The sequence below is a fragment of the Agromyces binzhouensis genome, from assembly GCF_004135055.1.
GTDB classification, from domain to species: domain Bacteria; phylum Actinomycetota; class Actinomycetes; order Actinomycetales; family Microbacteriaceae; genus Agromyces; species Agromyces binzhouensis.
In genome coordinates this window covers 1-47656 of record NZ_SDPL01000002.1, presented here as the reverse complement: position 1 = coordinate 47656, position 47656 = coordinate 1, and the positions used below count along the sequence as shown (strand labels likewise).

The 47656-nt window shown below is 68.3% G+C and carries 48 protein-coding genes and 2 tRNA genes; 36 read left to right on the top strand and 14 right to left on the bottom strand.

Annotated elements, in window-relative coordinates:
* Positions 1–272: 272 nt before the first annotated feature.
* The 3 genes from ESO86_RS00545 to ESO86_RS00535 all read left to right on the top strand — a co-directional run bounded on the left by ESO86_RS00545 (position 273) and on the right by ESO86_RS00535 (position 1905).
* A tRNA-Ser gene (locus ESO86_RS00545) sits at positions 273–357 on the top strand.
* 52 nt (positions 358–409) lie between these two features.
* Positions 410–1714, top strand: coding sequence for an LCP family protein (locus ESO86_RS00540; protein ID WP_242492129.1), 1305 nt, complete (start codon positions 410–412; stop codon positions 1712–1714).
* Positions 1715–1816: 102 nt separating this feature from the next.
* Positions 1817–1905, top strand: a tRNA-Ser gene (locus tag ESO86_RS00535).
* Positions 1906–1973: 68 nt separating this feature from the next.
* Here ESO86_RS00535 and ESO86_RS00530 read toward each other — a convergent pair.
* Entirely contained in the window at positions 1974–3074 is a 1101-nt protein-coding gene (locus tag ESO86_RS00530) for a tyrosine-type recombinase/integrase (RefSeq protein ID WP_129232950.1), read from the bottom strand.
* A gap of 551 nt (positions 3075–3625) precedes the next feature.
* On the opposite strand from ESO86_RS00530, the gene ESO86_RS00525 reads away from it, so the two are divergent.
* The 4 genes from ESO86_RS00525 (at position 3626) to ESO86_RS00510 (ending at position 6002) form a co-directional block, all read left to right on the top strand.
* Positions 3626–3874, top strand: a complete 249-nt coding sequence (locus ESO86_RS00525) for a hypothetical protein (protein WP_129232949.1) — start codon at positions 3626–3628, stop codon at positions 3872–3874.
* Between the two features lie 382 nt (positions 3875–4256).
* Positions 4257–4457: a hypothetical protein gene (locus ESO86_RS00520; protein WP_129232948.1), complete on the top strand. Its 201-nt coding sequence runs from the start codon at positions 4257–4259 to the stop codon at positions 4455–4457.
* A 439-nt stretch (positions 4458–4896) separates the two neighbouring features.
* Positions 4897–5229, top strand: coding sequence for a PadR family transcriptional regulator (locus tag ESO86_RS00515; protein WP_207206960.1), 333 nt, complete (start codon positions 4897–4899; stop codon positions 5227–5229).
* Positions 5230–5294: 65 nt separating this feature from the next.
* Positions 5295–6002 carry a hypothetical protein gene (locus ESO86_RS00510; RefSeq protein WP_129232946.1) on the top strand — a complete coding sequence of 236 codons (708 nt, stop codon included), beginning with the start codon at positions 5295–5297 and terminating at the stop codon, positions 6000–6002.
* Between the two features lie 190 nt (positions 6003–6192).
* Here the strand turns inward: ESO86_RS00510 and ESO86_RS00505 are convergent, their stop codons facing one another.
* The 3 genes from ESO86_RS00505 to ESO86_RS00495 all read right to left on the bottom strand — a co-directional run bounded on the left by ESO86_RS00505 (position 6193) and on the right by ESO86_RS00495 (position 7944).
* On the bottom strand, positions 6193–6693 hold the full coding sequence (locus ESO86_RS00505; RefSeq protein WP_129232945.1) for a hypothetical protein: 501 nt from the start codon (positions 6691–6693) through the stop codon (positions 6193–6195).
* Positions 6693–7244 (bottom strand): RNA polymerase sigma factor, encoded by a 552-nt coding sequence (locus tag ESO86_RS00500; protein ID WP_129232944.1) that lies wholly within the window; start codon positions 7242–7244, stop codon positions 6693–6695. The genes ESO86_RS00505 and ESO86_RS00500 overlap by 1 nt, the downstream gene beginning before the upstream one ends.
* Before the next feature lie 106 nt (positions 7245–7350).
* The gene (locus tag ESO86_RS00495) at positions 7351–7944 is read right to left on the bottom strand and encodes a hypothetical protein (RefSeq protein WP_129232943.1); all 594 of its coding nucleotides are present in this window, start codon (positions 7942–7944) and stop codon (positions 7351–7353) included.
* A 174-nt stretch (positions 7945–8118) separates the two neighbouring features.
* Here ESO86_RS00495 and ESO86_RS00490 point away from each other — a divergent pair, with 174 nt between their 5' ends.
* Both ESO86_RS00490 and ESO86_RS00485 read left to right on the top strand, forming a co-directional pair.
* The gene (locus ESO86_RS00490) at positions 8119–8526 is read left to right on the top strand and encodes a hypothetical protein (protein WP_129232942.1); all 408 of its coding nucleotides are present in this window, start codon (positions 8119–8121) and stop codon (positions 8524–8526) included.
* Between the two features lie 67 nt (positions 8527–8593).
* Positions 8594–9709 (top strand): CHAT domain-containing protein, encoded by a 1116-nt coding sequence (locus ESO86_RS00485; protein WP_129232941.1) that lies wholly within the window; start codon positions 8594–8596, stop codon positions 9707–9709.
* Positions 9710–9777: 68 nt separating this feature from the next.
* Here ESO86_RS00485 and ESO86_RS00480 read toward each other — a convergent pair whose 3' ends face one another.
* The 3 genes from ESO86_RS00480 to ESO86_RS18485 form a co-directional block, all read right to left on the bottom strand.
* The gene (locus tag ESO86_RS00480) at positions 9778–10086 is read right to left on the bottom strand and encodes a hypothetical protein (RefSeq protein WP_129232940.1); all 309 of its coding nucleotides are present in this window, start codon (positions 10084–10086) and stop codon (positions 9778–9780) included.
* A gap of 98 nt (positions 10087–10184) precedes the next feature.
* Positions 10185–10397 carry a histone-like nucleoid-structuring protein Lsr2 gene (locus ESO86_RS00475; protein ID WP_129232939.1) on the bottom strand — a complete coding sequence of 71 codons (213 nt, stop codon included), beginning with the start codon at positions 10395–10397 and terminating at the stop codon, positions 10185–10187.
* Between the two features lie 252 nt (positions 10398–10649).
* Positions 10650–10868 carry a hypothetical protein gene (locus ESO86_RS18485; protein ID WP_165307175.1) on the bottom strand — a complete coding sequence of 73 codons (219 nt, stop codon included), beginning with the start codon at positions 10866–10868 and terminating at the stop codon, positions 10650–10652.
* Between the two features lie 739 nt (positions 10869–11607).
* Here ESO86_RS18485 and ESO86_RS00465 point away from each other — a divergent pair.
* The 3 genes from ESO86_RS00465 to ESO86_RS00455 all read left to right on the top strand — a co-directional run bounded on the left by ESO86_RS00465 (position 11608) and on the right by ESO86_RS00455 (position 13042).
* Positions 11608–12201: a class I SAM-dependent methyltransferase gene (locus ESO86_RS00465; RefSeq protein WP_242492128.1), complete on the top strand. Its 594-nt coding sequence runs from the start codon at positions 11608–11610 to the stop codon at positions 12199–12201.
* Between the two features lie 147 nt (positions 12202–12348).
* Complete coding sequence (locus ESO86_RS00460) at positions 12349–12642, top strand: hypothetical protein (protein ID WP_129232938.1); 294 nt, start codon at positions 12349–12351, stop codon at positions 12640–12642.
* A 34-nt stretch (positions 12643–12676) separates the two neighbouring features.
* Complete coding sequence (locus tag ESO86_RS00455; protein ID WP_129232937.1) at positions 12677–13042, top strand: hypothetical protein; 366 nt, start codon at positions 12677–12679, stop codon at positions 13040–13042.
* A gap of 93 nt (positions 13043–13135) precedes the next feature.
* Here the strand turns inward: ESO86_RS00455 and ESO86_RS00450 are convergent, their stop codons facing one another.
* Positions 13136–13852, bottom strand: a complete 717-nt coding sequence (locus tag ESO86_RS00450) for a hypothetical protein (protein WP_129232936.1) — start codon at positions 13850–13852, stop codon at positions 13136–13138.
* 169 nt (positions 13853–14021) lie between these two features.
* Between ESO86_RS00450 and ESO86_RS00445 the strand changes: the two genes are divergently transcribed.
* Complete coding sequence (locus ESO86_RS00445; protein ID WP_129232935.1) at positions 14022–14438, top strand: hypothetical protein; 417 nt, start codon at positions 14022–14024, stop codon at positions 14436–14438.
* A gap of 701 nt (positions 14439–15139) precedes the next feature.
* Here ESO86_RS00445 and ESO86_RS00440 read toward each other — a convergent pair.
* Positions 15140–15913 (bottom strand): hypothetical protein, encoded by a 774-nt coding sequence (locus tag ESO86_RS00440; RefSeq protein ID WP_129232934.1) that lies wholly within the window; start codon positions 15911–15913, stop codon positions 15140–15142.
* 50 nt (positions 15914–15963) lie between these two features.
* Positions 15964–16098: a hypothetical protein gene (locus tag ESO86_RS20050; RefSeq protein ID WP_277985207.1), complete on the bottom strand. Its 135-nt coding sequence runs from the start codon at positions 16096–16098 to the stop codon at positions 15964–15966.
* 247 nt (positions 16099–16345) lie between these two features.
* Between ESO86_RS20050 and ESO86_RS00435 the strand changes: the two genes are divergently transcribed.
* From ESO86_RS00435 to ESO86_RS00425, 3 genes are all read left to right on the top strand, one after another.
* Positions 16346–16861 carry an RNA polymerase sigma factor gene (locus ESO86_RS00435; protein ID WP_129232933.1) on the top strand — a complete coding sequence of 172 codons (516 nt, stop codon included), beginning with the start codon at positions 16346–16348 and terminating at the stop codon, positions 16859–16861.
* Positions 16843–17817: a hypothetical protein gene (locus ESO86_RS00430; protein WP_129232932.1), complete on the top strand. Its 975-nt coding sequence runs from the start codon at positions 16843–16845 to the stop codon at positions 17815–17817. The genes ESO86_RS00435 and ESO86_RS00430 overlap by 19 nt, the downstream gene beginning before the upstream one ends.
* 386 nt (positions 17818–18203) lie before the next feature.
* Complete coding sequence (locus tag ESO86_RS00425) at positions 18204–18944, top strand: S41 family peptidase (RefSeq protein WP_165307171.1); 741 nt, start codon at positions 18204–18206, stop codon at positions 18942–18944.
* Positions 18945–19091: 147 nt separating this feature from the next.
* Here the strand turns inward: ESO86_RS00425 and ESO86_RS00420 are convergent, their stop codons facing one another.
* Positions 19092–19667, bottom strand: coding sequence for a helix-turn-helix domain-containing protein (locus ESO86_RS00420; RefSeq protein WP_129232930.1), 576 nt, complete (start codon positions 19665–19667; stop codon positions 19092–19094).
* 104 nt (positions 19668–19771) lie between these two features.
* On the opposite strand from ESO86_RS00420, the gene ESO86_RS00415 reads away from it, so the two are divergent.
* The 6 genes from ESO86_RS00415 (at position 19772) to ESO86_RS00390 (ending at position 25759) form a co-directional block, all read left to right on the top strand.
* Positions 19772–19975, top strand: a complete 204-nt coding sequence (locus ESO86_RS00415) for a helix-turn-helix transcriptional regulator (RefSeq protein WP_129232929.1) — start codon at positions 19772–19774, stop codon at positions 19973–19975.
* Between the two features lie 25 nt (positions 19976–20000).
* A complete protein-coding gene (locus ESO86_RS00410) occupies positions 20001–20441 on the top strand; it encodes a hypothetical protein (protein WP_165307169.1) in 441 nt (146 codons plus the stop codon).
* Between the two features lie 230 nt (positions 20442–20671).
* Positions 20672–21463: a DUF2637 domain-containing protein gene (locus ESO86_RS00405; RefSeq protein ID WP_165307167.1), complete on the top strand. Its 792-nt coding sequence runs from the start codon at positions 20672–20674 to the stop codon at positions 21461–21463.
* A gap of 433 nt (positions 21464–21896) precedes the next feature.
* Positions 21897–22637, top strand: coding sequence for a hypothetical protein (locus ESO86_RS00400; RefSeq protein WP_165307165.1), 741 nt, complete (start codon positions 21897–21899; stop codon positions 22635–22637).
* Positions 22634–24568, top strand: coding sequence for a type IV secretory system conjugative DNA transfer family protein (locus ESO86_RS00395; protein WP_129232925.1), 1935 nt, complete (start codon positions 22634–22636; stop codon positions 24566–24568). Before ESO86_RS00400 ends, ESO86_RS00395 begins: the two co-directional genes overlap by 4 nt.
* Positions 24569–24676: 108 nt before the next feature.
* A complete protein-coding gene (locus ESO86_RS00390; protein ID WP_129232924.1) occupies positions 24677–25759 on the top strand; it encodes a type I restriction endonuclease in 1083 nt (360 codons plus the stop codon).
* An 832-nt stretch (positions 25760–26591) separates the two neighbouring features.
* On the opposite strand, the gene ESO86_RS00385 is transcribed toward ESO86_RS00390, so the two are convergent.
* The gene (locus ESO86_RS00385; protein ID WP_129232923.1) at positions 26592–27398 is read right to left on the bottom strand and encodes a DNA-processing protein DprA; all 807 of its coding nucleotides are present in this window, start codon (positions 27396–27398) and stop codon (positions 26592–26594) included.
* 653 nt (positions 27399–28051) lie between these two features.
* On the opposite strand from ESO86_RS00385, the gene ESO86_RS00380 reads away from it, so the two are divergent.
* Both ESO86_RS00380 and ESO86_RS00375 read left to right on the top strand, forming a co-directional pair.
* On the top strand, positions 28052–28774 hold the full coding sequence (locus ESO86_RS00380) for a hypothetical protein (RefSeq protein ID WP_129232922.1): 723 nt from the start codon (positions 28052–28054) through the stop codon (positions 28772–28774).
* A 182-nt stretch (positions 28775–28956) separates the two neighbouring features.
* The gene (locus tag ESO86_RS00375) at positions 28957–29322 is read left to right on the top strand and encodes a hypothetical protein (protein WP_129232921.1); all 366 of its coding nucleotides are present in this window, start codon (positions 28957–28959) and stop codon (positions 29320–29322) included.
* A gap of 22 nt (positions 29323–29344) precedes the next feature.
* On the opposite strand, the gene ESO86_RS00370 is transcribed toward ESO86_RS00375, so the two are convergent.
* Positions 29345–29686, bottom strand: coding sequence for a MarR family transcriptional regulator (locus ESO86_RS00370; protein ID WP_129232920.1), 342 nt, complete (start codon positions 29684–29686; stop codon positions 29345–29347).
* A 322-nt stretch (positions 29687–30008) separates the two neighbouring features.
* On the opposite strand from ESO86_RS00370, the gene ESO86_RS00365 reads away from it, so the two are divergent.
* The 8 genes from ESO86_RS00365 (at position 30009) to ESO86_RS00330 (ending at position 38186) form a co-directional block, all read left to right on the top strand.
* Entirely contained in the window at positions 30009–31154 is a 1146-nt protein-coding gene (locus tag ESO86_RS00365; protein ID WP_165307163.1) for a MinD/ParA family ATP-binding protein, read from the top strand.
* A gap of 19 nt (positions 31155–31173) precedes the next feature.
* Positions 31174–31461, top strand: a complete 288-nt coding sequence (locus ESO86_RS00360) for a hypothetical protein (protein WP_129232918.1) — start codon at positions 31174–31176, stop codon at positions 31459–31461.
* Positions 31462–31469: 8 nt separating this feature from the next.
* Positions 31470–32147 carry a hypothetical protein gene (locus ESO86_RS00355; protein ID WP_129232917.1) on the top strand — a complete coding sequence of 226 codons (678 nt, stop codon included), beginning with the start codon at positions 31470–31472 and terminating at the stop codon, positions 32145–32147.
* Complete coding sequence (locus tag ESO86_RS00350; RefSeq protein WP_129232916.1) at positions 32147–33547, top strand: hypothetical protein; 1401 nt, start codon at positions 32147–32149, stop codon at positions 33545–33547. Before ESO86_RS00355 ends, ESO86_RS00350 begins: the two co-directional genes overlap by 1 nt.
* The gene (locus ESO86_RS00345) at positions 33544–35190 is read left to right on the top strand and encodes a hypothetical protein (RefSeq protein WP_129232915.1); all 1647 of its coding nucleotides are present in this window, start codon (positions 33544–33546) and stop codon (positions 35188–35190) included. Before ESO86_RS00350 ends, ESO86_RS00345 begins: the two co-directional genes overlap by 4 nt.
* Before the next feature lie 185 nt (positions 35191–35375).
* Positions 35376–36638, top strand: a complete 1263-nt coding sequence (locus ESO86_RS00340) for an ATP/GTP-binding protein (RefSeq protein ID WP_129232914.1) — start codon at positions 35376–35378, stop codon at positions 36636–36638.
* Between the two features lie 7 nt (positions 36639–36645).
* Positions 36646–37722, top strand: a complete 1077-nt coding sequence (locus ESO86_RS00335) for a hypothetical protein (RefSeq protein WP_129232913.1) — start codon at positions 36646–36648, stop codon at positions 37720–37722.
* 248 nt (positions 37723–37970) lie between these two features.
* A complete protein-coding gene (locus tag ESO86_RS00330) occupies positions 37971–38186 on the top strand; it encodes a hypothetical protein (RefSeq protein WP_129232912.1) in 216 nt (71 codons plus the stop codon).
* A gap of 287 nt (positions 38187–38473) precedes the next feature.
* Here the strand turns inward: ESO86_RS00330 and ESO86_RS00325 are convergent, their stop codons facing one another.
* Entirely contained in the window at positions 38474–40162 is a 1689-nt protein-coding gene (locus ESO86_RS00325; RefSeq protein WP_129232911.1) for a serine hydrolase domain-containing protein, read from the bottom strand.
* Between the two features lie 241 nt (positions 40163–40403).
* Between ESO86_RS00325 and acs the strand changes: the two genes are divergently transcribed.
* From acs to treY, 4 genes are all read left to right on the top strand, one after another.
* Entirely contained in the window at positions 40404–42455 is a 2052-nt protein-coding gene (gene acs, locus ESO86_RS00320) for an acetate--CoA ligase (RefSeq protein WP_129232910.1), read from the top strand.
* 107 nt (positions 42456–42562) lie between these two features.
* Positions 42563–43018 (top strand): hypothetical protein, encoded by a 456-nt coding sequence (locus ESO86_RS00315; RefSeq protein WP_129232909.1) that lies wholly within the window; start codon positions 42563–42565, stop codon positions 43016–43018.
* Between the two features lie 189 nt (positions 43019–43207).
* The gene (gene glgX / locus ESO86_RS00310) at positions 43208–45415 is read left to right on the top strand and encodes a glycogen debranching protein GlgX (protein WP_129232908.1); all 2208 of its coding nucleotides are present in this window, start codon (positions 43208–43210) and stop codon (positions 45413–45415) included.
* A partial coding sequence (treY, locus tag ESO86_RS00305; RefSeq protein WP_129232907.1) for a malto-oligosyltrehalose synthase occupies positions 45412–47656 on the top strand: 2245 nt, incomplete at its 3' end. The genes glgX and treY, both read left to right, overlap by 4 nt.

Genomic DNA, 47656 nt, shown 5'->3' with positions numbered 1-47656 from the left:
CGCGCCGTCGGGGACGGCGACACCGGCCCCGAGTACGGAGCCGCCGGCCGAGGCGCTGCCCGGCGACGTGAGCGGGCAGACCGCGGCCGACGTGCGCTGCGCGGCGGCGAATTCGGGCTGATCCGGCATTTCGCGCGAGTATCCGCGCGGGTGGTTCAGCACGCTCACAGCCGCGACGTGGAAACCTGTTGGGAATACGGTTCGGCTAGAATCGGGGCCTGTCCAGCCCATCGACGTGCCGCGGAAGCGCGGTCCGGCGGTGTGCCGGGCGAGGAGGGCTGTCCGAGCGGCCGATGGAGCTGGTCTTGAAAACCAGTGGGCAGCAATGCCTCGTGGGTTCGAATCCCACGCCCTCCGCCGAGATCAACCCTTGCCCCAGAGCCCGACCGAGACCCCGAGAGGAGACCGAGTGAGCCGCCCCCCGCAGCCTCCCTCGCAACCCGACGCCGCCTCGAGCACTCGCCACGGGCGCCTCCGGCGCAACGGCGTCTGGGCGACGGTCACGAAGGCGCTGGCCTCGGTCGTCGCAGTGGTCCTCACCTCCGGCGCGGCCGTCGCGGCCTACGCCGCGTTCGACCTCGCCGCGACGGCGAAGCCGACGGTCACGCTCGGCAACGAGGAGGTGCTCGACGGCGTGCCCGACGTCGGTGCGATCGAGGGCGGCGTGAACCTGCTCGTCATCGGCAGCGACAGCCGCGCGGGCCAGGGTACGGGGTTCGGCGATCCCGACGAGGAGACCGCGGTCCTCAACGACGTGACGATGCTCATGCACATCTCGGAGGACCACTCGCACGTCGAGGTCATCAGCTTCCCCCGCGACATGTTCATCGACGTTCCCGCCGGGTGCACCGACCCCGAGTCCGGCGACGAGCTCTGGGAGCAGTACGACGTCAAGATCAACACGGTGCTCTCCTACGGCGGCGTGCCGTGCGTCGTGAAGACGGTCGAGCAGCTCACGGGCGTGACGATCCCGTTCGCGGGGGTCGTGCAGTTCATGGGCGTCGCCGGCCTCTCCGAGGCCGTGGGCGGCGTCGACGTGTGCGTGGCCGAGCCCATCGAGGACGAGTACACCGGCATGTTCCTCGATCCCGGTACGCACACCCTCGCCGGCATCGACGCCCTGCAGTTCCTCCGCACCCGGCACGGCGTCGGCGACGGCTCCGACCTCGGCCGCATCTCGAACCAGCAGGTGTTCCTGTCGGCGCTCGCGCGCAAGCTGCAGAGCGACGGCACGTACACCGACCCCGTGAAGCTCTACGGCATCGCGAAGGCCGCCCTCGCGAACATGCAGCTCTCCGACAGCCTGAACGACCCGACCCGCATGGTCTCGATCGCGAAGGCGCTGAAGGACACCGACCTCTCGAAGATCGCGTTCGTCCAGTACCCGACCGGCTACGTCGACGGCGGCGTGGCGCCCACCGAGTCGGCCGAGGTGGTCAACCTCGCACTCCAGAACGACACCCCGGTCGTGTTCGACCCGAACGCGGGTGAGGAGGCGACCTTCACCTCGACGGGCGACCCGAACGCGAACCCGGCCGAGCAGCCCGTCGCCGAGACGCCGACGGAGGAGACGCCCGCCGAGGAGCCGACGACCGACGCTCCCGCCGAGACGACGCCCCCGGAGCCGACGCAGCAGGCGCTGCCGAGCGACGTCACGGGTCAGACCGCCGCCGAGACCCGCTGCTCGGCCGGCCGCACGCTCGCCGACCAGTAGCCCCGCGCGCAGCGCACGCTCCGGCATCCGCACCGGTCGAATCGTGTTTTCGGCGGGATGCCGGTTATGATGGCAGTCGCGTTCGCCTTCGGGCGTTCACGAGGAGACGTCGCATAGTCCGGTCGAGTGCACCACCCTGCTAAGGTGGAGTCCCCGTAAGGGGACCGCGGGTTCAAATCCCGCCGTCTCCGCTCCTGAAGAGTCCCAACCGCCCCGCAATTCCGGGCGAGTTGGGACTCTGTCGTTATGCAGGGCTCGCCTACGGACACAAATTGGACACATCCGCAGCGGCCACAGCCTGATCGAGACGGTCTGAAACGGCGTCGAGGTCATCGTCGAACAGGTCGCTGTAGACGTCGAGGGTCATGGCCGCGGAGGCATGCCCGAGCATGCGCTGGACCGCCTTGACGTTGGCGCCGGCGCTCACGGCTAGCGAGGCAGCTGTATGCCGAAGGTCGTGAATTGTCATCGGCTCGAGCTCGGCGTTTCGTAGCGCTGTCTTGAACCACGACTTGGAACCTGTGCTCGTGCGTGTCCTGCGCATATGCTCGCCGTTCGGTCCAGGGAAGAGGAGGTCCTCGGGAGGGCGTCCTCCTGCCTGATCGAGCAGGTGAGGATGCAGGAATCTCGGTAACGGAACTGAGCGACTCTTGTGTGTCTTTGGTGTTCCGAGGTGGATCACGCCATCAACCTCGACTGCATTCTCGCTGACGTCGATCCGACGACGCTCGAAGTCAACACTCCGGATTCGCAACGCTGCGATCTCACCCCAGCGAAGGCCGGTATAGGAGAGGGCCAAGACGAGGGCCCTCCGCGGCCCCGCCTCGCTTGCAAGTCGGTGGACCTGCGCGTGAGAGAGGTAGACGTGTCGCTTTCGTTGCTTCCGAGGCAACGTGACGCCGCGCGCCGGGTTCGACAGGATACGTCTGTCACGCACAGCCACATCCAAGATTGCGGCGAGTACACCGAAGGTCCGGATCACCACTGTTGGCGAGCGGGCGCCAGAAAGCTCAGCCACCCAACCCTGGACCTCGCTGTGTTGGATCGCAGAGACGGGGTATCTTCCCCATCTCGGCTCGACGCGTAGCCGCCAGGCGTCAGCTACGACGCGGTGCGTCGAGGGCTTCAGATGCGTTTGCGTGGCCAGCCAGGCAGCGCCCAGCTCAGCGATCGTCGCGCGCGACGCGGATACTTCGACGAACTCGCCGCGTGCCTTCGAGACCTCGATTGACGCGAGGTACAGCTCTGCCTCGCGTTTCGTCCGGAAGCCACGCTTTGCGCCTGCACTATGGTCTGGCTTCCGATACCGAACTCGGTACCTCTTGCCCGCCTTGGTGGAGTACGCCTCGATGCTTGCCATTTCTCTCCGTCCTCCCGAAATGCGTTGACCAAGGCCTGCAGGCCCCATGCTAGGTCCGCGCTCGGACGCTGAGCCGATCGTCCGTGTGGAACTCGCGGACCTCCGGCGAGCCGGCCCTTGCCAAGCCGACCTTCCCATTTTCAGTTAGCGCCGCAGGGGGAGGCGGCTCACGCATTCGAGGCCAATCGATGCGCGGTGGAGATGGGCAATGTGATCAGAACGGCGTCATCGCCGTGACGTCCGCTTGCGGGAAAAACGTGAGCAATGACGGGACGAGTAGCATCCATGACCTGCTGTCCCGCAGGTTGATCGCGCAAAGCCGAGGCGTCGCAGCTGGCCTACCCTCCTCGGGCGCGGCATCGGGCGGGTCTATCGGGAAGCACAGATGCCGGATTCGTCTCACCTGAATGAGCGAACTGCCAGCGGCGATAATGGACCGGCTACCGGGCGCCCAAGACGATCGCGGTTCAGGGACCCGGCTCGTGCACCCCACGCTCGATTTGGCTTAGCGTCGATCTCGACTGACTCTGACACTTGAGGGGGCTCCACTCATGTCCGGCACGCCTCTGCACGAGTTCCTCGCGAGTGAGCTGAATGAACACATTCGAATCGAGTTGCTGACTGCGATTGAGCAAGCGAGAAGCGGGTGCCGCTATTTCACCTACAACACATTCAATGTTCTGGTGGACGCGGATCGCTCAACAGCGACGGTCGAGGATGAGCTCGACGATGCACGCGCGAGCGAGATCAACTTGCGCCAGTTCACGGAGCTGCTAGCGGCGTGGCGGCAACAGGACTAGGGCATGTCTCCAAAATGGTGGGGCGTCGCGGATTCGGATCTGCTAGACGAAACCTGGTGCCCGATTCGCGGCAGGTCCGCGGCGGGCCGTGCTGGGATGACCCTGACCGAGAATCTGCCGGCGGCCAGCCCGCCTCAGCTGGGCCCGCCGCCGGCAGATCATGCTCAGCGGTTTCTCGCTAGCCTTTCGCTCGTTGTCGCAGAGCGATGATCCACACAGCGATGAGCGCGACTACTCCGATCGCAAGGACCGCAGCGCCCACCTGGGTGCCCACCACGATCCAGGTTGGGGTATACCCGGGCTCCAGTCCCTGATCTTCCTGCCCGCGTAGTCGAGTCCTGAGAGCGGTGGATCGCTGTGGGACGTGCTGCAAGATGTTCCGGTGGCTAACTTCTTCGGGCGTCGACGTGAGGCTCTCTGGCGCGTCGAGCAGTATCGAGGCCAGCGCTCGGTCGAAGTGCAGGCGACGCAGCTGGAGGGCAACGGAGTCACGAAACGCAGCGAGCAGAAGCGGATCGATTTGGCAACGACCATCGCGGAGCCATGGCAGGGCGCGGCCCGGGTGGATAAGGATCAGCCATGACCCGTTCTGACCTCGAGCCCACTCGGCCAGCGCCTGCACTTCCCAGAGCCATCCGGCCCCTCGTGATCGGGGCTGCCCTGTGCCTCTTGATCCTCTTCATCGGACAGTGGCCCCAAGCCTGCAACGGAGTTCAGGTGTGCCCGCCACTTTCCCTTCGACCTGGCACAGCCGCCGTCTGGGCCATGATCGTCGGGTTCACTGCCTTGGCTGCGAGCGTGGTTCGCGTCACGATGCCCGCGTGGGCTGGTCGGACCGCGATGGGAGTGCTCATCGCGCTCGGTGTCGCCGGAGCCGTCTTCACGCTGCTAGTCACCGGCTTCTAGGATCACCACCGCATCGAGGGCGGCGCCTCCGAGCGGCGCTCCTGTGCGCTGAGGGATCGCCTGTCGGTTCAGGGGCAGGCTTCTAATATTCCATCTAGTTGAGTATTCTCGCTGTCATGAGGTCTGAGATGCGGGAGCCGACGTTCTGGACGCTGGTTTCCCTGAGCGGCGGACGCCGGCACGGTTACGCGCTGATCCGCGAGGTCCGCGACGCCTCGGACGGGCGCGTGGAGTTGAAGGTGGCGACGTTGTACGCGGTCCTTGAGCGTCTGCAGCGGGAGGGGCTCGTGGCCGCGGACGGTGACGAAGCGGTCGACGGTCGGCTTCGCCGGTACTTCCGCATCACTGAGCTCGGCGAGCAGGCCGTCGCGGCTGAGCTGGAACGCATGGAGACCGCCGCGCGACTTGCCCGGATCCGGTTGGGCTTGAGATCGGCAACAGCGCAGTGAACGCAGCTGGCATGAACGGAAGTGGACGAATGGACGAGACGGGGCGGGCGGAACGATACCGGCGGATGCTGCGGTGGTACCCCGCCGAGTGGCGTGCCGAGCATGAGGCGGTGGTCGTTGGCATCCTGCTCGACCAGGCCGACGCGCGCGGCGACGCCCGCCCACGGCTCGGCGACCGGTTCGCGCTGGCCATCGGTGGCCTGCGGCACCGGTTCGGCGTGGCAGAGGGCCGGCGGGCTGCCGTAATCGTCCCGCTGGTGCTCGCGGTCGCGTTCCTGCTGTTCGACGTGTCGGTGATCACCTGGTCGCCCGGCGTGGTCTACCCGGGAGCGTTGGGACCCTTCAGCAATCCGACTGTGATCGTCGCCGGGCTCTTCGTCGTGGCGCTTGCCGCGGCAGCCACCGGGCGCAACGCTGCCGCCCGCTGGATCGCACTCGGCACCGTCGCTACCCAGCTCTGCCTCTCCCTACTGGCGGCCCTGTTCGGCTGGCTCGGACCGAGCTTGCCCACGACGGTGCTGATCGTCGGCTTCGGCGTGATCGCCGCGCTGCCCTGGCGCACGCCCCTCGCCACCGGCATCTCACTCAGTGCGCTCCTCGCGCTGTTCAGCTACATGCTGATCGGCGACATCGCCGCGGCAGCCCTGCCGATCCCCGGGGCCGACATCGGCATCGCGATCGCGCAGGTCGCAGTGCTCGTCGCCGTCATCGCGGTAATCGCGATCGCAGCCCGACACGCCCGCAGACTCGAGCCGCAAGCGAAGACGCCGTAAGACCGCTCGACGGTCTCGCTGAGGGATCATCTGTGCGTCGCCGGCGGGCCGGCTGCCGGGCGGCGGTGCTGTCAGCAGCTAGGTTCGTCGGCGGGGTCCGGCAGGTAGGCGGTGAGGTCGACCGGAGCCGGAACTCGAGGTGAGGCGGCGGGCGGCTCTGCAGCGGGATCATCCACGTTCTGTGTCCTGTTCAGTCGGTCGGGGCGAGGCCGAGTCGCCGGCAGAACGGCTCGTGTGCTTCGCGTTGCTCGTTCGGGAACACCGCGGTCACACCGTCCAGGCGGAGGCATGCCTCGAGCGTTGGGACCTCGTACTCGATCCCGTCGACAGGCGGTTGAGTGGCGTGGGGGCCGACGGCGCCGATCCGCCACACCGCCGCGCACATATCGACTGCCTCGGCTTCCTGTTGGCGGGTGGTGCCGTCGGGTGCTTCGGCGTCGGGTGCCCCGACCGTAACGAACGCGGAGTTCTGGTCCGGTTCGCTGTAGCAGTACGCGGCGCTGTCCCTCAGGACGGGGTTGGCCAGTGCAGCCCATGCGGCCCCCATTCCGGCGATGCCGACCAGCCCGATCGCGCCCGCGATCGTGGCCCGCCGCTGCAGTGTGCGTCGCCGATCCTCGGTCGCGGCACGCGCCAGCAGCGCCTGCCCGAGCGCGGCGAACTCTTGTTCGGTCGGTTCGATGGATCGCATCAGCTTCCCCCTTCCGTGTACGCAGCAGCATCCGCGCGCAGCACTGCCCGGGCCCGGCCCAGCCGATTGCGGACCGAGCCATGGCTGATGCCGAGTGCGTCGGCCGCTTCTTGGTATGTGAGTCCTTCGACGGCGCACAGACGCAGGATCTCTTGGTCGATGGGTTCGAGTCGCGCGACCGACGCATCGATGCGGGCCATGAGCTGTGCGCGAACCGCCTTGGCTTCGGGCTCGGAATCCGCGCCGGTCCGCAGGTCGGCAGGCAGCGCCTGGGTCGTGCGTCGGTGATTGTGTCGGCGGCGATTGGCGGACAGGTGCCGCGTACACACGAGCAACCATGGCAGGGCCGAGGTTCCGGCGAACTGGATCTTCCGTCGCTTCTTCCACAGCAGCAGGAACACATCCTGCATGAGCTCTTCAGCGTCGGCGCGCGAACCCGTTTCAAGGAAGGCGCGCGCGAACACCACTCGGCAGTACTGCTCGTAGAGCGCCGACAGCGCACGCATGTCGCCCTCACGCGCCCGCCTCAACAGCTCCGCATCGTCAGCCATTCCACTCCTGTCGGATCACCTAATGATGGATGTCCGGCCAGGAGAAACCGTCTCAAACTTGCATCGGGCGCGGTCGCGCTGAGGGATCGTTTGAGTGCAAATCAACTCATCCGAGTAGTGCCCTGAGCCGGTCGACGTCCTGAGTGTGCTGCTCTGAACCGCGACCTGCCGACAGGAGTCCGAGGCTGCCGAACCCCGGGTTTCGTCCCTCTTCGTGAAGCAGCGACTGCATCGCCTGACGCGGATCGTCGAGACGGTCGATGAACGGCACAGCCTGCGCCAGCACGGTTTCGACGGCGTCCTCGACGACCACTTCGAGATTGCTTCCGTCCTCCAGCACGTGCCAGACATCAGCTCGATCACTACCGTCACTGATCCCGGACGGATGGAAGTACGGCTGGCGGATTGTCTTCCCCAGCACCCCACGGAAGGTCAGCTGGTAATCCCGCGGCCACTCGACGGGTGCACCATGATCCAGGGCCGGGTAGTAGACGCCGGCCGCGCCGCTGAACGAGTACGTCGTGCAGCCAACGCCGGCAGCGACATACGCGTTCATGGAAGGAAACGAGATCAATCCGACCGTGAAATCAGAGCGGCGCCAAGCGTTCCGTCCGTGAAATCGATGGAACCCGTGTTCCAACAGGACGGGACGGAGCCGACTGGCGAGCGCTTGGCCGACAACGCGACCGTCGAGATGCATGGCGGAAGTCTGGCATGCGGCCGAGCCTGAAGTGCTCGCTGAGGGATCGCTCGTGGGCTTCGCGGGCACGCTGCGCGGGTGTGCCATAGGGTGACGCAACGGAGGGTGGGGGCTTGGCAGCAGCGATCGCATCTGGGCGCCGACCACCGGGGACCTTCTGCGGACGCGTTGGGCGTGGCCGGCCTTGCCGCCCTCGCCTCGTGGCTGCTGGCGGTCCTGATTAACGTCGGCATCGCTGGGAACGCCATCTTCGAGATGGGTCACTTCGAGCGAACGGCTGAAGCGAACAAGCGGATCATTGCCGCGACCCCGTGGGCATGGGCGAGCACGATCGGATTCGTCGCCCTGGCGGCTATCGGGTGGTGGATGGGGTCCTACTGGTGGGAGGCACTTCTCGTTGCCTCGGCCGGGCTCATCGGAATCCAGCAGCTGATCTTTGAGCCAGATTCGTGGCTCGCCTTGCCGTTTCTGCTCGTCACCGTCGCGGGGGCCATCGCGACCGTCATCACGGCGCGCCCATTCCCTCGGCAAGCTCCCGAGTTCGCCCCTGCGGCCGACACCCCGGATCCGCGCCATCACTAAGGGATCCGTTCGTGTAATCGGCGGAGCTTCGAAAGATAGCGTCGCAGGTCCCAGGTAGGTTCGGCGCATGAGTTCCTCGGTCTATCGCGCCCAGCTCGAGCGCAAGCGTGCCCAGCGACTGGACGCGGAGAAAAGGTCAGCCGCCGCACGAACCAAGGAGGCTGACAAGCGAGCCATGGCGACGCGCGAGCGCGCTGCTGCCTCGGGGACGAAGTCTGAATCCAATGCCCGGATGAAGTTACGAGACGCCGCTCGCCATGAGGGCGAGGCGAACACCGCTGCCAAAGAGTCGGCCAACTGGCAGGCGAAGGCTGCCGCATATCTCAAGGAGGAGACGGCACTGGCTAAGCGGCTCGCAGACGCGGAGGCGTCTGAACGAAAGACAGCAGAGCGCAAGCGTGAGGCTGAGGAAAGGAAGCGCCTCCAGCAAGCAACGCAGGCTGAGCGGGAGCGTGAGCGCCGGGCCGCGGAAGATGCTCGCGCCACGGCTCGACTGCACGCGCAGCTTGCGGCTCAGATCGATGACCACGAGCGCCAGCTCGCAGTCCTTCGCCATCCACGACAAGAGAAGTTACGGCTGCTGATGCTCGCCTCCTCCGGTGAAGGAGATCTTCGCGTAGCCCGTGAGCAGAAGCGGATCAAGGATGCCGTTCAATTCGCGTCGGGCCGCGAGTCCATCAGTCTCGATCTCCGTCCCGCCGCCACCGGCGACGATCTGCTCAACGGACTGACTCAGGGGCGTCCACATATTGTGCACTTCTCCGGTCACGGCAACAGCGCTGTAATCGTGTTCGAGCAAGACACGGATGAGACCAATACCGGGGCCGTGGTAGCTGCCGATACCCTTGCGGCGGCGCTGCGCGCCGTCGACGAACCACCTCTTCTAGTCGTGTTGAACGCGTGCTCCTCGGCACCTCAGGCACGACAACTGGTCGGAGGTATCGCGTCCTTCGCGATCGGACACGCTGACTCCATCGCGGATGGCGACGCGATTGCTTACGCCGCTCGGTTCTACGCCTCGCTGGCCGATGGCCAATCAATCCAGGCGTCCCATCACATCGCCAAGGCGGCTCTGCTGTTGCAAGGCACGCCCGACGCTGACTTGCCCCAACTCTACGCGGCAGTGGGCTTGGACCCAGCGGCCGTGGTCCTCGTTCTTCCGCCAGCAAACACCTTGGCATAGCGACGGACGGGTGCGTTGAGCGCCTCACCAACGGACAGCGCCCGGATAGGGATCAGACGGGCGAGCCGTCAGTCGTCGGCGAGGCCGTCGATGAACGTCCGAAGCTCGAAAGTGAGTGCTTCCGACGACTCGCCTGTGGCGGATTGAAGGCGCTCCATCAGCCACTGAAGCGCCACTCCCGTCGCCAGCAGAAGGCGGGTGAAATCGAGCGTTAGCTCGCCGTCCGCGTCCATCGTCGCGATCAGCGCATCGCCCTGGTTCAACGCCGCCATTGAAGCCGCGAACGCGGCACGTTGCTCCGCCTCGTCGTCGGTCGCGGCGAAGCCGGCGTAGAAGTCGATGATGGTCTGGGCGGTTTGTCGAGTCGCAGCATCCATTTGCCCATCATCGTGTGTCGTGAACTACGGTGCACGCTCTGCCCCCTTGCGCGCAGTGCCCGCGAGAGGATCGTCTGCGCGCCGCGCTGGGTGGGTGCCTACTTTGTAGCTCGGCGAGTTGCTCGAGGGGAACGGCCGCTGGTTCTGCGAGCGGCCATGGAGTAGAGCTCGAGCGCGGCGCGGAACGTGGCCGCGTTGTCAGCCGAGAGGTCGATTTCGTAGCTGGCGCCGTCGATGGTGAAGGCGATGGTCTCGGCTGCGTCCGTGCCGTCGATGTCATCGATGAGCGTGATGACGGTCCTCTTGGCCAATGCGGGGTTCCTCTCTCGCTGGGCGCGGGTCCAACCCGAGTTGCAGCCTAGCTGGGCTCGTGCCAGTGGAGCCCTAACCGCGTGAAGGATTCGATCAGCTCGGGTGTCTTCGGCTGTCGCGGCAACAGAGCGCCGCCAATTGGCGCCAACAATCCCAGTGAGGATTGGTCCCGCGTCGTCCGTTCTGCTCTGCCGCCGGATACCCTGACGTCTATGCCTTCCGCCCCTGTCTCGTACAGGAGGGTCTGCCGTTCATGCGAGATGACGTTTGAGACCCATCAGCGAGTCCGGGTCTATTGCCAGGACAGTTGCCGAGTCATGCACCTGTTGATGCGGAAGGGTTGGTGCGTCCGGTGCGGTGTTCAGCACCCAGACCACCGGCTGTACAGTCGGATCGCCGATGAGGCTATCGAGGGGTTCCTTGCGGACCACGAGAAGTGCCGAAAGAGGTTCGGTGCCGAGTACGCCCATCAGGTCTGCTGCCAGTGCCGGCCATGCCGCATAGCTCGTGGCGATGACATGACTCCGAAGCACCGAGCGCCGTCACAGATGAGACGTTCTACGTCGTACCAGCGGCACCGCCCAGCGGTTCTGGAACGCGACGGATACGTGTGCCAGATTTGCCAGCTGCCGACCGACCCGAACGCGCACCCGATCGATGACACATATCCGGTTCTAGATCACCATTCTGCCGTCGCGTGGGGCGGTGGAGACGACATCGCGAACCTCCGAACGGCGCACCGCTGGTGCAACGAGTGGAAGGCGGACGACCTGGACGTGAATCCGAGGATCCCAGAGTTCGCGGCGGTCAGATTGACGCCCATGCTCGAGCGCGCGGGGCTCCTTTAGGCCCGCCATCCTGTACTGATGTCGTGGTCCGAGCACGATCGCCCGATCCCGGTCGACGATGGACGGATACGAGCGCTACGATCGTTCGCACCAGATTGCTCGCCTGAGGCCCGCGGGAAACCGGACAGGGTTGGCGAGATAACGACTTGGGGCACGTGATGCCGTGGATCGATAGACTCCGCGACAAAGTACCGCTGTCACCCGCGGTCGTTCCTGTTTCACGACATGGAGCCGCGGTGTCTACTTGCTCGAAAGCCCCCTTCCCGTCCCTCTACATAGCTGGCCGCGCCCTGCTGGCGGCGCGTGCCAGGATGCTCGATCAGCATCGAGATCGAGTGGTCGTCGGCGTTCACCCTTGTGCGTGACCGAGGCGTACTCCCTGCGGGCTGCGGAGTACACCGACCTTCTCGGTTCGATGGATGCGGTCCACGCGGCAGATCGACAGCTCATCGACAGCTGGACCGAGATGGTGAGCGGGCCGGTGCTGGATGCCGGCTGCGGACCCGGACACTGGACGAAGTACATCGCTGACCGTGGCGTCGACGTGCGCGGCATCGATCTCGTTCCTGCCTTCATCGAGCACGCTCGCTCATCCTTCCCGGTGATCCGATTCGATCTCGGCAGCATCGACAGGCTCGAGCAGCCCGACGACTACTTCGGGGGCGTGCTCTCCTGGTTCTCGACGATCCACCATCATCCGTCGCGCATCGCCGTGCCGATCGCGGAATTCGCGCGTGTGCTGCGTCCGGGTGGAGCCCTCGTGCTCGGCTTCTTCGACGGCTCAACGATCGAGGAGTTCGATCACGCCGTCACGCTCGCGTACCGGTGGCCGGTCACGGACCTGCAATCGATCCTCGAGGCGTACGACTTCGAAATCCTGGAGACCTATCGGAGGACCGGACAGGGACACCGGCCCGTGGGTGCGATCCTCTGCCGGCAGAGCCTCAATCGGTAAATCTGCCTGCACCTCGATGCGATTCCCACGCGTTCACTCGGGGATCCCGTCTGTCGCAGTGTCAGCCGATCGCCTGACAGCCTCCCCGTTCGGTAGCGTTGCGGGCACGTGTCTTCGTGGCGAGGGAGTTGCATGAGCGTCGAGTCGATGCCCAAGACCGTGATCTGGGCCGGCGTGGGCGTCGCGCTGGCTGGCGGCATCTTGGTTGCCACTGCACCGCTCGCGCTGAATGCCTGGTGGGCGCCGAACACGACGGAGTGGCTTTCGGCCATCGGCGTGCTCGAGATCGTGGTGGCGATCGCTCGGACCGTGCTCGCTCCGCTGGGCGCCGCATTGATCGCGGGCGGGCTGGTGATGGTCTACATCGACAGGCGGCTGCGCGGTGATGGGATCTCGGATCGCCCGCGACGTTGGCGGTTCCCACCGCCCCAGGACGCTTGAAGCGCGAGCACCGTCGATGAGGAAGCTATTGGTCGTGCTCGCCCTGGGAGCGGGGCTCGTCGGCTGGGCCGTCGCGTTGGTCGTTGCTCCGGGTGTCCACGTGTGGATCGTGTCCGGTTTCTGGGTGCTGATCGCCGCAGGATTCGTGCTCCGGACGCTGAGGCCGGCTCGACCCTCACACCAGCCCGTCGATCCAGGACGCTCTGCGCTCTCGACGTATGAGTTGGATTACCTGAACCGGGCCACGCCCCGCATCGACTGGCCGCTCGACGCGACCACGGGGACGTCAGTAACCGTCGACGCGCCGACCGAGGAAATCCAAGGCCGATCGATCACCATCCATCTTGCGGATGCGCAGAAGAACGGTTCGGACGCACCGCCCACCCCGACGGCTCACTGAAGGATCGTGCGTGCGTTGAGTGCCTTGGCGAGCCGACCGAGGCTCTGGGGCGCGCTGTGCCGGGCGGGGGCAGCCGTCGTGGTCGATGAGTCGTCACCCGGTGCAGGTGAGCGGAGCGAACGGCCTCCAAGTGAGTCCGTCCGCCTGCAGGTCTGCGGTCTCCCCATCCCAGGTGAGCGTGTACCGCCCCTGAGCGAATCGCTTCCCGGGGCTCTGCGCGCTGAAGTCACGGATCCAATCCACGACCACGGTCCCGGGCCGGAGGACCCCGGCGCTACCGGAACCATCGAGCAGCGTGGAGCTCTCGCTCACCACGATGCGGCATCCACCCTCACTCTCACCCGGGAGCACCGTGTACGACGTCCGCATCAGCAACTGGCCGCCGGAGAACAGGACGGTCGGGATCAAGGAGATGGCCACCAGAGCGATCACGATCGCGGCGGCGACTATTGCCTTCGGTCCGCCCGACTTCTTCGGTCGGGACGGGGCGAGGATGGCTGCGCCGACCAGGGCAGCCACGCCCAGACCCATGCTGAGGATGGCCAGGTCGAGCAGCGTCGGGTACCAGTCACCGACGATCATCGTGAGCAGGTGAAGGTCGGATTCGGCGATGGACAGGAGCTGCGCGTAGGCGAACACGCCGATCGACACCGTCACGATGGCTGCGACCGCGGCGATGACCCTGAGCGTCACAGCCGCACGGCGCCGCCAAGTGGACGCTGGTCGCGGCGGGCTTGCCGGCGACGCTGGGGCATCGGACGTCGCGAGCACTGCGAATATCTGGTCTGCATCATCCGGCTCGCTTGGCACGACCCCACCCTAGACACCGCCGCGGCGGGCGAACCGGCGGCGCTCCCGAATACTCCGACCGAGGCCGGATCTGGGCAGAGAACCGCTGATCCGCGGGTTCGCAGTTGGGGATGGGCAGCGGTCGGCGTCTCGTTCGACGTGGCAGGCGCTGACGTGGGAGCATTCGGCCATGGCATCGCCCTGCAAGATCGCCTCGCTCGCCGGCACCTCGCTGCTCGTTGTCCTCGTGCTGACAGGATGCATCGACTCGGGATCAGGCTTCGCCGTCTTGGAGCGTGATGCCGTGGTCGCCGACGCGCTCCCAGCAGACCTCCCCGACTACGCTGACGACGAATTGGAGCCATTGAGCAGCCGGTTCGTTGGCGAACACGACGGCAACATGCTCTTCCTGGCCAAGGGCAAGGAGCCGGGGACTGTCTGCCTCGCGGTCTACCCGAACGCTACGGACTGGGTCATTGGCTGTGGTGGTGGCAGCGCCGAGTTCGGCGTAGGCGGCCCCAGTGGTGGGTATATCGTCCGGCCCGATGGTGCTCCGGCGCCCGAGCTGCACCGCGAAGTCGCGACCAACGTGTTCGCCCGCGGATAGCCCACGTCGCCGCCGATCGGTCCCGAAGACCAACCGGATCCTCGCACTGAGGGGTCGTCCGTGCATCGCCGATCGCATGGGCCAAGCATCATCGTGCTCGATGCCGAGAACAGCGACGTCAGATCAGACGTCAGATCAAGGGATGGCACCCTTGCCGGCGTCGCGGGCAACACCGGCACCGTACGCGCGGGCCTGCGCCTCAGCGTGCGATGAGTCCGCGGCGAAGTCAGAGCCTTGAGAGTGTCGACGGTCCCGGACCATCAGGATCCAAACGAGCCCGCCAAGGATGGCGATCCCGACCACGACTGCTGCCGACGCTGCGGCCTGTGGGTCGCGCTCCGACTCCAGAACGATCCGGCCCACGAGTAGCTTTCTAACCTCATCCGCCGACGTACGTCACCATGGGCCGGGAGCGCGCTTGGTCCGGTCGCTGGTACCGGTGGTCCCTAGCGCGAGGACACTCGCACGCGACCCGGATCAGCGATCCCGTCCGGTCGTCGAGGAACACCTCCGCGTGGAGCCGTCGACGCCGTGCCACACGCCGCACCCACCGCCTCATGGAGATCACTCTCGCTGACGCGTCCGATCAGGCGGCAGCCCCAAGGAGGGGCACACGGACTAATCACGACTGTGTCGACTGTCGACGAACCTCGTCGCTTCGGATCTCGCTTCCTCCCCGCTCGGAAGTGAGCGCCGTCGACTCAGCCTCGTGCGGCGCGGAGCTCGGCCATCTTCGTGTCGACGTCGAGGCAGAGTTCGAACAGCGCCTGCTCCCGCTCCGGCTCGATGGGTGCGGTCCCGGTGCTCGGGAACCAGACGTAGTCGGGCCACTTGCCCACCCATTCGTCGCGCGGAGCGGGCGGCGGGTTGTCGATGCCGTTCGCTTCGAGGCACGGTGCGCTGTAGGCGACGAGGTAGTCGTAGATCCAACCCAGTTCGGCCTCCGTCGGTCCGGCCGCGGTCCGCTCGATCGGGTGCGTCGCTTCGCAGGTCCACGCGGCGATCGCCTCGACCTCGTCCTGGGGCTGTGCGCTGATGCTGATCGCCGGTCCATCGGGATCGGTGGCGGCGAAGCCCTCCTCGATCGCCAGGCCTTCCGCGTCGTAGCAGTCCCGCCGCACGTCGAGTCGATCGGCTTCGGTGATGTACCCCGCGAACGGATCGGCGGGGCGCACGGCGTCGGGGTAGGTCATGAGGAGCGCTGTCCACTGCGCGTCGGCGTCGGCCAGGCGGGCCGCTTCGGACTCCGTCTCGGTGAGGGGCGGCGCGGGGTCTGGGACCGGATCGAGGTCGGGCATCGGGATCAGCACGAGCGAGGTCTCCGCAGCGGCATCCGGGGTGGGGTCGGGGTCGTCGGGCGGCGCGGATGCGGCGCAGGCGGTGAGCGTGATGACGGCGAGGGCGGATGTCGCGACGAGCGCGGTTCGGACGCTGCGGCGCACGCCGGCGGGCGCGGGACGGGAGGGTCGGGTCATGCACGAATGCTGGCGGAGCCGCGCCACCGGATCAACCATCTGGATCGGCATCATGCGGTCGGCTCATCCTCGGCGGACGGCAGGTACGCGGTGATGTCGATCGAGACCACCGACGTCATCACGACGGCGGATGGATCAGCGGTAGCTCGGTTCGAATCGGGCAGGGTCGGGTCGTAGGGAGTCATGTCATCTCGTTCCGAGTCGGCTCCGGCGCGATGCGTTCTTGCAGGCTGCCGAAGCGGGACGCCGCGGTGGGTCCTACTCGGGATGTTTCCGGGCGGCCACCGCGCGTTACGCGGAGGACGGTCGCCATCTGGCTGGTTCGTTCGCTCGGTCGGACGAGGTGAGGCGAGCCGGTAACGCTCAGCGGTCGTCTGGAAACAGTTGAGAATGTGAGGGTGTTCTCCGCTGCCGTGTCGATGTCGGGTCGGCATGGTTGAGGGCGCGTTCGAGGAGTTGTTCCGTACGTATCATCCGGTGATCGTGGCGGCTGCGTTCAACCGGTTGAGCGACGTGTCCGATGCTGAGGACGCGGCCGCGGAGGTGTTCGCGCAGGCATGGCGGCGGCGGGGCGCGGCCGACCACGTGTTCACGATCGAGTGGTTGTACGTCACGCTCCGCAACGTGGTGGGCAACCAGTACCGGAGCCGTACCCGACACCAGAGGCGGGTCGAACGGGCGGGCCGACACCATCCCGCTCCGGTGGAGGGGGTCTCGGATGCGGTGCTGGATGTTCGGGCCGCGGTGAACCGGTTGGATCAGGCGGATCGTGAGTTGATCTGGATGGCGTACTGGGAGGACCTCTCACGGGAGGAGATCGCCCGGATCCTCGGCTGCACGACGGCGACGCTGCGGGTGCGGTTGCATCGGGCCCGGAAGAAGCTACAGGACACCCTCGGCGAGGACGCAACGAACACGGAGGAGGTGTCGTGGACGAGTTCGAACTGACCAGACGCCTCGAGCAGGCCCGCCCGGCCCTGCCCCGCCGCGGCGACCCGCTCACCCCGGCGGCAGCCTCGACCATGCAGCACATCATGACCGGCCGTGTGCAGGCGCGGCGCCCGCGGCGGTCACCGATCTACCTCTCCGTCGCCGCCGCGATCGCGGTGCTCCTAACCGTCGCGGTCGGGATGCTCACGGCGCAGCCGGCACCGGTGTACGCGACCACGACCCCGCCACTGCTCACGGTCACTCCGGTTGAGGGGACGTCGAAGGACCTGCTCATGCGTCTCAGCGAGGAACTGCCCAATACCCCGGCGGCCGAGTCGATCCGGTTCCAGTCCTGGGCCCTCGCGCTGACCATCGGGGACGAAGGCGTGGTGCAGTCGGTCGCCGTCGAACCCGAGGTCCGCGTCGTCGAGCACCGGCCGGAGGGCTCTCGGATCGAGGTGCGCCGCGGCGAACCCTACGACTCCTACGGCAACAAGATCCAGGTCGACGGGTACCAGGTCGGGGAGCTGATCTGGGAGCAGGACTTCCGACCCGGTGAGTTCCCGTACGTGTTCGCCGAACCTCCGACGGATGCTGCCGCCTACCCCGAGTTCCTGCAGGCCGGCTCGGTGGTGCCCGACCCGACTACCGGGGATTACCTGAACCTCGTGCGTGACCTGCTCGGTGAGCGCGCTCTGACCGGTGCGCAGACCCGGGCGGTACTCGAGTTCCTCGCCACCCTGCCCGACCTCGAGGTCGAAGGGCGTGTGACCGACCGGCTCGGACGGACCGGGGTCTCCTTCACCACCGACAGCCGAGCCCCAGGAGAGTACGTCGAACGGATCATCATCTCCGACACCGGACTGGGCATCCTCTCCTTTGAGACCACCTACGTGGGAAACGACCGCACCGACATCCAAGCACCCGCGGTCGTCAGCTACACAGCCTGGGAAACGACGCAACCTGACAACTGACGAGCGGCACTCGATCAGCAGCCACAACGGACGTCGCGAGGGATCGTGCGCGCGCCGCGGGCATCTGGCACGGTTAGTGGGTCAGCGTGTCAGTCTTGGCTGACGGAGTTGCGACCAGCCGAGCAGACTGAGGGCGGATTGGTGTGAGAGCAGGGCACGTTCGGCGTGGAGCGCTGTTCGGGCTAGCAGCGTCGCTGGCGCTGACCGTGAGCGGTTGCGCCCCGTCCGATGAGGTGGGCGTGCGTGACTACGTCGATTAGGCCATCGCGGGCCTTGATGAAGGGCTCTACGCGGATTCTCCGGAGTGGGACGCGGCTGTCACCGAGTCGCTCCCGGATCTCTACTCGGCGAAGAACATCCCCGGCACCTACCGGCTTCTCTCGTCCTTGACGAAGCTCGCGGGTGGTGCCCACAGCTTCTTCTCGACACCGGCAGATGTCGCGGCGTGGGAGCAGCCGTATCCGTCGGGTCACGTGCCGGTTCCGACGGTGAGTTACGACGGCTCGGTCGCGACGGTTGTGGTGCCCGGGTTTTCCAGCGCGCACCAGGACGAGGCGGACCTGTATCTCGAGGCGGCAGCGGAGATCTTCACATCGGAACGGGCACGGTCCACCTGCGGATGGGTCGTCGACGTGAGCGCCAACACCGGGGGCGACCTGCGGGTGATGCTCGTGGCATTGAGTCCGTTGCTCGATGACGGCGTGGTCGAGGTGTTCCGGGAGCGGGACGGCTCCACGAGCGACGTCGTGGTACATGCCAATACCGGCTCGTGGGGAGATGAAGTCTGGGGCGAGCTGCCGGCCGAGACGACCAAGCTTCCGAGCCGGCCGATCGGCATCGTTCAGAGCGGCGCAACCGCGAGCGCCGGGGAGTCGGTGATCATCGCGTTCACCGGGCAGGAGGACGTGGCCACGTTCGGCTCCGCCACCGCTGGGTTCACGACAGTGAACGACGGTTTCGAGCTTCCCGACGGCGCAGCCGTCACGCTCTCGTTCGCCGTGATGGGAGATCGAGAAGGCAACTTCTACGAAGGCCCGTTGGCGCCCGACCGCGAGGTCGATCCCGCCGATGGGTCAGCACAGTCGGCGGCCCGAGAATGGGTGGCCGACCACTGCCCCAACTCCTGATTGCATAGCCGGCGCCTCGTCCCGTCAGGGGAGCGGGAGTATGGCCCATTTCATGGTGGCTGCGATGGTCGCCGCCGCGGTCATGATGACGGTCCACCCGCGGTGGCGCTCGAGGGATGGTTGCCGCGTTCACAACTCTGTCGGAAGCTAGCTGGAGTCGGAACCAATCCCGGATGACTTGAGCAGTTGAGTCAGTTCCTCTTCGCGCAGTCGAAGCACTGCCAGGCGAGTGGCTGTCGACGCTGGCGGGGCCTCACTTTCGGTGCCGTCCTGGTCGAGTGCCTGAATAACTTCTTGTCGGCTGATCTCGCGTTGCGTAGCGGCGAGCTCGCGGAGGAGGTCGAGGTCGTGGCGTTCTTGCCGCTCGGTCGCTGATCCCGGACGGTGCGCGCCAGCGGTCGAACCTGAGAGCCATGCGTCGAACTCGAGCGTGGTCAGTGAGGCGAGGTCCTCGCTGAGGTTCTGCAGGTCGAGCGGTGCGTTGGGTTCGACCATGCGTGCGAGCAGGTAGCTCGGGGCGATGCGAAGCGCGTAGGCGATCGAGAGGAACTGGCCGAGGGTGAGGTCGGCTTTGCGTCCGGATTCGATGTTCTCGAGCACGGATTCGGTGATCTTGGTTCCGGTGAGGGCTTCGGCGAGGTCGCGGGTGGTGCGGTAGCCGCGTTGGCGGCGGGCGGCGCGGATGCGGGCTCCGATGCTCGGCTCTGCCCGGTAGTCCGTCATTTCGACAGGCTACCGCGTTCAGGGTTGTCGCGCCGAAGGTGAACGCGCTACCGTGACTGTGACAACCACAGAGTGACTGGGTTGTCATTTTGAAGGGGAGCGTGATGGAGAAGGAATTCATTCAGCCGGAGACGGTCGCGGAGATCACCGGGCTGTCGGTGGGTGCGTTGGCGCAGCTGCGGTACACGGGGCAGGGGCCGCGGTTCTACAAGCCGACGAAGCGGACGGTGCTGTACAAGCGGCACGAGGTGATCGAGTGGGTCGAGTCCACGGCGCGGATGCGGACCGGCGCGGAGTCCTACGCCTGACCGGTTCGGCGGCGTGGGGGTCGGGGTGATGGGGTTGTTCGCGGCCAAGAGCGCGGTGCTGGTTGCGGCACGGCTCGGACTGGGCAATGCCGCGACCCGGTTGCTGCTGCACATGGCATTGGAGTGCTGGGACGAGGACACCCCGGACGGGCGCCCGGCCAGGCGGTACTTCGGAGGCCGTGAGATGGCCGCGGTCGCGCTGGGCTTCACGGCGCCGGAGAACGGCGACCCGGCGGCACACCAGGCGGTCAAGCGTGCCGTCCGCGAGCTGGTGAGCAAGGGCGCGATCGTGCGAGTCAGGGCAGGTGGGCGTGGGCTGCCAGCGGAGTACGAGCTCCTGGTCAGTTCCTCGAAGCCCAGTGCGGCGCGCGCGGCTGTGGATAACCCGGTGGTGTTGCCGTTCCCGGCACGGGGCCAGGGGGTCACTGAGCGACCCCCTCAGGGGGTCGCTCACCGTACCCCTTAGGGGGTCACTGAGCGTACCTGCAGGGGGTCACTGAGCGTCCCCCTTAGAAGAAGGAAGAGAACAGGAATGAACAGCAAGGAATCAGTACGCGCGCGACGCGCGAACACCCAGAGCCGATGTCATCCACGAGGGGGAAGAGCAGCGAGGGCGATCAGTGGTCGTCGTCATCGAAGCTTCGAGACGCGTGCCAGGCTCGCGCTTCGGTCGCGCCTCCTTCGAGGGCGGTCGGGGTGAGTGCTCGAGGGCCGCAGCTGCGGGCGGCGTCGCGGTCGTTGCGGATCTTCCTCGGCTGGCTGATCGCCGCGGCCGGGGCACTGGCGATCTTCATGTCCTGGGGCGCCCTGCACGACCTCGCCCTCCACGTCGGCGGGATGCCGGCTGACCGGGCGATCGTGTTCCCGATCGTGGTCGACCTGCCCGCCCTGGCCGCGATGCTGATCGCCCTGCTCGTGCCCGCACCATCCCGGTTCCTGCGCGCTCTCCCGTGGTTCACGTTCACGCTGTTCAGCGCCCTGACCGTGGCCGGCAACGCGGCCGCCGTCGCGATCGCGGATCCAGACACAATGATCCTGGGGCAGGTGCCAGCGGTGATCGTGAACGCGGTCCCCGCGATCGCCCTGCTGTTGACGACCCACCTCGCCGCAGCGACCGTCTACCGCCGCGACGACCGACCCGACCCCACCGTCACCGTCCGACCCGCTCGCCGCAGGCGACCCGTTTCCACAGGAGGCTCGGCACCGGCCGAACGGTCCGGAGCTTCGCCTTCGGGTCGGCTCGTGGAACGAGCGGGGGATGGCGCGTCCGAGCCCGACGCGTCAGTGGACCGGCCCACTCGCGTCGACCGCGAAGCGCAGCGCACCGAGGTGATCTCCCTCGTCGACGAGGGCGCGTCGGTGCGGAGCGCTGCGCGCACCGCCGGCGTCGCGTCGACCACCGCGCAACGCTGGGTCGAACGCGCCCGCCGCGACCAAGCACCGGAACCCACCGTCCCGCTCGAGCGCGACCCGGTCGGCGTCGCATGAGCGCAGACATCCGCTCAAGGCAGCTCCTCCTTGGCGTCGCGGCCGCCGGTCGAGCCCACCCGGGCTGTCATGCGCGGTCGATGACGCCCTTGGCAGGGCGGACGACTCTGCAACCCGTCCGGCGTGTTCCCCCCGTTTGGGGGTCACGTGCTGGTTGGGTGGGTGTGCGTTCGGGTGTTCACCCGGCGCGAATAGGTGAACGCACGGTTCACTGTCCTCTTTCCCTGTCCCGCCGCGCCGGCCGCGCTTCGCGCGCTTCCCAACCTCCCGCACTCATCCTTCGTCTTTCTGAGGGAGGTTGGGAAGTAAAGCCGGGGCGGCGGGACAGGGAAAGAGGACAGAGAAGGACTTGGACATTCGACGGGGACTGGACGGCCATGACGACGACAACGAGGACACGAACAGGTGACGAGAACGATGGGGGGAGTGGTCGGTGATGGTGCAGTTGACCAGTCGTGACGAGGCGATGCTGGAGTGGTTGGGCGTGGTGCGGATGGCGGATGTCGACGCGATCCGGTGGGCGCTGGCCGGGCTCGCGGGTGAGACGTCGGGGTCGCCGGTGAGCCGGCGGAAGGCGCAGCAGTGGGTGGCCCGCCTGGCTGGTGTGGGGTTGGTGGATCGGGCCCGGCCGAACTTCCAGGACGGGCAGGTGGTGTGGGCCACGCACCAGGCGATCGGTCGGGGTGCACCGAACCTGTACCGGCAGACCGCGCGGCACGAGGTCGCGGTCGCGGCGGCGTCGGCCCGGTACCTGGCCCGCGGCTATGAGTGGTTCCGGGACCGGCGACCCGGGTCGACCCAGGAGCACCAGGTCGATGGGGTCGCGATCAAGGGCGACCGGATCGAGCTCGTCGAGGTCGAGCTGACCCCGAAGACGCTGCACCGGTACAAGGCGATCCACACGAACCATGCGACCCGGATGACCACGACCGGGGTGACCCGGGTCGTGTACCTGTGCACCCCGGACGCGGCCCGGGTCGTGGCACGCGAAGCGGACCGGTTCATCTTCCGCACCGAACGCCCCCGGCTGCTCACCCTGCCCGTGCTCGACGTCCGTGGGAAGTGGGTCGGCGACGATGCCCCACTCTGGGACGACACCGCACCATCCGCCAGTGAAGGTGGGTCGAGCGGGATGACCGTGCCGACCCCGTTGTTCGAGGAGGCGGGCCGGTGAGCGTGGAGCAGGCGGCTGTCCCGCCCGCCCCGGCCGAAACCGACGCGCTCAGCGACGCCCTCGAAGCGACCCTCGCCGCTGCGCTCATCGCGCTGGTCGGGCTGGTTGCGCTGCCGCTGCTGATCCCGGTGGTCGCGGTGCGGGTCGCGGGGGAGAGCATCGCGACGAAGGCGGTGTTCTGGCGGGTCTGGCGGTGGCAGTGGGTCATCAATACCGCCGGCATTCTCCTCGTCACCATCCTCCTCACGATCGAGGCCCTCCTGCTGACCCGGTGGGTCAGCACCGGTGCGGCCGCCATGTTCCTCACGATCGACGGATGGATGGGGCAGGTGTGGCCCATGTTCGGGCCGTGGCTGGTCGTGAACCTGTGCGCCGGGGTCTTCCTGTTGCCCGTGGCGTGGTCCATCCGGCGCAGGCAGATCGCGGACCTCGTCCGCACGAGGCGGGTCAGCGACGTGCTCCGCCAGGAACGCATCGAGACCGCACGCAAACGCGCCGCGGACGCATCCACTGCGGCCCGGATCGGGATCCGCCTCGACCCGGCCACCGGGCGGATCACCGGCGTGAATGACGGGGCGGTCACCGTGCCGCACCGGGTCGCGGGTCGGGAGGCGTTCGGGTTCACCACCCGCTCCACCGTGACCTCCCTCGCGGACCGGTTCCACGACGCACGCCAGGTGCGCGACTGGGTCGACCCGACCGGCCGGTTCGTGCTCATGCCGAACGCTTCCTCGGCGGCGCGAGCGTTGATCATCGCCGAGTCCGGCAGCGGGAAGACGGTCCTGATCAACGGGCTCGTGCTCTGCGCGCTCACCTACGGGTGGCCCGTGTTCGTCATCGACGCCAAAGGCGACCCCGCCGACGCCACCTCCATGGTCGCCCTCGCCCAGGCCGCGGGTCGCACCGCCACCGTCGCCGGACCGTGGAACTTCTTCTCCGGGACCGCCGAACAGGTCACCGCGAAGCTGATGCGACTCATGCCCGTCCCCGACGGCGCGAACCAGCACTACCTCGACGAGATCCGCGGCGTCCTCCAAGCCGTGCAAGCCGACACCCCGATCAGCTCCGCCCAGGACCTCCGGGACCGACTCACCAACCCCGGCCCGCACGTGCGCGACCAGTACGATCTCACCCTCGTCAACCAGACCGTCGACCGCAACGGCACCACCGCCGGCGCCCGCGCCCTGCAAAGCCTCGCGGTCGCACTCCGCCCCCTCGAGAAATGGATCGACGAAGACGGATGGTCCTACGCCGCCCCGCTGGCGGACCTCACCGTCGTACCGCTCTCACCTGTCGATGACGCCCAAGCCCGCCTCGGCGACCTGCTCCTGCTCGACTTGCGCAACTTCCTCGCCGCCCGCCTCGAAGCCGGCGACAAGACCCCTGTCGTCGTCATCGTCGACGAGTTCCCGCAGCTCGTCACCGGCGCCCAAGACCCCGGCGACACCGCCGGCAGCCTCTTCGAGACCGCCCGCTCCGCCGGCGTCGGCCTCATCCTCGCCACTCAAAGCCCTGCCGGGCTCTCCAACGACGACGTCCGCCGCCGCCGCGCCCTCACCAGCGGCGCCGCACTCATCTTCGGCCGCTCCAAAGACCCCGAAGAGATCGTCCAATACGCCGGCACCGTCATTCGCATGGAAGCCGCCGGGCAAGCCACCGGCGACCGCCTCGGCTCCGCCCGCGCCCAACACACCTACCTCGTCCCACCCCAAGACGTCCGCGAAGCCGCCGACGGCGCATTCTGGATCATCCAAACCGGCGCCATCGCCGGATTCCGGGCGCTACCCCAGCGGAGCGCCCAGAGGACAGCCGCGACCGAGGGAACGGTCCGCGACATCGACCCCAGAATCCCGGCGGACTCTCATTCGGACTGGCCAGCCGTCGAGATGCCGCCCGAGAACCACCTCTCGCCTGACGGCCTACCAGACTGAACCAGTGTGCGGCGGATGCATCATTCGGATTCGATCAGCGCGAGTAGTTCGACCCGTCCGATACGCTCATTCATCAGACCGCAAGGAAACACTCAGGGAGACCACACGATGGAGTTCGGAGAGCGCATCGTCGCGCTCGCAACCAAAGTCGAGAATCAGTCAGAGGCGATCGCGACGGAGGAGGCGACGAAGAACGCGTTCGTAATGCCGTTCATCTCCACGGTCCTCGGTTATGACGTGTTCGACCCGCTCGAGGTGGTGCCCGAGTTCACCGCGGACGTGGGAACCAAGAAGGGCGAGAAGGTCGACTACGCCATCATGCGTGATGGCGAGGTCCAGATCCTGATCGAGTGCAAGCCATCGCGCGGAGCGCTCAGGATCGAGCACGCCTCGCAGCTGTTCCGGTACTTCGCAGTTACCAACGCGCGCCTCGCGGTGCTGACCAACGGTGTCGTCTGGCAATTCTTCACCGACCTCGATGCTCCCAACCGAATGGACGACAAGCCCTTCCTGGTGCTCGATCTCCTCGACGTCGACGAGACGCTGATCCCGGAGATCCAGAAGCTCAGTAAGTCGAGCTTCGATCTGGACTCGATCATCAACGCGGCCGAGGAACTGAAGTACGTCGGCGCCATCAAGCGTGAAATCGCGGCACAGTTCCGAGAGCCCACTGACGAATGGGTGAAGTTCTTCACCTCTCGGGTCTACGATGGCTCGTTCACGCAGCGCGTACGCGAGCAGTTCACCGGGTTGGTTGCAAAGGCGACTGGACAGTTCCTTACCGAGAGCGTCAACGACCGCCTCAAGACCGCGCTCGGCGCGGGCGTCCGGGTGGACGACGACGCGTCCGATCCCGTGACGAGCGAGCCGATCACGAATGCCGACCTCTCCCGCGATACCGAGATCGAAACGACGCTCGAGGAGATCGAGGCGTACCAGATCGTCAAGGCCATCGCGTGTTCGATCGTCAAGCCTCAGCGCGTTACGCAGCGAGACTCCAAGAGCTACTTCGCGGTTCTCCTCGACGACAACAATCGAAAGCCGATCGCCCGCCTGCACTTCAATACCAAGCAGAAGTACGTCGGCCTTCTTGACTCGGAGAAGGTCGAGACCCGTCATCCAATCGCAACGATCGACGAGATCTACGCGCACGCCGACGAGATTCGCGCGGCGGTCGAGCGGTACGCATAGCTAGCGGGAGTGCGAGTACCTGGGGACGCCTCAGGTGCAGCCTCGCGAGTGTTTCGTGGCAGCAGCTCTCGGGCGAGGTCGGCAAGAGGCGGCGAGGGGGCTTGGCAGAGCCTGATATCGACAAGCGTCGCGAACTCGTCTGGACGGGGCCACACAGTGACAGCCACCAATGGGCGCACCAAGGGCCCGCGACACGCCGACGACACGCCCGAAAATGTCCCACAGGCCGGGAACTTCTCGTGGCAGCCTGCCTGTGGATAACTTGCCGAGATCACCCGAAATTCCGGGGGACGGCAGGTAGGTGGTCTGTGAGCAGATCCGACCTTGGCCTGTGGAGAACTACACGGGTGTAGTTCTGGACCGCCTGAAGCCGCCTTTACATCGGCGATCGCGCCTAGAATTGGGGTATCAGCACGACGACCCCGAAGACTTCGGGCGGTGCCGAGGTCGCGGGGCCGCGAGCGTCAACTTTCCTAGGGGTGACTCTCTCGATCCTAGACCTAGTGGACCCTGTGGGGGCAATCCCACGATCGGCGGGTCTGGCATCTAGGTGCTGATCGAGATATTGGAGGTTCGCGCATGAGCGGACGTATCTACACCTGTCCTAACCCGCGTTGCCGGGCAAAGCTCGGACCGTACCGCGTGACTCGCCCCGGCTTGGTTCGGTGCGCGTACTGCGGCACTCAGTTCCGGATTCGCTAGTACCGGCGCGATGGGCGCGTCCTCCCTCGGAGGGCGCGCCCATCGTCTTGCCCGCTACGGTGCAGCAGTATTTCCGCTGGATGCCGCGCATCTCGCGCGATCGAGTAGGGCGCGTCATGCCGCTGGCCAATCACTGGGCGGGTGCTTCGGCGACTGTTCGGCCCAAGGCTCGTGCGAGCACGCTCGCCACCTCGGTCTCCCAGTTCCGACCCTGATCGACGGTGAATACCCGTTCTGCGAGCGCAACAAGCGTTGCCCGCGCGACCCGACTCGCACGCGCTGAGGCATGGCCGGTTGGCGCCTCGGGGCTCACTCGGATCGCCATCGGCAGGCGGTCGGCCTTGCGAACCTGGTCGACGCCGGCCGCCACGACTTGGATGTTGCGGCCCTTCATCGCTGTGGCTGCGCGGAGCGCAAGCGAAGCCACACCTGGCGCGTCGTTCGCCGCCACGACCCATCCTTGGTCGGCAAGCGCGGTAGCGATCTCGAGTGTCGCGTTGCGTGCTTCTCGATCGGGGTGGCGGGGCCCGACGACGGCTGCGATGCCGTCTGCGAGGACCGCGTCCGGTCCGTCGATCCAGAGGAGCAAGGGTGCGGCAGATCCGAGGACGTCGATTCGCGTTGGCCACCCGGAACGCTCGGGAGTAAGGAGCATGAGCCCGTGCTGCTCGGTGGCGTCTGCGATCATCTGCGCCGCGCCTTGGCGCGCCGCGCAGGCGACACGGCGAAGAGTGCCGTCCGGCAAGCCGACCGCGATGTCGGCGGCACCAGCCCTCGCGAAGTCGAGAACGCCGGCTGCTCCGCCGACCTGCTCGATGAGGTTGCCGATGGCGGGGTTTCCGGAGAGTCCGGCGTGGGTGAGGACGAGGCGGGCTTCGAGGTCTTCGTCGAGGGGGATGGTGGTGGGGATGCTGGGGCGTAGGGAGGTCCAGATCATCGTCGCGGGGCTCTCTTCTCGGATCGATCATTTTGTTTGCCTTCCGGCAGAGAGATCGAGTGCGTAGCGGCAAGGCGAAGTGCCCGGAATGTCGGGCGGAATAAGCCCTTGGGCGCGTCCGAGATTCTGGGAACGTAGCCGTAGCCGCAAGCTACGATCGCCAGCCGGAATGGCCAAACAATTCATGGGTTCGGCGCCGCGGTAGCGGCTCCACGCTGCGTTCCTGAAGTCGCGCCTGCTCCGTCAGGTGCCCGCGTCGCCGCCACGGCGGCTGCGCCCGGTCCGCCGCCCTGCGGCGTCCGATTCGGCCGCGCCGCGGCCCAGCTCTGGAGCCCTGTTCCGGGATCGGGACGGGTGGTGGTCGGCCGTGTCCGGCCGGCGGTGTCCGCTGTGTGGAGCCGCCGGTGGCGGCCGGTGTTGTTGGCACCTCTCGGTGCTCGCCTAGCGTGCTGCGCTTCTCCACGCGTAGCCGTCGTCGCCGTGTCGGAAACAACTCGCGTTCGTCGCTGGCGCTCCTTCGCGACTTCTTTCCGCCACGCCTTCCTTGGGGCTTCGCGCGGAGCCTCCTGCTTCGCACGCCTTCACGGCGGCGTCCGGCAGGCATGGCCTGCCGGGGCTAATCGCCCGAGAGGCAATGCGAAGGAGAACCCACCATGCGCCAGCACACCACCCCGCGACCCGTGACCACCGATGCGGTCTCGCAGGTTGAGATCAACCGGGCCGAGGCGGCCGCGTTCTTCGATCGGATGGAGCGGATGCCGGTGCACAAGTTCAAGCACATTGCTCGGGAGGCTGTGCTGGATCACAATCTGCTCGCCGTCATGCGGGAGATGGTCGCGTGGTGCAAGCCGGTGCAGGCCGCCCGCACCGAACGAGAGATCCGGCAGGCCGCCGAACGTGAGGCCGAGCAGCAGCGCCGCGCGCGGATGGCGGCGCACTTCGACGCGAACCGCCGCAAGTACGTGCACGCGTCCACGCTCGCGATGATGCCCGCACCCCTGATTGCCGCCGACCAGCACACCACCAAGCGGATCGCACAGCGCCGACACGCCGCACGCGCATGGGCGGCCCGCGTCGCCGAGCACCCGGAGGAGGTGCTCGCCCGCCACGCCGAGCACCTCCCGTTCACGCAGTGGGCGATCGTGCACCCCGGCTACGGTCTTGTCCAGCCCGAACACCCGATCTGGGCGACGATCGTCGGCCGGGACGAACGCGTAGCCCGAGCGCGCCGCCACCAGGAGTTGCGGCGCGCGCAACGCACCCAGATCCGCCCGGTCGGGATGACGCTCCACACGGCGATGCGGATCGCGACTGCCGTGCTCGAGGACAACGGCGGCACCTTCCCGAAGCCGCAACTCCTGCCCGACTTCACCTGACGTCTGACCCGCACCCGGTGGGGCCGGCTTCGGCCGGCCCGCGGCGGTGAGGGGTGCGCCCCTCACACTCCCCCTCGGAACCGGATCCGTCCACAGTCCGCCACCGACGTGCCCGTCGTCCGGTTCCTGCCCGGCAGCCTGAGCCGCACACGGAACACGCTCGACGCGAGGGGACGAAGCGCATGGCGGACTTCATCAGGGTCGCGATCACCGACCTGAACGGCGACGGGGAACCGTTGCCATCCAACCGGGACACCTGGGTCAACCTCGACCAGGTCGCCACCGTGCGGGGCATGCTCGGCAACAACCTGGCCCGCCGCCACCACCTGCACGGGGCCATCGACGCCGAGCACTACCCGCTCATCGAGATCCGCACCACCGACCGGCAACGACTCCTGGTCAGCCTCGGCACCCACCCCACCGCACAAGCCGGCATGGCCGCAATCCGCGGATTCCTGCCCACCCTCGTGCAGTCACGGACCCGGCGAAGCGCCGACGACGAGCTCGCCGAACTGCTCGCGGACTGGGCCGATGAAGCCGGCCACTGATCGCGCGCTGGGTCGTGCGGCTTCAGTGCAGCATCCATGCGACGAACGCGGTGAGGTCGTCGGTGAGTGCGCGCCGGTTCGCCGCGTACCGGACCCGGTGCCCGCGCCGGGGCTGCGCTGCATCGGCGTCGACGAAGCCGAGCTGCTCGAGCTCGGCCAGCGCGGACCGCACCCCACCCGAACTGATCCCGGTGCCAGCGACGATTGCCGGGCGGGTCGAGTCCGGATGATCCAACAGGAACCGCAACACCGCCACCCGCGCATGCCCCGCGATCGCGTCACGCGCCGCCGCCGCACGGGGCGGCAGGTCCACGAGGTCGACACGGGCCGGCATTCCCACATTCTGCACCAGCCACCCCGTCACCGAGCGAAAGATTCTCGACCCGGATCGCCGGGTCCGTTCTCACGATGGTGGCGGTTCGATCACGTCGTTCTCCACAGCCCGACATCACATCCGAACCATCCACTACCCTCAAACGGGGGTCACGCCGCGAGGCGGTGAAGGGGGAACGATGAACGAGCCGACAACCAACGCTATCGCGGTCAAGGACGCGGCCCAGACATGCGGGCAGTGCGGGTCGGACCAGCTCGGGTCCCAGTTCTGCACCGCCTGCGGTGCACCGCGATCCCACGCGCAGGTGCCGACCGAATCAACACCATCCGAGGCGCCGACCCCCGCGGCGCCCGTGGACGCAGCGGCGCCGGGCGTGTTCGCCGGGGCGCAGCGCGCCGCCGGGTACGTCGAGAGCCCGCACACCATCCACGGCGCCGAGCTCGCCGAGATCCGCGCGATCGCCCGGCAGCAGCACGACACCGAACCGGAGGTCGACCTGCCAGCCGACCCGCATCCGACGGTTGACGGGACCCTGACGACGACGCCACCCGCGGCGGAGCTGAGCGTTGAGCAGTTCGTCTCGCTCACCGCCCCGCACGCATCCGTCGTGGCATCGACCGGGATGCGCGGGCTGCTCGGCAGGCTCGGCATCCGGGTCGCGCCGGGCCGTGCCGAGCAGGCCGAACGCGAGCAGGCCGATGCGGTCCGTCGGGACGAGCAGACCATCCGGCAGGCGACCTGGACCAGGGCGGTCAGCGTGCTCGTCGCCAACCGCAAGGGCGGCACCGGGAAGACCCCCGTCTCGCTCCTGCTCGGCGGAACACTCGCCGCGATCCGCGGCGGCTCGGTCGCGATCGTCGAAGTCGCAGACGACCCCGGCGCGCTCGCGTTCCGGGCCGAAGGCACGCCGCCGCGCGGCATCGGCGAACTCGTCCGCGACATCGACACCATCCGCACCGCCGGGCAGCTCGCTGGCTACACCGCTCCGCAGACCTCGTTCGCAGCTGTCATCGGCTCCCCGGGCCGCCGCGAGCGCCTCACCCGCGACGCCGTCAGCCGAGTCGCCGCGGTGATCGACGAGTACTACGCGATCCGCGTCATGGACTCCGGAAACCAACCCAGCTCCGACGCCTTCCACGCCGCCACCGCCGCCGCCGACGTCCTCGTCGTCCCCGTGCTGAACGCCGGCGACGCGGTCCTCGAAGCGCTCGCGATGCTCGAGGAATTGCGCAGCCTCGGCGGCCACGCCGCTGAGCTCGCCGATCAGGCGATCATCGTCCGCCTGACGGACGGACGTCCGGAGCACCCTCACGTCGTTGACCGCATCACCGAACTCCTCGACACCGCCCGGGTCAGCGTCGTGCTCGAGGTCCCGTATGACGCGCACATCGCCGAACGCGGACAACTCACCCTCGACCGCCTCGCGCCAGCGACCCGTCGGGCGTTCACCCGGCTCGCCGCCGAGACCATCACCTCCCTGCAGCACCGCATCCGATAACCAGTCAAGGAGCACCAGCATGCAAAACCCTCTCGACGGCATCGTCCCCGACTTCGCGATCTTCGGCGCCGAGTTCACCGAACTCTGGCAGAAACTCATGGCCGGCCTCTGGGGCCTCGCCCTGATCGCGTGCGCCGCGTTCCTGATCATCAGCCTCGCCCAGCTCTCCGCAGCCGGCGGCTCCAACGGCAACCCCATGGAATACAAGAACGCCCGCACCAAAGCCCTCTGGGCCGGCCTCGGACTCGGCCTCCTCGCCGCCGTCGCCGTCATCGTCGGCGCCATCCTCGCCATCTTCGGAAACTGACACCCGCCATGCGCGCACAACCCCGCCCACCTAGGCGCGTCCTGCCCTGGATCCTTGCCGCCGCTGCAGCGATCGCGCTCACCGTCGCCGGCGGCGTCTGGATCACCGACCGATGGAACGCCGACGGCGACCACGCCGCGCCCATGACGTCCGACGACGCGACCGCCACGCCGACGTTCGATGCTGACCCCACTGGATGCCTCGGTGGGGGCTCTCGCGATGCTGCGATGGTTCTCGCTGCGCAGGACCAGGCACCTCACACCAGCAATGGCGCCGCCGAAGTTGCGGCGGCGGTGTTGCGGTGGATGCACCAATATCCGGTGCCTTCGGTCGACGACATCGATCAGTTCGAGCAGCAACTGGTTGCCAGCTCGTCGCCGTACGACCTCGCCTCCGCTTACGCGGACGACCCGAACACATCCGGATCCCTCGTTCCAGACGGAACGCCCTTTCATCTGTCGACCGTACCCGGCGTGTGGCACCTCGAGTCGTACTCCGACGTCGACGCGGTGGTCACCGTCGGCGCGGGTCTCGTGATTGACGGTGAGCTCCACCCAACCTTCCGGATGGCCAAGACCTTCACCCTTACTTGGGCAGACGACGGATGGCAGTTCGATGAGGCCAGTCTCGATCGAACGACCGAGGAACTCTTCGCGATCGGGACGCCCTTCACCGGAGGCTGCTGATGCTCACGCTCGACCCGTGCGACAACCCACTCTGCAGCCTCACCGGACTGGGCGAGACGATCGGTGGGACGATCAACTTCTGGCAGGACCCGGCGGGGAACACGTTCCAGATGTTGAAGGATGCCGCGTCGGGGTTGGCGCAAGACGTGCTACCCGCGCTGGGGACGGCAACGATGCCGGATCTGAGCGCGGAGTGGTTCCTCAACGCGTACGCGATCTCGTTCGCCGGCGGCATCCTTGTCGCGATCGTGCTGCTGCTGCCGCAGTTCGTCCGGGTCGCGCGGGGCACGATGGCAGGCCGAGACCTGCTGGATTCGATCGTGCTGTTCTGGCCCGCGTTCATGATCGGCGCGATGTTCGGGCCGATGTTCGGCATCCTGCTGGTCCAGTTCTTCCACGCCCTGTCGACATCCGTAATGGGGTGGGGCATCGCGGGCAACTACGCCGAGGTCGTCGACACCCTGGTCGTGATGATCGAGCGGGCGGACCCGGCCGGGATCACCGGGGGAGTGTTCATCGGCATCATCCTCATGCTGTGCATGGTGGTCGGGTTGTTCCTGGTCGTGCTGATGCTGATCGTGCAGCTGGTCACGTTGTATTTCACCGGGATCCTCGCCCCGCTCGTGTTCGCGTGGGTGACGACTCCGAACGGCCGCGACGCGGGCTTCCGGATCGGGTACCTCTGGCTGGGGATCCTCGCCGCGCACCCGCTGCTGTTCTTCCTCCTCGGGTCCGCCTACGGGCTGATGGCCAGCAACGTCACCACCCTCGGTGAGAAGGACGCCCTGCAGGCGCTGGTGACGTTCATCGTGTCGTTGCTGGCGATCTACATCGCCGCGCTCGCCCCGCTGATGCTGCTGAAGTTCGCGCCGATCCCGATGCCCGCCGGTGTCGGCGGCACGAACGGGCCCACGCTGAACGGCCACCAGATCGGTCCGGCCAGCATGACCGAAGCCACCAACCGCTACGCCGACCAACCCGTGGATGCTGCCACGAGCCCGCAGCCCGCCATGTCGGAAACGACCGCCGCCGACGTCCCGGTCAGCGAGCTTGGCGGGGCAGACGGTGGTGGGTTGTCGGATGTCGCCGCCGCCCAGACAGGACCGGCCGGCGCCGTCGGCGAGGCCGGTGCAACCGGTGCGGCGGGCCTCGCAGGTGCCGAGGGCGGCACAGCCGCCGCGGCAACGGGTGCGGCGTCGACCGCGGGCGCGGCGGAGACGGTCGCCGTAGCCGGTGCCGCTGAGTCCGCGACCGGGGTTGGGGCTGCGATCGGGGTACCGACGCTGATCGCCGCGGCCGGGTTGAAGGCCGCGGAGGCGGGGCAGCAGCTCGGCAACGCCGCCGCCGAGCAGGCCGTCGAACCCATGGAAGACGGCGTCATCGGAGGGAGCCGCCCATGACCCCAACACAGGCGCCCGTGGTCCGGCATCTCGGCGGGGAGGCCGGGCACCGGTCCTTCTTCGGCGGCACGAGCTCGAAGGCCCGCACCAGCTCACTGATCGTCGTCGTGCTCGCGTCAATGCTGCTCACCATCTTCATCGGCTGGCCCGCGCTGCTGTTCGGCCTGGTCGCGGTGGTGGTGACGCTGGTGCTGACCGCGCGCACGCACCGGGGCACGATCCTCGGCCGGCGGAAGAAGCGGCGACGGTGGCGGGACCGGATCCAGGCCGGCACCGACGCGTTCGTCCCGTACGACGTCGCCGCGTGGGACCAGCTCGAGCAAGCCGCCTGCGACGCGAAAGGCCGCCACGCCAAATGGCAGGCGCGGCGCGCGTTGAACGGGATGCGGGCCAACCCCGACGGTGCCGACGGGATGGGCTGGCTGCAGTACGGGCGCGGCATCCCCGGAATCGCCTGGCACGCACCCGTCGGGGAACCGGCGTACCTGTCGGTCGTGTTCACCGTCAGCGGGCAACTCCGCGGCATCGAGTCCCGCACCGTGATGAACCGCGCCGCAACCGCCTGGGGCGCCTTCCTCGCGGCCCGTGCTGTTCCCTCGGTGCTGGTCGAGGACGTGCAGACCGTCACCCGAGTCCTGCCCGCCGACACCGCGCTGCAGGAGTTCTGGGTCCTCAACAACCTCGACCCCACCGCCCCGCCAGCTGCACGGGCGTCCTATGAGGAGGTGCTGCGCCGAACCGGGGACGGGGCAATGGTGCAACGCCACTTCATCACCGTGAAGTGGCCACTCACCCCGGAGTTCACCGCCGCCGCCGCGAAGCACGGCGACGGCCGCGACGGATGGCGGAACCTGATGGCCACCGAGATCGGCTCCGTGTACCGGGGCCTGGTCGACGCGCGCATGGGCGCGGTCGAGGTGCTCTCAGCACGGCAGGTCACCGCGGCTATGCTGCACCAGCAGAACCCGTCCCGCCCGCTCGACTACGTCGCCGACGTACACCCCTCCCGAACCGGACTGCCCAGCCACGACGAGTTCTCCGCCCACATCGTCGACGACCGCGACCCCGTCACCGGGGCACCAGTGACCTGGTGGCACCGCACCGCCCGCATCGACGCCCGCAACCTCTCCACCGGCGGCCGCACGCAGCTGTGGATGCTGGAGCTGCTCATCGGCCGCGACCTCGACTTCGTCCGCACCGTCAGCTTCCACCTCCACCTCGTACCCGCCGCGGAAGCGAAAGCGGCCGCGAACCGCGACCTCGTCCGCGACCAGGCCGACGCGATCTCCAAGACCGAGCACGGCACCGTCGACCTCGACGAAACCAGCACCGCAATGACCGCGTCCCGCCGCCGCCGCACCGACCTGCGCGCCGGCACCGGGCACCACGGCGTCGCCTGGACCGGGTACGTCACGATCTCGGCACGCTCCCGCGACGAACTCGCCCGTGCGTCCCGGCAGCTTGAGGAAGCCTGCCAGACCGCGCTCGGGATCGAGTACCTCGACTGGCAGGACAGTTACCAGGCCGCCGCGTCCGGCACGACCTGGCCCATCGGCCGCGGCCAGACCGCGACCGACCGGTCACTGTCCGCCCGCGCCTACCGGCTCCTCGCCGGCCGCACCGAGAAGGAGGCCCTCACATGACCGACACCACCCCGGCCACGAGCCGGATCTGGTCCCTCCCCGTCCTCCGCGCATTCGCCCCACCACCCGAGACGACGCCCGCCGAGCAGGCGGCGCACACCACCGAGCTCGTCCCGTGGGAACGACCCGGCGCATCTCTGCGAATCAATCACCGTGCCGCCACCCGCGGCCACTACGCGCCCTCCGTGGTCGGTGCGCCGACATCGACCCGGCAGGCGGAGATCCTCAACACCGCCCTCATCGGACCGCCCACCGGCACCAAGGGAGTCGTCAACGGGCGTGACGTGCTTTCCCGGACCTCGGTCACGCACGACCCAGTCACCGCGTACAACGCGCAACCTCGGGAGGTGTCCAGCCCGAACACCGTCGTCATGGGCGACGTCGGCGCCGGCAAATCCAGCTTCGTCAAGACCGTCTGCGTGCTCCGACCCCTCGTCCTCACCGGCCGGCGGGCGGTCGTGTTCGACAAGAAGGACCAAGCCGGCGAAGGCGAATACTCGGGAGTGGTCCGCCGGTACGGCACCGAACCCATCAGGTTCACCGCAGACGGCACCGGCACCCGGCTCAACCTCCTCGACCCGGTCATCGCCCGCGGCACCGGCATCCGCGGCCAAGCCCGGCTCCTCGCGACAATCACCCGCCTCGCCCGCGACGACCAGCATCTCGACGGTGCCGAGCTCGAAGCACTCCGCGCCGCCCTCCGCCGCACCCTCGCGACGTTCGAGGATGGCCGGGCGCCGACCCTCGCCGACGTGGTCCCGAACCTGGGCGTCATCGACGACGACCAGTACCGGGACCTCTCACCCACCGCGAAGGACGCGCTCCACCACGCCGGCCTCGCGGTGAGATGGACCCTGAATGGACTCCTCGACGAGTACGCCGGCCTGCTCGACGGGGAAACGTCCACCTGCGTCGACCTGACCGGGAAGCTCACCTGGTTCGACATCTCCCAACTCCCCGACGACGGACCCGCGGTCCCGGTCGTGATGGCGATCGGGAACATGTGGATGCTCGGCCGGCTCCGCGCCGACCGCGGATGGGCCACCACCGTCGTCTACGAAGAGGGCTGGCACATGATTGGCGGGCCCTCTGCACGCCTGATCAAGGCGAACCAGAAGCTTTCCCGCGGCCTCGGCATCGCGAACGTGTTCGTCATGCACAAAGGCACTGACATCCCGCGCGACTCACCCGGTGTCACGATCATCCAAGAAGCCCAAAGCATCCACGTGTTCCGGCAAGGCCGACCCGAAGACGCCGCCTGGTGCACCGACACCTTCGGATTCGACCCCGACACCACCGACCAGATCACCCGCCTCCGCGACGGTCACTACGTCTTCAAGTACGGCGCCCACCCCGAAACCCACGTCCAACACATCCGCTCCAACTGGGAAATCGACGTCACCAACACCGACGAAGCTCTCGCCGCCCCCACCGAGCGGAACCGGTGACCAGCGGATGCGAGCCCGGAACATCGGCATCGCCGGCGCGATCATCTTCGGCACCCTCCTCGGGGGTTCGTTCATGCTCAACACCGCTACCGCCAGCTGCGGCGGCGGCACCATCAACCCCACCACCGCCGAACAAGTCGGCCCGGTCGCCGGCTACGACGTGACCCAGCTCGGCATCGCCGCGATGATCATGAACTCGGCCGCGAAGCTCGGCCTGCCGCCCCGCGCGGCCACGATCGCGGTGATGACCGCGATGGGGGAGAGCTCGCTCCGCAATCTCGACCACGGTGACCATGTCGACAACACCACCATCGGCGTCTTCCAACAAGGCGAGTCCTACGGCCCGCGCGCCGACCGCCTGAACCCCGAGACGGCCGCCACCGCGTTCCTAACCCGGCTCGTCCAGATCCGCAGCTGGGACACCATGGACCCGTCACTCGCCGCGCACACCGTGCAGATCAACCAAGACCCCGACCACTACACGCCCTACTACTCAGCCGCCGTCGAAGTCGTCAACGCGCTCACCAGCACATCCAGCGCCGGCGCCTGCGGCATCGACGGTGACGCGACGACGCTCGCACAGGAACTCGCCGCGGCCGTCGAGGCCGGCCGGCTCCGTGCGCTCGAGCCTCGCTACCTCGAGCAGATTACCGACATCGCCGTAGGCCGCAACGTGCCCGGATGCGGCATCGAGATCGGCACCCTGCAGGTCATCGTCCTGGCCGTCCGCACCTTCGACGCCGTCGGCATCAGCGACCTCAACCGACACTGCACCGGCTCACTCCTCGGCGCCGGCACCAACTCCTCACACTGGACGAAAGGCGGTGGCCACGCCGTCGACTTCTACTCGCTCGACGGACATGCGCTCACTGGTGCCGACTCATACTCCGTACGCCTCATCTCGATGCTCGACCCCGCCATGCCTGCCGGGGCCCGCGTCGGTCAGGCGCAGTGTCGAGCCGCCGTAGGTAGTACGATCGCGTTTCGCAATCTCGACGAGTTCGACGACAGCTGCAACCACCTGCACGTCGACCTCGCTAACGCTCCTGGCTCACTTCTCACCGGGGTGGCGAATGTGTACTGAGGAACTCGAATCCCTGATCGCCGCAACGGAACCTGACTGTCCGAACTGTGGGACACGGTGCATGCGGAATCGCGGCCACGCGTACTGTCGTGGATGCGGTGTGCTCGTGCTCCCGCGAGCTAGCTTGAGCGCGGACCCGAGGGTTGGGGGACGCGAGACGATATCCCCCATTTGAGGGGCACGGCCGTTCCTATCGCGGTCATAGTGTCTCTCGGAGACATTCCCGCTTCGACCCGAACGGATTCGTTATGCCCTACTACCTCGTCAACAGAAATGCACAGTCGATCTCGGGCGATCACGAGGTGCACGATCGTGCTTCCCGGCTCGGTTGCTTGCCCAATCCGGAGAACCAGATCGATCTTGGTTATCACGGCAGCTGCAGCGAGGCGGTGGCCGCTGCAAGACGTCTCTATAGCGACGTGAACGGCTGCGCGTACTGTGCGCCAGCCTGCCACACGACGTGATGCCTACCCCGCGGCGGTGCTGAGCGATGCTCGGGCAAGCTTGTCGACGTCGAGTCCGAGTGGACGTGGACACCGTTTGGACACAACTAGCTCCGATCGGCGTCCGTCTGATGTGATCAACCAGACTTCGAAATGAGCGGGATTTCAGGGAATCGCGACCATCACGCGGAGGCCGTCGCCATGGCCACCGGGTTCAAATCCCGCCGTCTCCGCTCCATGAATGATTCCGCCCCGCATCCCGCAACGGGAGGCGGGGCGTTCGCGTCGTGCAGTGGTCGTGTCTCGACTCAGCGCCCGACCGTGACCCAGCGCACGAATGCGGCGGGGTCGATCGCGTCGGCGTTCGCGAGCACGATGACCGCGTCCCCGGTCGCGGGATCGATCGCCATCATCGAGCGATAGCCGTCGATCCACCCCGCGTTCCCGACGACAGGCGCACCCGATCCGCCCGCACGTCCCCACGCGCCGAGGTCGGCGATGAACAGGCCGAGCCCGACCCCCTCGTCCCGGTCCGGGAGCATCTCCGCGAACGCGTCGGGCGAGACGAGCTCGCCGGAGACCAGCGCGTGCAGGAACGTCGCGAGGTCCGCGGGCGTGCTGGTCATCCCGCCGGCGGCCCACGCGACGGAGGCGATGGAGTCGTGCGGGTCGGCCGGGTCGCCGCGGAGCTCGAGGTCGCCGGGGCCCGGCGACGTCCACGCGCCCGCGAGCTCCGGGTCCTGCGGGTCGCTCGGATGCTCGAGTCGGGTCGCCGAGAGGCCGAGCGGGTCGATGATCCGGCGTCGAAGGGCGGAGGCGAGGTCTGAGTGCTCGAGCCGCTCGATGAGCCGACCGAGCAGGACGTAGTTGGTGTTCGAGTACGAGGTCGCGCCCGGCGCGTGGGCGGGCATGTCGGCCACGAGGTCGAGGATCTCGGAGGACGAGAACCAGCGCGATCGGTCGCCGCGGGTCTCCGGCAGGTACTCGGGCGACTCCGTGTAATCGGGAAGTCCGCTCCGGTGCCCGAGCAGTGCCCGGATCGCAATGTCACCGCCCACGGTGGTGTCCGGAAGGTACCGGGACAGTGGCGCGTCGAGGTCGAGCGACCTCTCGTCGGCGAGCTGGAGGACCACGGTCGCGACGAAGGTCTTGGTGAGGCTCGCGATCCGGAACCGCGTGTCGGTCGTGATCGGGTCCCCTGCGCCGTTCGCGTCACCGGCGGTCCAGGCGGCCGTCACGCCGCCGCGGCGGGTCACGATCGAGACGCCCCCGGGATGGGCCGAGACCAACCCATCGAGCGCTGAGTCCAAGTCCTCCCGGACCGCGGTCGCGAAGCGCTCGTACTCGTCCAGCGATGTGGCGAGCAGGTCGACCGCGTCGGGCTCGAGCCGCATGATCCATTCCTGGCCACCGGTGTCGAAGAGCGACTCGAACCGCTCGTTCGGGTCGGGGAACGCCGTCGCGGAGGGGAACGCGAGCCACCCCATGAACCCCTCGAACTCGCCCGGGTAGATGCCGCCCGGGTCGAACCAGATGTCGGCGTACGGCAGGCCCATCGCGTCGATGGTGCCCGCGTGCACCTCGAAGACGAGCGATGTGCGGCGCGGAGCCAGACCCTCGAGACGGCGGAGCCGGGAGTCGAGCTCGACCGAGCAGGAGACGCGCCCGCTCGTGCCGACTGCGCCGCACGCCGCCGGTTCGTACCGCAGGTCGAACGCCTCCTCGGCCTCGAGGGCCAGGAGCGCGTGGTCGCGATCCAGGATCGGGGACCAGCCTCCGACGGTCTCCGTGTCGTGCTCGTTGTCGGCCATCGGCAGCACGCGGACGCGGTCGGCGAGGAAGGATCGCGCGGCATCGAGGTCGTGCGCGGTCCGCACGTCGAGGAAGCGCTCGGCGAACTCGGCGGCCGAGGTCGAGGCCATACCGGGCGGGAACAGCTCCGTCGACTGATCCGGACGGTCCGAGGGGACACGGACCCAGAGCGCGAGGATGATCACCAACCCAGCCGAACCGAATACGAGCGGGGCTGCGGCGATCCTGCCCTCACGACGTCCGAACATCTCGCCACCGATCGCGGAGTATGGCGACACCCCATTGTCCCACTCGCCCGCAGGTGCGGGCAACGCCGGGGTTCCCCGATGCCGTCGCTGTTACGCCGTGGGACGCGGCCGCAGGGCGGCACGCACCGCGCCGGATAGCGTCGAACGGGTCCGTGCACCGATCCGTGGAGCCGCCCGCATGACGCATCCCGCACCTTCGACCGCGACTGACGAGACCGCCGCCGTCGCGGTCGATCGCCGCACCCCCGCGATCACGACGCTCGCGGCGGAGGCTGCCGCCGTCCCGCCGCATCCCGAGTTCGCCGCGCAGGCCAACGTCGACGACGCATTCGTCGAGGCGGGCCGTCGCGACCCGATCGCCTTCTGGGCGCGCGAGGCCGAGCGCCTCGACTGGGCAACGCCGTGGCACACGACGCACGAGTGGCGGCCGACGGATGCCGCGGGGCAGGTGATCCCCGAGGCGACCTGGTTCGCGGGCGGCCGGCTCAACGCCGCGGTGAACTGCGTCGACCGCCACGTCGCGGCAGGGCACGCAGAGAAGGTCGCGTTCCACTTCGAGGGCGAGCGCGGCGATCGGCGCACGGTGACCTACGGCGAACTCGAGCGCGAGGTCGCGCGGGCGGCGAACGCGCTGGCGACCCTCGGCGTGGGGAAGGGCGACCGCGTGGTGCTCTACCTCCCGGTGCTCGTCGAGACGGTCGTCGCGACGCTCGCGGTGGCGCGTCTCGGTGCCGTCCACTCCCTCGTGTTCGGCGGGTTCTCGGCCGAGGCGCTGCGGTTCCGCGTCGCGGACACCGGGGCGAAGGTCGTCGTCACGAGCGACGGCCAGTTCCGGCGCGGCGAGGCGGTGGCCGTCAAGTCCGCGGTCGACGAGGCCGTCGACGGCCTCGAGCACGTCGAGCACGTGCTCGTCGTGCGACGGACGGGCGACGAGACGCCCGGGATCCCGTGGACCGCGGGGCGCGACGTCTGGTGGCACGACGCGGTCGACGCGGCATCCGCCCATCACGAGGCCGAGGCGTTCGACGCCGAGACGCCGCTGTTCATCATCTACACCTCGGGCACGACGGGCCGCCCGAAGGGCCTCGTCCACACGACGGGCGGCTACCTCACGCACGTCGCGAGCACGTTCCGCTCGGTGTTCGACGCGAAGCCCGACGACGTGTACTGGTGCACGGCCGACCTGGCGTGGGTCACGGCGCACAGCTACGTGCTCTACGGCCCGCTCGCGAACGGCGTGACGAGCGTGATCTTCGAGGGCACGCCGAACACGCCGCACCCCGGCCGGCACTTCGAGATCATCGAGCGCTACGGCGTCACCACGTACTACACGGCGCCCACGCTGATCCGGTCGTTCATGGGCTGGTTCCCGGGCGGCGTGCCGGGGGACCACGACCGATCCAGCATCCGGTTGCTCGGGTCGGTGGGCGAGGCGATCAACCCGGCCGCCTGGGAGTGGTTCCGCCGCGAGGTCGGCGGCGGCACGGCCCCGATCGTCGACACGTGGTGGCAGTCCGAGACGGGCGGGGCGGTCATGGCTCCCCTGCCGGGGATCTCGCACCTCAAGCCCGGCTCGGCGCTGCGCGCCCTGCCGGGGCTCGCGACGCGAGTCGTCGACGAGCGCGGCGAGGACGTCGCTCGCGGCGAGGGCGGCTACCTCGTGATCGACGGAACCTGGCCGGGCATGGCGCGCACGGTCTGGGGCGACCCCGAGCGCTACCGCGACTCGTACTGGGCGCGCTTCGCGGACCGCGGGTACTTCTTCTCGGGCGACGGCGCTCGCGTCGACGCCGACGGCGACATCTGGCTGCTCGGGAGGGTCGACGACGTGATCAACGTCTCCGGGCACCGCCTCTCGACGATCGAGATCGAGTCGGCGCTCGTCGGGCACCCCGACGTTACCGAGGCCGGCGTCGTGGGCGTGGGCGATGCCCGCACCGGCGAGGCGGTCGCCGCGTTCGTCGTCAGCGACGGCGTGGTCGGGCGAAGCGACGGCAGTGCGGATGCCGCGGCGCGCGCGTCCGCACTCCGGGCGCACGTCGCCGCGGCGATCGGGCCGATCGCGAGGCCCCGCGACATCCACTTCGTCCCCGACCTGCCGAAGACCCGGTCGGGGAAGATCATGCGGCGCCTGCTCGTCGACCTCGCCGAGGGGCGTCGACTGGGGGACACGACCTCCCTGCAGGACGCCACGGTGCCGGCCCGGATCGGCGAGCTGATCGGGTACTGAGCCGTACCGGGCGCGCGCCCCGGCAGGTGGAGGGATGTCGCCGCGGGGGACTATGCTCCCCCTGTTCCACACGAAACAGGGGGAGTTGCAGAATGCGACGTTTCACGATGCCCGCAGCACTGGTCTTCGCCGGTGCGCTCGCGCTGACGGGTTGCGCGTCCGGCGGCGGCGACACCGCCGCGACCGGTGAGGAGAGCTGTTCGTCGATCGCCGCGCAGGTGCGCGACATCTCGAATGGCGTCCAGAACAACCTCGCGGCGCCGGCCTCGCTCGAGGGGCTCCAGGACTACCTGGGCGAGGCCTCAGAGCGGACCGACGCGCTCATCGAGGAGGCCGGTGACAGCGACGAGCTGATCGACTCGCTCGGCGGGTTCCAGACCGCGCTCAACGAGGTGTCGACGTACGCCAACGGCCTCGCCGAGGTGCCCTCCGAGGAGGACCCGTCGGCGATGACGATCGAGCAGGACCCTGACGAGCTCGCCTCGCAGCAGGCCGCGGTGCAGGAGGCGTCGGGCGCGGTGTCCGCGTCCTGCGACACCGGCTCCGAGACCGAGTCCGAGTAGGGATCAGCCGGAGCGGGATGCAGGACGGCCGGGGCGCGACGAGGTCGCGCCCCGGCCGTCCGCGTCCCGTCGAGCGACCCCGCCCGAGCGGCGAGCGGGAGGTCAAGGGGGAAGGCGGCGGCGTCATCGGATGCGGGCGCGGAACATCCGGCACCCTACGATGGCCGGAGGCTCACCGTTGGGGGATGCATGCACAGTTGGCCCGGCTCCACGTACCCGCTCGGCGCGACGTTCGACGGGAACGGCACGAACTTCGCGCTGTTCAGCGAGGTCGCCGAGAAGGTCGAGCTCTGCCTGTTCGACAACCGGCGGCGCGAGAAGCGCGTCGAGCTCATCGACGTCGACGCGTACATCTGGCACGCCTACCTGCCGCAGGTGCAGCCCGGGCAGCGCTACGGCTACCGGGTCCACGGGCCGAACGATCCGAAGCGCGGCCAGCGCTGCAACCCGAAGAAGCTGCTGCTCGACCCGTACGCGAAGGCGGTCGACGGCGAGCTGAAGTGGAACCAGTCGCTCTTCGGCTACGAGTTCGGCAAGCCGGAGAAGCGCAACGACGCCGACTCCGCGAAGAGCATGATGCTCGGCGTGGTCACGAACCCGTTCTTCGACTGGACGGGCGACCGGCACCCGCGCACTCCGTACGCCTCGACCTTCATCTACGAGGCGCACGTGAAGGGACTCACGCAGACCCTGCCCGGCGTGCCCGACGAGATCCGCGGCACCTACGCGGGAATCGGCCATCCGGCGGTCATCGACCACCTGGTGAAGCTCGGCGTGACTGCGATCGAGCTCATGCCGGTGCACCAGTTCGTCAACGACGGGACCCTGCAGGAGAAGGGCCTGTCGAACTACTGGGGCTACAACACCATCGCGTTCTTCGCCCCGCACAACGCCTACGCCTCGACGGGCCAGCGCGGCGAGCAGGTGCAGGAGTTCAAGGCCATGGTGAAGGCCCTCCACACGGCGGGCATCGAGGTGATCCTCGACGTGGTCTACAACCACACGGCCGAGGGCAACCACATGGGGCCGACGCTCTCGATGCGGGGCATCGACAACGCCGCCTACTACCGCCTCGTCGACGACGACCCGCAGTACTACATGGACTACACGGGCACCGGCAACTCGCTCAACGTCGGCCACCCGCACTCGCTGCAGTTGATCATGGACTCACTCCGTTACTGGGTGCTCGAGATGCACGTCGACGGATTCCGGTTCGACCTCGCCTCGACGCTCGCTCGCGAGTTCTACGAGGTCGACAAGCTGTCGACCTTCTTCGAGCTCGTGCAGCAGGACCCGGTCGTCTCCCAGGTCAAGCTCATCGCCGAGCCCTGGGACGTCGGTCCCGGCGGCTACCAGGTCGGCAACTTCCCGCCGCAGTGGACCGAGTGGAACGGCCAGTACCGCGACACCGTCCGCGACTTCTGGCGCGGCGAGCCGGCGACGCTCGGCGAGTTCGCGTCGCGGTTCACGGGCTCGGCCGACCTGTACGAGCACTCGGGGCGCCGGCCGGTGGCATCCATCAACTTCGTGACCGCACACGACGGCTTCACGCTGCGCGACCTCGTGTCGTACGACGAGAAGCACAACGAGGCGAACGGCGAGGACAACCGCGACGGCGAATCCCACAATCGCTCGTCCAACCTCGGCGTCGAGGGTCCGACCGACGATCCCGAGATCCTCACCCTCCGGGCCCGCCAGCAGCGCAACTTCATCGCGACGCTGCTGCTCTCGCAGGGCGTGCCGATGCTGTCGCACGGCGACGAGCTCGGGCGGACCCAGCAGGGCAACAACAACGTCTACGCGCAGGACAGCGAGCTCAGCTGGATCGACTGGGAGCACGCCGACCAGCCGCTCGTCGAGTTCACCGCCGCGGTCGCCAAGCTCCGCGCGGAGCACCCGACGTTCCGGCGCAGCCGGTTCTTCGACGGGCGGCCGGTGCGGCAGCCGGAGGGCGGCCCGGTGCCCGACATCGTCTGGCTCCGGCCGGACGGCACCGTGATGGCCCCGGAGGACTGGGATGCCGGCTTCGGCAAGGCGATCGGGGTGTTCCTGAACGGCGAGGGCATCCGCGAGCGCGACCGGCGCGGCGAGCGGATCGTCGACCGGCACTTCACCATCCTGTTCAACGCGCATGACGACACGGTCGAGTTCACGATCCCCAAGCACGAGTTCTCGCCCGAGTGGGAGGTGCTCATCGACACCGCCGGCAGCCGGGCCGACAGCGCGCCGATCCAGCCGGGTGAGACGATCCCGCTCGAGCAGCGCTCGCTCGTGGTCCTCCGCCAGCACGACCCGTCGCCGGACGAGGTCGACCACTCCGTCGCCGCGTCGCTCTCGGCGATGGTCGGGGCCTCGAGGGACGGGGTGTCCGCACCGAAGGCGGAGGCGGGGAAGTGACGGATGCCGGGTGGCGGACGGAGCGCGGGCCGGAGGCTCGGGCACCGCGGTCGACGTACCGGCTCCAGATCCGCCCGTCGTTCGACCTGCACGACGCCGCATCCGCCGTCGACTACCTCGACGCGCTCGGCGTCGACTGGCTGTACCTCTCGCCGATCCTGCCGTCGAGAGGCGGCTCCGACCACGGCTACGACGTCGTCGCGCACGATCGGGTCGACCCGGCGCGCGGCGGCGAGGCTGGCCTCGTGGCGGTGGCGGATGCCGCGCACGGCGCCGGCCTCGGCGTCCTGGTCGACATCGTGCCCAACCACGTCGGCGTGGCGGACGCCGCGCAGAACGCCTGGTGGTGGAGCCTGCTGCAGCTCGGCCCCGACTCCCCGCACGCCGACGCGTTCGACGTCGATTGGGAGGTCACCGGCGGCAAGGTGCGCCTGCCGGTCCTCGGCGGCCCGCTCGAGGAGGCGGCGGCCGCCGGCGACCTGCGCGTCGAGCACGGCGAGCTGCGGTACTTCGAGCATCGGTTCCCGCTCGCGCCCGGTTCGGCCGGCGACGACGACGGCGCCGAATCGGACGCGCACGACGTGCTCGCGGTGCACGAGCGACAGCACTACGAGCTCGTGCACTGGCAGCGCGCCGACGCCGAGTTGAACTACCGCCGATTCTTCGCGGTCAACGAGCTCGCCGGCGTCCGCGTCGAGCTGCCCGGTGTCTTCGACGCGACGCACGAGGCCATCGTCGGCTGGATCCGCGAGGGCCTCGTCGACGGGCTCCGCGTCGACCACCCCGACGGCCTCGCGCAGCCCGGCGCCTACCTGCGGCGACTCGCGGGGGCGACCGACGGCGCCTATGTCCTCGTGGAGAAGATCCTCGAGGGCGACGAGCCGCTGCCGTCGCACTGGCGCACGGACGGCACGACGGGGTACGACGCGCTCGCCGACGTCGACCGCGTCCTCGTCGATCCCGCCGGGGAGGCCCCGCTCGACGCGCTCGACGCCCGGCTGCGGGCCGAGACCGGCATCCCCGGCCCGACGGACTGGCACGAACTCATCCACGGCACGAAGCGCGGAATCGCCGACGGGATCCTGCGCAGCGAGGTGCTCCGGCTCGAGCGGATGCTCCGCGAACCACGTCCCGCGGGCGCGGCCGACGCGCTCGCCGAACTGCTCGCCTGCTTCCCCGTGTACCGGTCGTACCTGCCGGCCGGCGCCGATCACCTCGAGGCGGCCGCCCGCCTCGCGCGCGAGCATCGGCCCGACCTGGCGGCGACGATCGACGCCCTGCTGCCGGTGCTCGGCGACGCCGGCGACCCGGTCGCGGTGCGCTTCCAGCAGACGAGCGGCATGGTCATGGCCAAGGGCGTCGAGGACACGGCGTTCTACCGGTACACCCGTCTCGGCTCGCTCACCGAGGTCGGCGGCGACCCGTCGGAGTTCGCGATCTCCGTCGACCGGTTCCACGACCGGCAGGTGCGCCGGCACGCCGCCTGGCCGCACTCGATGACCACCCTCTCGACCCACGACACCAAGCGCGGGGAGGACGTCCGGGCGCGCATCGATGCGCTCGCCGAGATCCCCGAGCGGTGGTCGATCGAGCTCGACGGGCTCCGGGCGACCGCCGGGTCGACCGGTGACGGCCCGTTCGACGCGCTCCTCTGGCAGGCGGTCGTCGGGGCCTGGCCGATCGAGCGCGAACGGGTGCACGCCTACGCCGACAAGGCCGCGCGCGAGGCATCCGTGTCGACGACCTGGACGGCGCCCGACGCCGCGTTCGAGGCCCGCATGCACGCGGTGATCGACCGGGCCTACGACGACCCCGCCGTCCGCGGACGGCTCGACGCCTTCGTCGCGTGGCTCGCACCCGCCGGCTGGTCGAACTCGCTCTCGGCGAAGCTCCTGCAGCTCACGATGCCCGGCGTCCCCGACGTGTACCAGGGCAGCGAGCTCTGGGAGACGAGCCTCGTCGATCCCGACAACCGGCGGCCCGTCGACCTGGCACTGCGACGGCGGATGCTCGCCGACCTCGACGACGCCGTGCTGCGCGGCGAGCTCCCGGCGACGGATGCCACGGGCGCCGCGAAGCTCCTCGTGACCTCGCGGGCGCTCCGCACCCGTCGGGAGCATCCCGAGTGGTTCACGCGGTACCGACCCCTCGAGGTCGCGGGCGAGGCGGCGCGGCACGCGATCGCGTTCGACCGGGGCGGGGTCGTCGCCGTGGCGACGCGGCTGCCCGTGGGGCTCGCCG

Coding starts and splice junctions, on each gene's coding strand:
- ESO86_RS00530 (WP_129232950.1), bottom strand. CDS start 3,074: ATGGCAAGCATCGAGGCGTACTCCACCAAGGCGGGCAAGAGGTACCGA.
- ESO86_RS00525 (WP_129232949.1), top strand. CDS start 3,626: ATGTCCGGCACGCCTCTGCACGAGTTCCTCGCGAGTGAGCTGAATGAA.
- ESO86_RS00515 (WP_207206960.1), top strand. CDS start 4,897: ATGAGGTCTGAGATGCGGGAGCCGACGTTCTGGACGCTGGTTTCCCTG.
- ESO86_RS00510 (WP_129232946.1), top strand. CDS start 5,295: ATGCTGCGGTGGTACCCCGCCGAGTGGCGTGCCGAGCATGAGGCGGTG.
- ESO86_RS00505 (WP_129232945.1), bottom strand. CDS start 6,693: ATGCGATCCATCGAACCGACCGAACAAGAGTTCGCCGCGCTCGGGCAG.
- ESO86_RS00500 (WP_129232944.1), bottom strand. CDS start 7,244: ATGGCTGACGATGCGGAGCTGTTGAGGCGGGCGCGTGAGGGCGACATG.
- ESO86_RS00495 (WP_129232943.1), bottom strand. CDS start 7,944: ATGCATCTCGACGGTCGCGTTGTCGGCCAAGCGCTCGCCAGTCGGCTC.
- ESO86_RS00485 (WP_129232941.1), top strand. CDS start 8,594: ATGAGTTCCTCGGTCTATCGCGCCCAGCTCGAGCGCAAGCGTGCCCAG.
- ESO86_RS00480 (WP_129232940.1), bottom strand. CDS start 10,086: ATGGATGCTGCGACTCGACAAACCGCCCAGACCATCATCGACTTCTAC.
- ESO86_RS18485 (WP_165307175.1), bottom strand. CDS start 10,868: ATGGGCGTACTCGGCACCGAACCTCTTTCGGCACTTCTCGTGGTCCGC.
- ESO86_RS00460 (WP_129232938.1), top strand. CDS start 12,349: ATGCCCAAGACCGTGATCTGGGCCGGCGTGGGCGTCGCGCTGGCTGGC.
- ESO86_RS00445 (WP_129232935.1), top strand. CDS start 14,022: ATGGCATCGCCCTGCAAGATCGCCTCGCTCGCCGGCACCTCGCTGCTC.
- ESO86_RS00440 (WP_129232934.1), bottom strand. CDS start 15,913: ATGACCCGACCCTCCCGTCCCGCGCCCGCCGGCGTGCGCCGCAGCGTC.
- ESO86_RS20050 (WP_277985207.1), bottom strand. CDS start 16,098: ATGACTCCCTACGACCCGACCCTGCCCGATTCGAACCGAGCTACCGCT.
- ESO86_RS00435 (WP_129232933.1), top strand. CDS start 16,346: ATGGTTGAGGGCGCGTTCGAGGAGTTGTTCCGTACGTATCATCCGGTG.
- ESO86_RS00420 (WP_129232930.1), bottom strand. CDS start 19,667: ATGACGGACTACCGGGCAGAGCCGAGCATCGGAGCCCGCATCCGCGCC.
- ESO86_RS00415 (WP_129232929.1), top strand. CDS start 19,772: ATGGAGAAGGAATTCATTCAGCCGGAGACGGTCGCGGAGATCACCGGG.
- ESO86_RS00390 (WP_129232924.1), top strand. CDS start 24,677: ATGGAGTTCGGAGAGCGCATCGTCGCGCTCGCAACCAAAGTCGAGAAT.
- ESO86_RS00385 (WP_129232923.1), bottom strand. CDS start 27,398: ATGATCTGGACCTCCCTACGCCCCAGCATCCCCACCACCATCCCCCTC.
- ESO86_RS00380 (WP_129232922.1), top strand. CDS start 28,052: ATGCGCCAGCACACCACCCCGCGACCCGTGACCACCGATGCGGTCTCG.
- ESO86_RS00375 (WP_129232921.1), top strand. CDS start 28,957: ATGGCGGACTTCATCAGGGTCGCGATCACCGACCTGAACGGCGACGGG.
- ESO86_RS00360 (WP_129232918.1), top strand. CDS start 31,174: ATGCAAAACCCTCTCGACGGCATCGTCCCCGACTTCGCGATCTTCGGC.
- ESO86_RS00355 (WP_129232917.1), top strand. CDS start 31,470: ATGCGCGCACAACCCCGCCCACCTAGGCGCGTCCTGCCCTGGATCCTT.
- ESO86_RS00350 (WP_129232916.1), top strand. CDS start 32,147: ATGCTCACGCTCGACCCGTGCGACAACCCACTCTGCAGCCTCACCGGA.
- ESO86_RS00345 (WP_129232915.1), top strand. CDS start 33,544: ATGACCCCAACACAGGCGCCCGTGGTCCGGCATCTCGGCGGGGAGGCC.
- ESO86_RS00335 (WP_129232913.1), top strand. CDS start 36,646: ATGCGAGCCCGGAACATCGGCATCGCCGGCGCGATCATCTTCGGCACC.
- ESO86_RS00330 (WP_129232912.1), top strand. CDS start 37,971: ATGCCCTACTACCTCGTCAACAGAAATGCACAGTCGATCTCGGGCGAT.
- acs (WP_129232910.1), top strand. CDS start 40,404: ATGACGCATCCCGCACCTTCGACCGCGACTGACGAGACCGCCGCCGTC.
- ESO86_RS00315 (WP_129232909.1), top strand. CDS start 42,563: ATGCCCGCAGCACTGGTCTTCGCCGGTGCGCTCGCGCTGACGGGTTGC.
- glgX (WP_129232908.1), top strand. CDS start 43,208: ATGCACAGTTGGCCCGGCTCCACGTACCCGCTCGGCGCGACGTTCGAC.